This is a genomic window from Nocardia sp. NPDC051833 (assembly GCF_040681225.1).
Lineage (GTDB): Bacteria > Actinomycetota > Actinomycetes > Mycobacteriales > Mycobacteriaceae > Nocardia.
The window spans coordinates 517603-573417 of the sequence record NZ_JBFAYK010000003.1; the positions used below are offsets into that span (position 1 = coordinate 517603).

Below are 55815 nucleotides of genomic sequence, written 5' to 3' on the forward strand. Positions count from 1 at the left end.
GAGGTGACTTCGCCCTGGGTGAGGACCTCACGCAGTTCCCCGCTGGTGGCCTCGAACTGCTTCTTCCAGTCGCCGGTCGAGCCGTCGAGGACCGCGGCGAAGTACGCGTCGAGCTTCTTGCTGTCGTAGTCGGCCAGCACCGGACCGTAGTGGCAGGCGGCCTCGCGCGCCTGCTGCTGGGCCGCCAGCAGGTCCTTGGTGTTCTGGTTCTCGAAGAACAGGAACACCGAGGCCGCCAGCGAGGCGCCGAGCAGGACGGCCGCCGCGCCCCGCAGGCCGAGCCGCCTTCGGTCCATCGCCCGCAGGCGCGATGCCAACCCGACAGTCGGGGCCGTGGATGTTGTTTCGGCAGTAAGCGTTTCGGTGTCGGTGTCGGTGTCGGTGGCGGTCAACTCGGCAACCGGGGACTCGTCGGTGGTGGTCTGTTCGTTGCTCATCGTGGGGACTCCTTATCGAGGTGCCGGGACCGCGGGCTGGGACAGCTCGTTGCCGGTGGCGCCGGGCGGGGGACCGGAGCCGTTGTCGGGACCGGCGGGCCGCGGGGCATTGGCCGAGCCGCGGATCTGCAGCGCCGGATTGTTGGTCACGCAGTAGTTGTAGAGGCGCACCCTGGTGTCGGTGGTCGGCGTGGTGGCCACGACGGGCACGGTGTCGTAGTCGCAGGTCGGGCGCGGCCAGGGATCGACCATCGTGAAATACATGTTGTCGTGGGCGGGGACGCCGACCGCCTCGGCGAAGCGGCTCAGCGACGGGAAGAGCGCTTCGATGGCGGGCTGGCGCAGTTTGGCCGCCCGGGTGATGGCGACCAGGTTCGTCACCAGATCGGTCATCGGGTTCTGCGTGCGGGAGACGAAACCGCCGAGGGTGGCGAGCTGTCCCGGACCCTGTTCGAGCAGATGCCGCAGTTCCGCGTCGGCGGCGGTGAACTGGCGGAACAGCGCGCTGCCCGCGGTGGTCAGCGTGCCGAGATCCGGCTGCGCGTGCGAGGTCGTCGCGGCGATCACCTCGAGATTGCGGATGAGCTGTTCGGTCTGCGGGAGCAGATCGGTGAGGCCCGCCATGGCGCGACTGAGCCCGGAGATCATGTTGCGCAACCCGTCCGGGCCGCCGGCCAGCGCCTTGTCGAGTTCGTCGACGATGACATTGAGCCGTTCGGGATTCATCCCGCCGACCAGCCCGCTCAGATTGCCCAGCACCGACTGCATCTGGACCGGGACCGCGGTGTCGGCCCGGCGCACGACCGCGCCGTCGGCCAGGAACGGCCCGGACTCACCGGCGGGGCGGAAGTCCAGATACTGCTCACCGGCGGCGGACAACCGGGCGACGGCCACGGTGCCGCCCACCGGAATCCGGGTGTTCCCGTCGATCTCGGCGACCGCGGCGATGCCGTCGCCGGCGACGCGCACATCACCGACCCGGCCGACGCGCACGCCGCGGAAGGTCACGTCGCTGCCCGTCGTGAGACCGCCCGACGTCGCCAGTTCCACGGTGACGTCGTACTGGCTGCGGGTCGGGTCGAACCGCAGGACCGCGCCGCCCAGATAGAGGCTGCCCAGGACCAGCACCACGACCAGTCCGACATTGGCGACCGCGACACGATGGCGGACCAGCCACTGCCACAGGGGTGGATTCATCGGGGTCCCTCCTGCTGCGGCTGCGGCGCCTGCGGGGTACTGGTGACGCGGCCGATCACCTTGGCGATGACCTCCGCGAGGCTGCCGAGGAACGCGGGCACGTCCCCGGCCTCGGGCCAGCGGCTGCCGGTGGGATCGGTGAGCGCGCCGACGTCGAGATAGGACAGGGTGGCCGCCACGGCCAGGTTCGGGCCGCGCAGGCTGTCGACCAGCGACGGGTACAGCGCGTGGAAGCCGTCGAGAGTGCCGGTGAGGTCGTCGCCCATCTGGGAGAAGCCGTTCATGAGGTTCTGGATGCTCTGGAACAGGCTGACGAACTGCGGCCCGTTGGTCGCGCTGAAGTCGCCGAGCGCGTCCATGGTGACCGCGACCCGGTTGATCAGGTCGACGATGGCCTGGTTGTTCTCCGCGAACAGGCCGATCAGCTGCGGGAAGCTGTCCGCCGCGGCCCCGAGTTCGGTTTTGCGCCTGGCCAATTCGCCGGTCAGCACCGACAGCCCGCCGAGCGTGGCGTCGAGATCGCCGGTGCGCTGGTTGAGCGCGGAGATGACCGAGGTCATCTCCCCGACCAGATGCCGCAGCTGGGGCGCCTTGCCCGCGAAGATCGAGTCGAGCTCGGCGGTGACCCGCGCGGCCTGATTGAGCCCACCGCCGTTGAGCAGCATCGAGATCGAGATCATCAACTGCTCCACCGAGGCCGCCGACGCGGTGTGCTCGGCGCCGATGGTCGCGCCCGCGACCAGCGGCGGCCCGGCCGTCTCGGCGCTGGGCAGTGTCATGGCGACGAAGATGTCGCCCAGCGGCGTCGCCTGGCGCAGCTCCGCGGTGGTGCCCTGCGGCAACTGGATGTCGGCGCGGATCTGCATTTCCACATCGGCCAGGAACGAGGTCGTCGAAATGCCGGTGACGACACCGATATCGGTGCCGCCGATCTTGACGTGGGCCCGATCGGGCAGGTTCAGCGCGTCGCGGAAGGTGGCGTGCAGGGTGTAGCCGGGCCCGCCGATGCCGGGTTCCGGCATGGGCAGGTCGGCCACGGTCATCGAGCACGCGGTGCTCGTCGAGGCGACGGCGGCGGCGCACACGGTGGCCGCCAGGGCCGAGCGGAGATTCATTTCGTCAGTCCCAACAGCGCGGCGGTGAGCCCGAAATCCGGGCCCATATCGGCGATCTTTCCGGTGCGGCAGCCGTCGAGGCGCATCTGGACGCGCTCGCAGAACAGCGACAGCGCCTCGCTGTCGAGCACGATCTTGTCGAGCAGACCGTGCAGGCGCAGGGCCCGGCGCTCCCGGCTGACCGCGTTGTCGACGTTCTGGAACAGCAGCGGCGCCACGTCGACGACCTCGGTGAGATTGCGGGCATTGGCCCGCATCTGGGCCGCGATCGCCACGAACTTGGTGAGCGCGCCCGCGAGCTGGTCCTGGTTCTGGCCCAGCACCGAGGAGGTGTTGGTGATGAAGTCGTCGAGCTGGGTGAGCACCGCCTGCAGGCCGGGGGACTGCTGGCCGAACAGGGCGATCAGTTCGGTGATCCGGCCGCTGAAATCCCGGACGGTCTGGTCGTTCTCGGCGATGATCTGGGTGATCTCGCTCAGCTTCACGATCGTGTTGGCGATCTGGTCCTTGTTGGCGAAGGTCACCTCGAACGCGGCCGAGAGCTCGTCGAGGGTCTCGCGCAGGCGGTCACCGTTGCCGTCGAGCAGCGGGAACAGGACCCGGCTCGCCATCGGCCCGGTCTCGCTGCCACCTTTGAGCGCCTCGCCGAGCTGATCGAAGTTGGCCAGGATGCGGTCGAGTTCGACCGGTGTCCTGGTGCGCGCCAGCGGCAGATGCGCACCGTCGGCGAGTTCGGGACCCGACCCGGTGTAGGCGGGCGCGAGTTCGACGTGCCGGTTGGTGATCAGCTGCGGCGACACCAGCGCCGCCATCGCCTCGGCCGGGATCCGGACGTCCCGGTCGACCGACATGACCACCTCCACGTAGCTGCCGCGCGGGGTCACCGAATCGACGACGCCGACCGGAACGCCGAGCACCGAGACCTCGTTGCCCGGGTACAGCCCGGCGACGTTCTCGAAGTCGGCGCTGATCCGCTTCTGCTGGCTCACCATCCGGTCACCCAGCCCGGTCACGCTCTCGGGCAGCAGCGCGCAGCCCGAGGCGAGCAGCGCGGTCAGGCACACCGCCGCCACCTTGCTCGTGTGTCGTGTGTTCATCAGTTGCACCCCTGTACGGCTTGCGCGAAGCACAGCCAGTTGTCCGGGAAGATCCACGGCGCCCAGATCTCGCCGTAGGGCCCGTTGCCGACCACGTTGTTGAACTGGCGCAACGCGACCGGGGAGATCTCGTAGAGCCGGTCCAGGTTCTCCTTGTTCTTGGTCAACCCGTCGGCCATGGTGTTGAGGTTCTGGATCAGCGGACCCAGCTCGCCGTTGTTCTCGATGCCCATGTCCTGCAGCAGCTTCGACATGGCGGCGACATTGTCGAGCAGCTGGGTGAGCAGGGTCTGGCGCTGCTGGACGGCGGCGCCGATGGCCTCGCCCCTGGTCAGCAGCAGGAGCACACTGTTGCGGTTGTCCGAGACCAGCTGGGAGACCTGGTCCATGCTCTTCAACAGCGTGTCGACCTCGTCGCGCCTGCTGTTGATCACCTGGGCTAGCGCGCCGATGCTGTCGAGGGCCTGCACCGCCAGCGCGGGCGAGTCGCCGAGCTGGGTGTTGAGCACATCGAGCGCGTCGCGCAGCTTGGCCGCGTCGATGCGTTCGATGCGCTCGAACGAGGAGGTGTACTTCGGGTCCTGCACGACCTTGCTCAGGTTGTACGGCACCGAGGTGCGGTCGAGCGCGATCCGGTTGCCGGGCAAGCCCTTTCCGTTGCCCGGCGTCAGCTCGATGTGCAGACGGCCGAGGATCGTCGACATCTTGATCGCGGCCCGCGCGTCGGGACCGAGCCGGATGTCGCCGCGGATCCGCAGCGCCACCTCCACCCGGTCGTTCACCAGCCGCACCGACTGGACGGCGCCGACCTCGATGCCGGCGATGTCGACCGTCGCACCCGGCCGCAGACCCGCCGCCTGGGCGAACTCCGCGTCGATCGTCTTGTCGCCCAGGCGGACCTGGGCCAGCAGGCTGGACCCACCGAGCAGCACGACCACCGCGAGCGCCGCGGACAGGCCCAGACGCAGGTACCTGTTGCGTCGCCAGAACTCCGGAACCCGTACCCGCATCATCGGCACACTCCCGACTGCGAGTTGCCGCCGACCTGGGAGAACAGGCCTTCGGGGAGCACCACGCCCCACAGCGAGACGTCGAGCCGGCAGATGTAGGCGTTGCCGTAGGTGCCGTAGCTGGTGAAGCGGGCGACGCCGTTGAGGAAGTCGGGCAGTTCGACCGCGCCGCGGTCCAGGGCCGCGCCGTTGTAGAGCAGCATCATCACGCCGGTGGTGGCGTCGCGCTGGGCGGCGCCGAGGCCCGGCTTGACCTGGCCGATCAGCGAGACCAACGAGTCCGTCGCGCCCGCGACACGTTCCACGGAGCTCTTCAACGACTCCCCTTCGGCATACAACCCGTCCATCAGGGCGCGGGTCTGGGTGATCAGGGTTTCCAGCTCGCCGCTGCGATTGGCCAGGCCGGCGAGGACCGAGCTCAGATTGCTGAGCACGTCGCCGAGGATCTGGTCGCGCTCCCCGAAGGTGCTCGCCAGCTCGGCGGCCTGGGTGATCAACGCCGCCAGCGACACCTCGTTGCCCTGCAACGCCTGGATCAGCGTTTCCGACAGCGAGTTGATCTGATCGGGTTGCAGGACACTGAACAGCGGCTCGAAGCCGGACAGCAGCGTCGAGACGTCGAACGAGGGCTCGGTGCGGTGCAGCGGAATCTGCGCGCCGACCGGGACGACCGCGCCCGCGCCGTCGCCCGGGGCCAGCGCGAGGTAGCGCTGGCCGATCAGGTTCTGGTACCGGACCAGGGCTTTCGTCGTCTCGGTCAGGTGCTGTCTCGCCTCGATCCGGAAGTCCACCCTGGCGGTGTACTCGGGGGTGAAGTCGATCTTGTCGACCCGGCCGACCCGGACCCCGGCCATGCGGACGTCGTCACCCACCCGCAGCCCGAGGACATCGGTGAACACCGCGGAATACGAACTCGTCTCACCTGCGACGCCGCGTTGCAGCGTGGACCAGATGGTGTAGGTGAGCACGGTCGTCAGCACCACGAAGAAGCTGAAGCCGACCAGTGGTTTGGTGTATTTCACTGGCGCAGGCCGCCTTCGGTATCGGGGACGAGGGGGACGCTGCCGATGATCGACCCGAGCAGCAGCAGCTGGGTGAAGTTCGGCCGCCCGCCGACCAGCGCCGACACCGCGGAGACGCCGGTCAGCCTGCGCGGCGGTGTCGCCTGCGGCTGATCGGTCGCCGCGGCGGGCGCGGTGATGCCCGGGATGGCGGGCAAGCCGGGGATCGTCGGCAGCCCGGGCAGCGTGGGCACCGAGATGCTCGGCAGTGCGGGCAGTCCCGGGATCGGCACCGAGGGCACCACCGGCGCCGGACCCGCCGCCTCCAGGCGCTGTGGCAGGAGCTGCGCCGGGTATTCCTGCGGCGGTGCGACCGTGGGCACGGTCGGTCCGCCGCAGCGCGGCCCGGTCATCTCGCCGTAGCGCGGGCAGTCCTCGGCGGTGTACTGCTGGAACGGGGTGAACGACACGTCCATCCGCCACGCCATCTGCTTGCGCGGGCCGAAGGTGAAGGTCTGCTGCAGTTTGGCCAGCGAGACATTGAGATTGGCCGCCGCGGACTGCAGCGCCCCCGGGTCCTTGGCGATGCCGCCGAGCAGCCCGTCCAGGCCCGACACCAGCTCCTTGCCGGAATCGGGATTGGCGGCGAAGAGACTGTTGACGGCGTCGACCGCGGAATTGCCCTGGGTGAGCAGCTCGACCAGCTGGGTGCGGTGCTCGTTGAGGGTGCGCGCCGAGGTCACCGAGTCGGCCAGCACGCCGACCAGCTCGGGCGCCGACTGGCTCAGCGCGGTGGCCGCCTGCCCGAAATCGCCGAGCAGGTTACCGATCTCGGGAATCTGGTGGATCGAGGTGAGCCAGGTGTCGAGCCGCTCGATGGTGGAGCCAGGGACCCGGGAACCCGGGTCGAGCGCCGCGGACAGCGTCGCCAGCACCCGGCCGAGCTTCTCGGGCTGGATGGTGGCCAGGACGTCGCGCAGCGTGTTGAGGGTGGACTGCAGCTGGATCGTCTCCGCGCTGGTGTCCTCGTGGATGGTGTGACCGCTGCGCAGCGTGCCGGTGGCGGCGCCGTTGTCGACCAGCTGGATCGAGGAGACGCCGAAGATGTTGTCGGGGACAACCCGGGCGGTCACCGTGTCCGGGATCGTCTCGGCGATACCGGGTTTCAGTTCGAAGGTGGCGTGCTGGCGCTCGCCCTTGGCGACCATCGCCACGTCGCCGACCATGCCGACGACCATGCCGCGATACTTCACGTCGGCGCGCTGCGGCAGCCCGTCACCGGTGCTGGTCAGCTCGGCGCCGACCACCACCGTGCTTTCGAACTCGCCGTTGTAGCGCAGTCCGAGCAGATACAGCGCGGCCGCGACCGCGGACACCATGGCCAGGCCCGCGACGGTCAACTGGCGACCGGTCGGCCCGCGTCCACTGGGATCGAGAATCATCCGATCGACCTATCCCGAGATCCGGAATCCGGGGTCGATGCCCCAGATAGCAAGGGTGAGAAACAGATTGGTGAAGACCATCACGACGATGACCATCTTGATCGCCCGTCCCGCCGCGACCCCGACACCTTCGGGGCCACCGGCGGCGACAAAGCCGTAGTAGCACTGGATGAAGGCGGCGATCAGGACGAACACCACCACCTTGAACAGCGAGAAGAACACGTCGCCGCCGATCAGGAACTGGAAGAAGTAGTGGTCGTAGGTGCCTGCGGTGGTACCGCCGAGGAACAGCACCGACAGCTTGGTAGCCAGGTAGGCCACCGCCAAGCCGAGGGTGTAGAGCGGGACGATGGTGACCGTGGCCGCGATCATCCGGGTGGTGACCAGGTAGGGCAGCGGCCGGATCGCGATGGACTCCAGCGCGTCGATCTCCTCGGAGATCCGCATCGAGCCGAGCTGGGCGGTGAACCGGCAGCCGGACTGGATGGCGAAGGCGAGGGTGGCCAGGATGGGCGCGATCTCGCGGGTGGTGGCGAAACCGGAGATGGCCCCGGTCAGCGGACCCATGGTCAGCAGGTTCAGCGCGGAGTAGGACTCCATGCCGACGGTGATGCCGCCGAATCCGCACAGCACGATGACGACACCGACGGTGCCACCGCCCACGATCAGCGAACCGTTGCCCCAGCCGACATCGGCGACCAGGCGCGCGACCTCCTTGCGGTAGTGCCGCAGCGTGAACGGAATCGCGATCAGGGCCTGGAAGAAGACGATGGCCTGGTGCCCGAGCCGCTGATTGGCCTGGACGGGGATCTTGGCGGCCGCGCCGACGGCGCGGACCGGGCGCAGCGCGGGCGGGATGTACTCGGCGGCCATCTCACACCACCTTCGCGGGGAACAGAGTGTTGTAGAGCTGGGTGACGATGATGTTGGTGGCGAACAGCATCAGCGCCGAGGAGACCACCGCCGAGTTGACCGAGTTGGCCACCCCGCCGGGCCCGCCCTTGGTGTGCAGACCGATATCGCAGGCGATGATCGAGGTGAGCGCCCCGAAGATCGCCGCCTTCACCAGCGCGACGAGCAGGTCGTTGGCGACCGCGAAGGACGCGAAGGAGCTGATGAACGACCCCGGGGTGCCGTGCTGGGCGTAGACGTTGAACAGGTAGGCGGTGGCGAAGCCGACGAACACGATGAATCCGCACAGCAGCATGCTGACCAGTACCGCGGCCGCCAGTCGCGGCGCGACCAGCCGGCGCACCGGATCGACACCCATCACCTTCATGGCGTCGATCTCCTCGCGGATGGTGCGCGAGCCCAGGTCGGCGCAGATGGCCGAACCGACCGCGCCCGCGATCATCAGCGAGGTGACCAGCGGCGCCCCCTGCCGGATGATGCCGAGCCCGGCCACCGCGCCGATGAAGGTCGTCGCGCCGACCTGGTTGACCAGCGCGCCGACCTGGATGGAGACGACCACCGCGACCGGGATCGCGACGAACACCGTCGGCACGGCGGAGACATTGGCCATGAAGGCGCACTGCCGGATGAACTCCTGGAACGGGAATCGCCGCTGCACCAGGGACAGGAACAGCTGGGCGATCGCGGCCCGGCCGAGCAGGACCTGCCTGCCCAGGGTCTCGACCGACTGCTGGGGGTGGCGTTGCCACAGACCGGTGACGCTGTCGGCGATCCGGCCGACCTCGGAGGGTTGCGGCGGCGCGGTGCCCGCCGGGGAATGCTCGGTGGAGGTCACGCCGCACCGAATCCTTTCTTGTCGCGCCGGAGCGCGGCGGTTCAGAGCGTGCTCAGCCAGCGTTCGAGCAGGACGAGGAAGCCGGCGCCCGCGGCGAGACCGGCCGCGACGACGCACAGCAGTGAGATCCACATGCCCACGCGGAGAACGGGATTGACCTGCGTTCGGCCACCCAGGATCTTGACGACGGTCACCACGATGTCGATGACCCAGACCAGCGCCATCATCAGGTCATCGTCACATTCGCGAAGGTGAGCACCGGCCAGCAGACGATCGATCCGAGGAACGAGATGACCAGGTCGACGCCGTAGAGGTTGCGCAGATGCGCGGTGTGGGTGAGCGTCCAGACGACGCCGACGATGCCGTACGGGATGCCGATGATGATCAGGGTGCCGAGGAACTCGGAGACCTTCATCTCGTAGCTCAAGAGCCTGTCGAGCCGTCGCAACATGGTGTACCGGTGTTCCTTTCCGCGGGACCGGTGGCATCGACGGCTGGTGGCCGACGTCGCTGACGGTCCGATGATGTTGCCGAGCATTCTGTCGTCGGCGGGTACTTCTTCGGCTGATCTCCCAGTGAATACACAGCAGATCCGCAGAGTTGGCGGCGATTCGCGTTGATCGCCTGAGCTAAGTTACTACGGATTCTGGGAAATGTGAGCAAAATCGCCGGTAACGTTTCCGGGGTTGGGCGGCTGCTCGTCCGGTGGCCGCATCGGCGCCGCGGCGGCGTTGCCCGACGCCGATGCGGCCCCCGCATCGCGCCCCCGACATCAACCGCACGATGCGGAATTGACGGTAACATGGGCCACTGATTGCCGTCTACGGTGCATGAAGCAGTGGAAATATCGATGAAATCTACCGGAATCATGATTAACTTATGGCGTTGAGGCCGCCGACGGTCGGCGGTTGCGCAGGAGGATCATGATGTCCGCGGTCATCGTCGATGTTGTCCGAACACCGTCCGGGCGGGGAAAACCCGGTGGTGGCCTGTCGTCGGTCCACCCGGCGACCCTGCTGGCCGGGGTGCTGGCCGAACTGGTCGACCGGACCGGGATCGACCCCGCCCTGGTCGACGATGTGATCGGCGGATGCGTCACCCAGAGCGGTGAGCAGTCGAGCAACATCACCCGCACGGCCGTGCTGGCGGCGGACTTCCCGGAATCCGTGCCCGCCACCACGGTCGACCGGCAGTGCGGCTCGAGCCAGCAGGCGGTGCACTTCGCGGCCCAGGGCGTGCTCGCCGGCGCGTACGACGTGGCGATCGCCTGCGGCGTGGAGTCGATGAGCCGGGCGCCGATGTTCTCCAACGCGCAGGGCAAGGACGCGCTGCGCGGCCCGCTCGCGGTGCGCTACCCGGCCGGGCTGATCGGCCAGGGCATCGCCGCCGAAATCCTCGCCGCCCGATGGAAACTGGACCGCACCACGCTCGACGAGTTCGCGGCCCGCTCGCACCGGCTGGCGGCGGCCACCGCGGCCGCGGGCGGTTTCGACGCGGAGCTGACCTCCGCCGGTGTCCTCGACGCGGACGAGACGATCCGGCCTGGCACGACCGTCGAGGGTCTGGCGAACCTGCGTCCGGCGTTCACCGATCCCGCCGCGCTGGAACGGTTTCCGGAGATCTCCTGGTCGGTGACCCCGGGCAACTCCTCGCCGCTGACCGACGGCGCGTCGGCGGCGCTGATCATGAGCGAGCGGATGGCGGCGAAGCTGGGACTGACCCCCCGCGCGCGGTTCCACTCCTTCGCGGTGGCGGGCGACGACCCGACGCTCATGCTGACCGCGGTCGTCCCGGCGACCCGCAAGGCGCTCGAGCGCGTCTCGCTCACCGTCGACGACATCGATACCTTCGAGGTCAACGAGGCGTTCGCGCCGGTTCCGCTGGTGTGGCAGCACGAGCTCGGCGCCGATCCGGAGCGGGTGAACCCGCGCGGCGGCGCGATCGCGCTGGGTCACCCGCTCGGCGGATCGGGTACCCGGCTGCTCGCCACCATGGTCAACCATCTCGAGCAGACCGGCGGTCGCTACGGGTTGCAGACGATGTGCGAGGCAGGCGGCATGGCCAACGCGACGATCATCGAACGGATGTGACGGCGATGACCACCGCGGCGAAGTCCGGCGAGCCCGACTACGACGACCCGACCAGCGCGATGTACGTGGCCGAGGGGCCGGGCCATGTCCCCATGCCGGGGACGAGCGCGGCACCCGCGCCGGACCCGGCCTCGCACGCGCCGTTGACGCTGGCGCAGGTGCGGATCCCGTTGCCCGACAGTCATCGTTCGCCCCGGAAACGGCCGGCGCAACTGGCGGACGCGCTCGACTTCTGGGCGTTCGCGGGCGCGGCGGCGAATGTGGCGATGCAGTTCGCGCATCGCGGGGTCGCGGCGGGCGTGATGGAGAGCCCGGTCGAGTCGGGGGCGCTGATGGTGCACCCGTGGAAGCGGTTGCGGACCACCGCGGCCTATCTGGCGGTGGCGGTGCTCGGCTCCGACGAGGAGAAGCGGGCGATGCGCGAGGCGGTGAACGTCGCCCATCGGCAGGTGCGGTCGGGGCCGAACTCGAAGGTGAAGTACAACGCCTTCGACCGGAACCTGCAGCTGTACGTGGCGGCGGCGATCTACATCGGCTACGAGGACACCCACCAGCTGCTGTGCGGCAAGATGACCGAGGCCGAGCTCGAGCAGTTCTACCAGGGCGCCGACACCTTCGGCACCACCCTGCAGGTGCACCCCGACATGTGGCCCAAGACCCACGCCGAGTTCGACGCGTACTGGGTGCAGGCGTGCCGGGACGTGGTGTGCGACGACGATTTCCGCGCCTACATCGACGATCTGCTGCACCTGCGGATGATCCATTGGTCGCTGCGCCTGCTGCTGGGCGGGCTGCTGCGGTTCCTGACGGCGGGATTCCTGCCGCCCCACTTCCAGGAGCAGATGGGCGTCGAGTGGAGTGCGGCCGATCAGCGGCGGTTCGAGAATCTGTTCCTCTTCGTCGGCTTCGTCAACCGGTTCATTCCGCGGTTCATCCGGTTCTCCGGCACCAACGCGATGATGGCGGACGTGCGGCGCCGGATCCGCAAGCACAAGGCGATCATCTGACCCGTCCAGGGGGAGGGGGCCGCCGGTTCGTCGAGCCGGCGGCCCCGGTCATCGCGTGGCCCGGGCCTGTGACACGTAGCGAAGTCGCCGGGGCGCCATCGTGAATCCGGTGCGCGCGGTGAGCGCGACGGCGCGCAGTGCCGCGGTGTCGGTGGCGGTGGGGGCGACGTCGAAGAGCGCGAGCGCCCGCGGATGCTGCATCGCCTTGGCGGCCCCGGCGGGCAGGTGGCGGACGATCCAGGCGTCGGGGCGCAGCACCTGATCGCGGAATTCGCGCGCGGCGGGTCCGTCGCGCAGCTGGGTCGCGCAGGCGTCGCCGAAGTACTCGGTGAACTCCGGGCGGGTCCGGGGGAGCAGGCGATCGCTGACGCCGTAGGTCCGGTACCAGGCCAGGGTCTCCCGGTAGAGCTGGTCGCGGTCGTCCGGGGAGAGCGCGGGGCCGAACAGGTCGGCGGCGGTCAGCAGCGTTTCCACATAGGTGGCGTGCTGGAAGAGGAAGACCTCGGGATGCAGCGCGTGGTAGCGGTGTCCCCGGTCGTCGACGCCCTTCACGTGCTCGTGGGCGAAGCGGATCACCGAATCCGCGGCCCGGCCCGTGTGGGCCAGATAGATCATCTGCGAAACGGTGCGTTTCTTGTGTTCCCACAGGCGATTCGGCGCGTGCTCGCACAGCGCGGTCGCGATGACGGGGTGCAGGACCTGCAACCCGACCGCGCGTGGCAGCGTCAACAGGAATCGCCGGTCGCCGAGGTGACGCCGCAACAGCGGCCCGGCCTGCTCGGTCATGGATACCCCCTCCATCGTGATCCGAGCAGTAAGTTACTCTTCATTCTGGCTATAGGACAGTCGTATTGCGAGTGAATCGCCTTGCATGTGATGGTGGATTCCCCGTTGTGGCCTTGCGTCGGCGGGCGGGTGGATGAGAGTCTGAAGGAGTAAATCTCTCACTCTCTTGGAGGTTGGTCGTGTCTCAGCCCCGCGCGGCAGCGCAGCCGCAGCATCCCGTCGACGACAACGCCGAACGCAGGCATCGCTACCTCACCGGCGCCGGGGCGATCCTCGGTGGACCCGCCAATGTCGTGATGCAGCTGAGCCTGCTTCCGGTCGGGCGTGGCGTGGTGGAGAGCACGGTCGAATCCGGGAGCTACGCGCGGAATCCGGGCAAGCGCGCCAAGACGACCCTGACCTATCTCGCGGTGGCGATGCTCGGCACCGAGGAGGATCGGGCGGTGTTCCGGGAGGCGGTCGGTACCTCCCATCGGCAGGTGCGCAACCGGCCCGGCGGGCCGGTGAGGTACAACGCCTTCGACCCGCGGCTGCAGCTGTGGGTGGCCGCGTGCATCTACCGCGGTACTCGCGACAGTCTCGAGCTGCTGTTCGGCGCACTGGACGAGACCTTCGCCGACGAGCTGTACCAGGACTCGGCGCGGTTCGGTACGACGCTGCAGATGCCCGCGGAGCTGTGGCCCGCCGACCGGGTGGCGTTCGACCGCTACTGGGACTCGATGCTCGACGAGCTCGCCCTCGATGCCGAGGTGCGCGGGTACCTGCTCGAGCACGTCGTCGACCTCGGTCCGCAGCCCTGGCCCATTCGCATCGCGGGCCGCCGGATCAATCGGTTCTTCGTCACGGGGTATCTCCCGCAGCGGTTCCGGGACAGCCTGGGATTGGCGTGGAGTCCGCGTCGGCAGCGCGCGTTCGAGCTGGTCATGCGTGGTTTCGGGCGCGTGCTCACGGTGCTGCCGCAGGGTGCGCGGCACCAGCCCTTCCCGCGCCTGCTCGTCGATATGCGCAAGCGCGACGCGGCGGGGAAATCGCTCGTCTAGCGGGGTGGCAATGTAGGTGTAACGCGAAGTAGCGCCAACCCTTGTATGGTACTGCCGGTACCACTAAACTGGAGGCAGCACCTACTGAGGAGACATCGATGACGCTGTCCACCGCCGCCGCGCGTCCGGGGGAACCCGGATACCACGAGATCCTGCGCAGTCTGTCCGAGGGATCTGTGACCAAGCACTTCGACCCCTATGTCGATATCGACTGGGAGTCACCGGAGTTCGCCGTGCACTCCGACGATCCGCGCTGGATCATGCCCGACGAGGACCCGCTGGGCCGCCATCCCTGGTACAAGGCCCAGCCCGTCGACAAGCAGATCGCGATGGGGATGTGGCGCCAGGCCGGGATCGCCAAGGTCGGCCTGGATTTCGAGCAGCTGCTGATCCGCGGGCTGATGCAGTATCTGATCTCGGTGCCCAACGGTGACCCGGAGTTCCGCTACGTCACCCACGAGGCGGCCGAAGAATGCAACCACACGATGATGTTCCAGGAGATGATCAACCGCATCGGCTACCGCGATGTGGTCGGCATGGGCACCATCGACCGCAAGCTGACCATGATCATCTGGCCCGCGGTGAAGTACTTCCCCGAGCTGTTCTTCACGATGATCCTGGGTGGCGAAGAACCGATCGACCACCTGCAGAAGTCGCTGCTGCGCGGTGGCGTGGACATGCACCCGATGGTCCATCGGGTCATGCAGATCCATGTGGCGGAAGAAGCGCGGCACATCTCGTTCGCGCACGAGTACCTGCGCAAGAACGTGCCGTCGATGCATCCGATCACGAAAACCGTACTGTCGGTGGCCTTCCCGATCGCCATGCGGGTGATGCTGTCGATGATCGCGACGCCGCCGAAGCAGTTCGTCGACAAGTTCGGCATTCCGGACGAGGTGATGCGCGAGGCGTACTGGGGCAGCCCCGAGTCGCAGGCCACCAAGCGCGACGTCTTCGGTGACGTGCGCGCGCTGGCGGTCGGCACCGGCCTGATGAACCCGGTCGCCAGGCTCACCTGGCGCCTGCTCGGGATCGATGGCGCCGCGTCGCGCTATCGCAGCGAGCCCGCCCGCAGAGCCGCCTGACCACGATGATCCGCCCCGACGGGCCGGTCGCCGCGACCGGCCCGTCGTCCGCACCTTCCCCTGGAGTACACCGTTGACTGCCGACCCCACCCGATCGCGCGCCGAGACCTGGACGGCTCCCGCCTGGGCCGTCCTGCCCGACGCCGACCCGTTCTATCAGCCGCGGGCCGGATTCGAGCAGCTCGCGGAGGGCACGATCCTGCGGTCGCGGCCGATCGAGCTCGCCGCCTTCGGACTGATCCCGCTGAAGGTGTCGGCGTGGCAGTTGCTGTACCGCACCACCGACCTGAACGGGCGGCCCGAGGCCGCGGTGACGACGGTGATCGCCCCGGCGGGCGGTGCCGGACCGGCGACGCCGCTGCTGTCGTTCCAGTGCGCGATCGACGCGGTGTCCTCGCGCGGCTTCCCGTCCTACGCCTTGCAGCGCGGTTCCCGCGCGATCGGCACGTTCGCCCACGTCGAGCTGCTGTGCTTCGCCGACGCGCTGAGCCGGGGCTGGGCCGTGTCCATCCCCGATCACGAAGGCATGCTCGGTGCCTGGGGCGCGCCGCGCGAGCCCGGCTACCGCGCGCTCGACGGCGTTCGGGCCGCGCTGTCCTTCGCACCGCTCGGCCTGGACCCGCGGGCCCAGGTGGGGCTGTGGGGATACTCCGGCGGTGGCCTGGCGACGTCGTGGGCCGCCGAGATGGCGCCCACCTACGCGCCGGAACTCGACATCGTCGGCGCGGTCCTGGGCTCGCCGGTGGGTGATCTGCTCTCGACCTTCCACCGGCTCAACGGCAGCCTGCACGCGGGCCTGCCGACGCTGGTCGTCGCCGCGCTGCGCCGGGTGTATCCGGCGTTCGACGCCGTCCTCGGCGAGCATGTCAGCGAGGCCGGTCACGCCGTGCTCGAGCGCGCGGCCCGCTCGACCACCGGCGCGTCGGTGCTGCGCCTGGCGCGCTACGACGTCGACCGGCACACGACCATGCCGATCGCCGAACTGCTCGCGCTCGAGGACCTGGTGGCGGTGTTCGCCGATGCCGAACTGGGGACCAGGGCGCCCGCGGTACCGCTGCTGGTCGTGCAGGCGGTGCACGACCAGATCATCGCGACCGCCGATATCGACGCGCTGGTGGACCGCTATCGCGCCCACGGCGCGCACGTCACCTACCTGCGCGACCGGCTCAGCGAGCACATCACCCTGCTGGCGTTGTCGACACCGCTGAGCCTGAACTGGCTCGCCGACCGGTTCGCCGGCGCGCCCGCCACACCGTCGCGGACCCGCACGGTGTGGAGCGTGCTCGGACTGCCCGCGGGCCGCCACGGCCTGGCGGGGTTCGTCCGGGCCGCCGCGCAGGTGCTGTTCGGCAGGCCGCTGACCGGCGCGGCGAGCGGGCCAGCCCGCGGCGCGCGGCCGGGCGCGGACCGCCACGCGGCGTGACGATTCGATCGGGGACGACTGCCGTCCGGCAGGAAAAGGTGAAGTGAGGGTTCTGTGGTGCAGGGGATCGTGGCGGACGCGCGGCGCGCGGTGCGCAATGTGTGGTCGGTGTCGTTCGGCGGTGGGCTCGAGCAGGCGCGGCCCGCGCCGTCGACCACGGTGTACGAGGGACAGCACCGGCAGCTGAAGCGCTACGACCGGACCACCCCGGCGACCGGCAACCCCGTGCTGCTGGTGCCGCCGCTGGCGGTGACGCCCGCCTGCTTCGACCTGCGTCCGGGCCAGAGCCTGGTGCGCTTCCTGCTCGACCAGGGCAGGCAGCCGTACGTCGTCGACTACGGCCGATTCGGTTACGCCGACCGCGATCTCGGGCTCGAGGACTGGACCCACGACATCCTGCCCGAGGCGATCCTGCGGGTCGCGCACGAGCACGACGGCCCGGTCGACGTCGTCGGCTGGTCGCTGGGCGGGGCGATGGCCCTGCTCACCGCGGCCGCCCACCCCGACCTGCCGATCGCCTCGATCACCGGTCTGGCCACCCCGATCGACCAGGCCCGCACGCCGATGCTGCAACCCTTGCGCTGGGCGGGCCGGGTCACCGGCGGGCGCGAGATGGCCGTGGCCACCCGCCTGATGGGCGGTATTCCGCAGGAGTTCGTCCAGCTCGGCTTCCGACTCCAGGCCTTCGATCGCGAACTCGCCCGGCCGATGTTCCTGCTGCGCAACGCCCTCGACACCGAGGCGCTGGCGCGGATGGAGGCCACCGACCGGTTCATGTCCAGCATGCCCGGCTACCCGGGGCGGTCGTACTGGCAGATCTATCGCAGTCTCGTGCTGCGCAACGAACTGGCGAGCGGGTCGATCCGGCTGCGCTCGGACCTGGTCGTCGAGCTGGCCAAGGTCACCTGCCGAGTCCTGCTGGTCGGCAGCCGCGCCGACCTCGTTGTACCCGCGCGCGCCGTGCGGCGCGGACTCGAGATCCTCCCGAACGCCGCCGAGACCCGCTTCGTCGACGTCCCCGGCGGCCACCTCGGCCTGCTCGCCGGTCCGGCCGCCGCCGAGACCACCTGGCCCGCGATCGAGGAATTCCTCCGCGGCTGACCGGTCCACCCACCCGACAGGGCCCGGTGACGTGGCGTCACCGGGCCCTGTCGCATCGGCTCGTCAGCCGGCGACCGGCGCCGAACCGTGCAGCTTGCGCAGTTCGTGCTTGACCACCTTGCCGCCGGCATTGCGCGGCAGCGTGTCCACTACGACGAGGTCCTTCGGGTGCTTGTAGCGGGCCAGATGGGCGTTGAGGTGCGCTTCGAGCTCGGCGAGGGTGATCGCGTCGGCGTCCTCGACGGCGACGATCGCCACCGGCACCTCGCCCCACTTGTCGTCGGCCCGGCCGATCACCGCGGCCTCGCGGATGCGGGGATGACTGAAGAGCACGTTCTCGACCTCGGCGCAGTAGATGTTCTCACCGCCGGAGATGATCATGTCCTTCTTGCGGTCGACGACGTAGACGAACCCCTCCTCGTCCCGGCGGACCAGATCCCCGGAGTGGAACCAGCCGCCCGCGAACGCGTCGGCGGTGGCGCGCGGGTTGTTCCAGTACTCGCGCATCAACGTCGGTCCGCGATAGACGATTTCGCCGATCTCGCCGGGTGCGACATCGTTCATCTCGTCGTCCACGATCCGGGTGGCGATGGTCGGGATCGGCTTGCCGACCGATCCGAGCTTGCGGATCGCGTCCTCGCCGTCGAGCACACAGGTGATCGGCGACATCTCGGTCTGGCCGAAGACCGCCACATTGAGCGCGTCCGGGAAGGTCTCGGCCATGGCGCGCAGCACCGTGTCCGAGGCCGGCGCGGCGCCCCAGCTGATCACCCGCAGGCGCAGATCACGCTGCGGCACCGAGGGATCGGCGCAGACGATCTGCCACTGCGCCGGAACCAGGAACACCGAGGTGGCCCGCTCGCGCTCCCACGCGTCGAGGACCTCGGTCGCGTCGAAGGCCTTGAGCGGATGGATCACCGTCAGCGAGCCGAGCACGAAACAGGAAGCGATCGAACCCAATCCGGCGATGTGGAACAGCGGTGAGGCGCAGAAGGCGATGTCGTCGGGGCCGTAGCGCATGGCCCGGATACAGGTCAGCGCCTGCGCGTTCATATTGAGGTGGGTCAGCACCGCGCCCTTGGGGTTGCCGGTGGTGCCGGAGGTGTACATGATCAGCGCGGCGGTGTCCTCGGGCACGTCGATCGGCTCGTGCGGGTCACCTTCCTCGGCGAGCAGGTCGTCGTAGCCGAGCATACCCTCGCAGGTGCCGACGCCGACCACGATGCGGGTGTCCAGGCTGCCGGTCTGGGCGGCGACCGCGGTGACCAGCGGGGCGAACATCGCCTCGGTGATGATCGTCGTGGCGCCGCTGTCGGTGACCAGGTAGGCGATCTCGGGCGGGGTGAGCCGGAAGTTCACCGGGACCGCGATGGCGCCGAGCGTATTGATGGCGAACACCGATTCGATGTACTCGGTGTTGTTGAGCATCAGGATCAGCACCCGGTCGCCGGCGCCGACACCGCGCCGGGACAGCGCGTCGGCCAGCTTCTGCACCCGCTCGTGCAGTTCGCGCCAGGTGGTGGTCTCGCCGAGGTAGCGCAGCGCGGGCGCGTCCGGGATGGCGGTGGCGTGCATCGCGATCTGGTTCATCCAGTGATTGCGTCGCGAGCGCATCGGTTCTGCGGCAGTGGACATCGTCGTCTCCTCGAGAGAGCTAGGCAGGGTCGGCGATCGGGCGGGGAGCGCCGGCGAAATTCGGGGCGCGACGGGTCAGCATCGCGGTCATCCCCTCCAGGAAGTCGGCGGAGGTGAGCAGTTCGGACTGGCCGTCCTTCTCCCGCGCGAGCGCCCCGTCGAGCTCGGACAGGGTGGCGGCGTTGATCGCGGCCTTGGTCAGCTCGAGCGCCCGCCGGGGGCCCGTCGCGAGCTTCGCGGCGACGGTGTCGACGTGCTCGGTGAGGTCGGCAGCGGGCACGGTACCGGTGATCAGACCGGCCGCGGCGGCCTCGCCCGCGGGCAGACGGGCGCCGAGCAGCGCCATCTCCGCGGCCCGCGCCCGTCCCATCGCCGCCGCGACCATGGCGGTCGCGCCACCGTCGGGCATCAGGCCGATGGAGGTGAACGGCAGCAGCAGATAGGTGTCGTCGGCGGCGTAGATGAGATCGGCGGCCAGCGCGATCGAGGCGCCCACCCCGGCGGCGGGCCCGTTGACCTGCGCGATCACCGGCAGGGGCGAGTCGACGATCGCGCGGATCACGCCGTTGGCGGTGTCCATGACCAGCTCCGGCGACACCTCGTTGCCGCCCGCGGCGGCGGCCGCGGCGAGATCGGCGCCGGTGCAGAACGCCTTGCCCGCGCCGGTCAGCACGATCACCCGGGTGGTCGGCTCGGCGGCGGCCGCCGTGATCGCCTCGGCCAGTTCGGCCATGGTCGCGAAGTCGATCGCGTTCATCCTGGCCTGGCGATCGATCGTGATGCGCAGGACGCCGTGTTCGGTGTCGATGTGCAGGCTCTCGCTCATCGGGCGACCGCCTCGACGATGCTCCCCGACAGCCGGCCCGCGATGAGATCCTCGGCCTCACGCACGATGCGCGCGACCAGATCGCCGCAGGTGGGGATGTCGTGGATCAGCCCCTGACACTGGCCGACGCTCCAGATGCCCGCGTCCACATCGCCCTCCTCGTAGACCTTGCGGCCCCGCGCGCCCGCGACGAGATCGCGCACGTCGGCGAAGGTGCCGCCGCCGCGCTCGATCTCGACGACCTGGCGGCTGACGGCGTTGTCGGCGACCCGGGCGGTGTTGTTCATGGTCCGGAAGATCAGCTTGGTGTCGAGCTCGGTATTGGCGACGATCTGCTCCTTGACCGCGTGCGCGATCGGCGACTCGACGGTGCACAGGAACCGGGTGCCCATATTGACGCCGTCGGCGCCCAGCGCCATCGCGGCGACCAGGCCGCGCGCGTCGGCGATGCCGCCGGAGGCGATCATCGGGATCTCGAGTTCGCGCGCGGCGGCGGGGATCAGCACCAGGCCCGGGGTGTCGTTCTCGCCGGGGTGACCGGCGCATTCGAAGCCGTCGATGCTCACGCCGTCGACGCCGACCTGCTGCGCCTTGAGCGCGTGCTTGACGCTGGTGCACTTGTGCAGCACCTTGATCCCGGCGTCCTTGAGGAAGGGCAGGTGGGTGGCCGGGTTGCCGCCCGCGATCTCCACGATGGGCACACCGCCGTCGATGATCGCCTGCCGGTACTCCTCGTACGGCGGCGGCGTGATCGACGGCAGGATCGTCAGATTCACCCCGAACGGCTTGTCGGTGAGGTCCCTGGTGCGGGCGATCTCCTCGCGCAGCGCCTGCGGCGTCGGCTGGGTCAGCCCGGTGACGATGCCGAGGCCGCCCGCGTTGGACACGGCCGCGGCGAGCTCGGCTCGGCCGACCCACATCATGCCGCCCTGCACGATCGGGTGCTCGACACCGAAAGCCTCGGTGAATCGGGTGCGCAACATCGCGCCCTCCCTCCGGATTCGACGTTCCCGCCGGCCGCAGTCCGCTGGGAATGCTTTGCAACCGACGAGAACCATGATTAACTTAACGAGAATTGTGATTAACTTAACGGCGGTCGGCGCGACCTGTCAACAGTCCGCGCCGCCCCGTTGGATCCCAGGAGCGTCCCGCTCGGCCGTCCGGCCGCGGGATGATCACCGAGTTGGCCGAAGGATGGTCGAGGATGACCGAAACCCCCACTACCGCACCTATTTCTGCGACAATGATCGCCACCGCGAACCCGGCGACGGGCGAGTCGGTCGGCAGCTGGCCGGTCGACGACGCCGCCGCGGTCGCCGCGGCGGTCGAGCGTGCCCGCGTGGCGGCGCAGACCTGGCGTGAACTCGGGTTCACGGAGCGGAAGCGGGCCTTACAACGATGGGCCGCCCACCTCGTCGTCAATGTCGACGAGTTCGTGGCGCTGATCAGCGCCGAGAACGGCAAGACCGCCGACGACGCCTACCTCGAGGTGGTCACCGCCGTCGAGCACCTGAACTGGGCCGCGGTGAACGCCCGCAAGATCCTGGGGCCGAAGAAGGTGTGGCCCGGAATGATGATGGCCAACCACGAGGCCGTGATCGAGCAGCGCCCGCACGGCGTGGTCGGCGTGATCGGGCCGTGGAACTACCCGGTGTACACGCCGAACGGTTCGATCGCCTACGCGCTGGCCGCGGGCAACACCGTCGTCTTCAAGCCCAGTGAGCTGACCACCGGCGTCGGCCACTGGTACGCCGACGCCTTCGCTGCGGCGAATCCCGCACTGCCCGAGGGCATTCTGAGCGTGGTGAGCGGTCCGGGGGAGACCGGCCGGGCGCTGGTCGAGTCCGGCGTCGACATGATCGCGTTCACCGGGTCGACCGCGACGGGCAAGCGGATCATGGCCGCGGCCGCCGCGCGGCTGACCCCGGTCGTGCTGGAATGCGGTGGCAAGGATGCCGCGATCGTGGCCGAGGACGCCGACATCGCGGCCGCCGCCGACGCGATCGCCTGGTCGGCGATGGCCAACTCCGGGCAGACCTGCGTGGGCACCGAGCGCTGCTACGTCGTCGCCTCCGTGCTCGACGAGTTCCTGGCCGAGCTGACCAAGCGGGTCACCGACCTGCGGCCGGGTTCCGGCACCGACGCCTCCTACGGTCCGATGACGCTGCCGAGCCAGGTCGACGTGATCACCAAGCATGTCGAGGACGCGCTGGCCAAGGGCGGCACCGCCGTGGTGGGCGGGCCCGCATCGATCGAGGCGCCATTCGTCGGGCCGATCGTGCTGCTCGATGTGCCGGAGGACTCGATCGCGGTCCGCGAGGAGACCTTCGGGCCCACGCTCACCGTGCGCTCGGTGCGCAATGTCGAGGAGGCGATCGAGCTGGCCAACGCCTCCGAGTACGGGCTGGCCTCCTCGGTGTTCTCGCGCAAGCGCGGCATGGCGATCGCCCGGCAGCTGCGGGCCGGCGCGACCTCGGTGAACAGCCCGGCCGCCTACGCGGCGATCCCGGCGCTGCCCTTCGGTGGTGTCGGCGAGTCCGGGATCGGCCGCATCCACGGCGCCGCCGGCCTGCTCGGGTTCACCCGGCCGCACTCGATCGCGCGGCAGCGCTTCGTGATTCCCGGCATGGCGTTGCTCTCGTTCGCCCGCACCGAGTCGACGCTGTCGACGGTGCGCAAGCTCACCGCTCGCCGCTTCGGACGAGCCAAGTAGACCCATCCATCGATCGGTACGGAAAGAAGAGGGACAGTATGGGCGTCGAATTCAGCCCGGAACAGAAGGATTTCGCCGCGGCCGTGGCCGCGTTCGCCAAGCGTGAGGCGGGGACGCGGGAACAGCGCGACGCGCTGACCGAGCACGACAGGGAACAGCACAACCCCGGCGTGTACGCGAAGATGGCCGAGCTCGGCTGGCTGGGGCTGACGGTGCCCGAGGAGTACGGCGGCTCGGACGCCTCGATGGTCGACATGTGCATCCTGCTCGAGGAGTCGCTGCGCGGCATGCTGCCGATCGGCGCGATCGGCCCGACGCTGATCACCGGTGGCGCCTACGCCAAGTTCGGCACCGAGGCGCAGAAGGACAACGTGCTGCGCGGCATCGTGCGCGGTGCGTCGCAGTCGATCTCGATGTCGGAGCCCGAGGCGGGCTCGGATGTGGGCAACCTGTCGACCAAGGCGGTCAAGACCGCCGACGGCTGGCTGATCAACGGCCAGAAGACCTGGTGTTCCAACGCGCACATCTCCGAGAACATCCTGCTCGTCGCGCGGACCTCCAAGGAGGGCGGCAAGCACGAGGGCATGACGATGTTCCACGTGCCCGCCGATACGCCCGGTCTGCAGATCTCGCCGATCGAGCTGATGGGCAATCAGAAGGAGACCAACGACCTGTACTTCACCGACTGCGTGCTCCCCGAGGACGCGGTGGTCGGTGAGGAGGGCAACGGCTGGCGTCAGCTGATGACCGGGCTGAACTTCGAGCGGCTCATCCTGGCCGCCATGAGCCTGGGCGCCGCCGAGCGCGCGTTCGAGGACACGATCGCCTTCGTCACCCAGCGCAAGCAGTTCGGCCGTCCGGTCGGCTCGTTCCAGTCGCTGCGGCACCGCCTCGCCGATCTCGCCACCGAGATCGAGTGCACCAAGCTGCTGATCTACAGCGTGGCCAAGGAGGCCGACGCCAACCCGACCAAGGTGCTGGCCAGGGAGGCGTCGATGGCGAAGCTGAAGGCCACCGAGGTCAGCAAGCGGGTGGCGCTGGAAGGCATGCAGATGATGGGCGGCTACGGCTACGCCCGCGAGTTCGACATGGAGAAGCACGTCCGCGGCGCGCTCGTGTCGACCATTTTCGGTGGTACCAGCGAGATCCAGCGCGACATCATCGGTCGCACCCTGGGTCTGTAGCGGTCCACCGACCCCTCGCCGCCGCACCCTCTCCCGGCGGCGGCGAGGGGTCAGGCGTGGCCGAACAGCGTGGTGCGGTGCAGCGTGGTGACGCGGTCGCGTGGCGCGATGCCGTCGTCGCCGAAGGCCCGGCCGAGGTCGACGACCAGCGCGAACCCGGCATGGACGAGGATGCGGGCCTCGGCGTCGGAGAGCTCGGGGCGGACCTGGACCAGGAGCTTGGTCCACTCGGCGATGACCAGCTGCTGGATGTGGTGCAGCGTCACCCGGTCCTCGGCCGCGACATTGCCGAATTCGGCGTAGTAGACGTAGGTCAGCGCCCGCTCGGCGAACGAGCCGTCGACATACAGGTCGATCAGGCCCGACAGCGCGTCGGCGGGGGTGGCCGACGCGGTCACCATCGGGCCGATCGCGCCCGAGACGATATCGGCCGCGCGGCGGAACGCGGCGGCGAGCAGGTCGCTCTTGCTGCGGTAGTAGCGGTACACCGCCGAGGCGGTGGCCAGCTCGGCGGCGGTGGCGATGTCCTCCACGCTGACGTTCTGGTAGCCGCGCTCGTGGAACAGCTCGACCGACTTCGTCAGCAGCACTTCGTGCATGAACGGCGATCCCGGCTCCGGCTCCGGCGGGGCGGGCGTCGGCTCCGGTGCGGGCAGCTCGACGTCGATCAGGGCCCGGCAGGTCGCGGCGAGCAGGGGTGTGAGCAGCCTTGTCGGCAGCGTCGCGTGGTGATCACCGATGCTGCTGACCACGCTGAACACCGCGACCGAGCGGACCGCGACATCGTCGCGGGCGAATTCGGGGTGCAGCTCGCGGACGATGGCGCCGAGCAGGCGCACGGCCTCGGCGAACTTGTCGTCGAGGGCCTGGCGGTCCTCGTCGTCGAGATAGCGGCGTTCCCAGCGGACCAGCGCCGTGGTGGACCGGTTGCCGATGGTCTTGGCGATGATGGCGTCGATGACGTGATCGAGGCGCTCCCGCGGGGTCCACGTCGCGGCGTCCTCGGGCAGGGTCACCGCCTGCACGGTCACCTCGGCGAGCCGGAACAGCTCCTCGCGGAAGAGGGCGTACTTGCTGCGATAGTGCCGGTACAGCGCCGCCGAGCTGATGCCGAGCCGACCGGCGATGTCCTCCATGCTCACACCGTGATACCCGTGCGCGCCGAACGCGGTGGCCGCTTCCGCCGCGATCTGGGCGCGCCGGTTCTTCGGCCGCCGCCGCACCACCCGCTCCGGCGCAGCCGTCTGCGTACCGGGCTCGGGCGGCTTCGTCTCGGCCCGCTGCTCGGTATGGTCGGTGACGCTCATGAATCGATCGTACGGAGCCGTGCGGGTCGTCCCGACCAGTGGTCGCACCCGGCGTGGCTATCCGGTGGTGGCGCGGGTGGTGTCGCGGGAGAACTGGATGGCCAGGGCGCCGAGGATCACCACCAGGGTGAGGACGACGAGCCACGCGGGGAGCCAGTACGCGGCGGCCGCGGCGACGCACAGCACCGCCGCGCCGACGACCCGGGGAATCCAGCCGCTGCCGGTCTCGCGGCGGAAGTAGAAGGCCTGCGACAGCAGGTAGACGGCCGGGCCGAGCAGAATGAGGACGCCTGCGACGTGCGCGGCCGGCTCGTGGGCGTGGGCCAGCAGGGTTTCGGCACCCGCGGCGAAGAGGACCAGGCCCGCGACCACGCCGTAGATCGCGCTCAGGCCGATGTGGACGGCGGCGATCGGGTCGGCGCTGCCGGTGAGATGGTCGACCACCTGTTGTTCGGCGCGGGCGAAATACATCTGCCACAGGCAGACCAGGGCGAGGAAGCAGCCGAAGGCGAGCGTCAGGATGAGGGCGTCGTCGTGGTGGTCGGCGATGACGCGGCCGAGCGTCAGCACCGTCTCGCCGAGCATGATGATCAGGAACAGCCGCATGCGTTCGACGATGTGTTCGGCATCGAACGACAGTGCGGTGCTGCGCATCCGGTGCCCGGGGAGCGGATGCGCCAGCCATGTGCCGACCAGGTCGATCGCGGCACCCACCGCCCAGAACGCCAGCCGGGCGTCCGGTGCCATCGCGGCGCCGATGAGCCAGAACGGCGTCGACACCGCGAACCAGATCAGCACCCGGCCGAAATGCGCGCGGAGCGGCGCGTTCGGCGCGGTCAGCGTCGCGTAGGCCGAGGGCCCGATGAGCGCGGCCAGCATGGGGATCACGAACAGCCACGGACTGTCGTCGAACGCGTGCGCGATACCCGCGTTCGCGAACAACCCGAGCGCCATCACGACCACCGTGACCGCTTTGGTGCCGCGCCGCTCGATGTCGAGCATCGCGACTTCGAAGGTCGTGAAGGTCCAGATACCGACCACCGCGATGAGCGCCACCAGGGTCTCGGCCGCGCCGCGCCAGGTCAGGTGCGCCACGAGATGGTGGGTGAGCTGGCCCAGCGCGAGCACGAACACCAGGTCGAAGAACAGTTCCAGCGGGGAGACGGCACGGGCGTCTGGCGTGCGCTGCGCAGTCATCGGCGTTCTCCTCCGGTTCGGCATCCGCGACGGTGATGCTAACGCCGACGGCCCGCCCGCGGGGTGACCGGTGCGGGCGGGCCGGACGCGTCGGGTGCCCCGAGGCCTAGCCGGTCACCGCCGGGTCGGCCACCGTGCGTGCCGATACGGTGGCGTCGGCGCGCGGCAGGGTGAAGGTCGCGAGCACGGACAGGATCGCGATGACGAAGCAGGCCAGCGTGTACCAGAGATTGCCGATCGGATCGCCGTTGGCGGTCTCGCCGTTCACCGCGTCGAAGAAATCGGGCAGCGCGGCGAGCCAGAGTCCGGCGAACACCACCAGGTACACGACGGCGTAGCGCTGGACGAACGGATTCGTGTAGCGCGGTTCCGCCGTCTCGCCCCGGCGCAGGTCCCGCCACCGGCGGACCAGCACGACCGCCGCCACCACCGACAGCGTGATCAGCTCCAGCGCGTAGACCACGCCGCGCACCGTCGTACTGCCCGCGCCCAGCACCGTCGCCGGCAGCGGCAGCAGGAAGGTGCCGACCGAGGCCAGCAGGCCGATCACGACGGTGCGCCAGACCAATTCGACGCCGGAGAAGTCGCGGCCCTGGTCGACCTGACGCCCGACGAAGTACTGCACGCAGAACGCCAGCGACATCGGCCACAGCGCCGCGAACACCACGACGCTGCCCACCGGGACCGAGTCGAACATCGGCTGGTTGAGCGGATTGTCGATCGACCACTCCCACCACCGCAGCTGCGGCCCGAGATGGTCGAAGATCTCGTAGAACGCGTGGTGCACGAAACCCACGCAGGTCGCGCCGACGAGGACGCCGTAGCGGCGGAAGACGCCGAGCATCCGGACGATCCCGAAGGCCAGCGTGGCCATCAGCGGATAGATCGCGACGATGTAGATCGGCAGCCTGCCCCACAGGAAGTCGACGGTGAACACGTTGTGCGCGAACATCGTGTCGACGTGGTCCTCGATGCCGAACGCGGCCGGGAAGTACAGCGGCGGCTCGATGACGAACAGGTAGGCGGTCGCGCCGAACCACAGCACCAGATCGGTGGGGTCGCCGTGGCGGCGCAGGCGCACGATCGCGTAGACGAGCGCGAGCACCGCGCCGACCACGATCGTGAGTTCGAGAACGGGCAGCGTCCAGTTCTCCAGGGCGAACGGATTGCGGAACTCGACGAGCCCGCCTGCCTCCGCGCAGGAGAACCCGAGCTGGGTGGCGAGATCGGCGAAGGTGGGGGAGCAGTGCTCGGCCATCGGGGTGCTCCTAGGAACTCACGGAATCGGCGGTGTACCAGCGGGTCACGTCGTAGCCCTCGTCGTAGCGGCGGAACCACTCGTCCGCGAGCGCGGGCAGGTTCTCGTGCGCGGGATTGTGCCGGGGCATCTGGCTGCGGATGATGCCGCCCAGGGCGACGAGCTGTTCGCCCAGGCCCAGATCGTCGAACGCGCGCGGCATGGTGCCGTTGTCGGCGGGCCGCAGCCCGGGCAGCACCCGGCGCAGGGTCTGTCCGCGCCGGTAGTTGGCGAACATCGACAGCGCGTCGACCTGCCGATCCGCCAGCGGCACATGCTCGTTGAAGCCCGCGCAGGCCACCCGGATCACCTGCAGCACGTGCCGGAAGATCGAGGGCGCCACCCGCATCCGGTACAGCTCGCTGTTCACCACCGAGTTGAAGATGATCAGCGCCGAACTGCGGTGCTCGACCTCCTCGACGAAATGCCAGATGAACAGCGAGGCCACCCGGTCGTCGCCGGGGGCGAACAGGCTCGCGTCGTTGTCGAGCATCAGCTTGAACACCGGGGTGAAGGTGGCCTCGAGATCGGCGGTGTAGGCGAGGCGGTACTTGACCGGGGTGCTCGCGGTGAGCTTGTCGAACTCGGCGATCACCGCGTCGAGGGTCTGCTGCAGGCCGGGGTAGCGGCGGATCAGCGCCTTCACGTGCTGGCGGTGCGCGGTCGAATGCTGACCCTCCTGCCGCATGAACGCGTCGGCCTCTTCGGCCACCTCGGGGTCGGTGATCTGCGGCTTCGCCTGCGTGATCAGCTGCACGATCATCTTCTCGAAGCCGATCGCCAGGAACGACACGGCATTGGCCATGGAGGAGAAGGCCGGGTTCTGCGGGTTCCACAGGAACGGCACATCGTAGTCGGCGAAGGCGAAGTCCATTTTGCGGACGTGGAGATCGGTCACGGTGGAGTACCTCGTTGTTCTCGGGCGTGCGCGAGCCGCTCGGCTGGAGTGACGTAATCATACGAATGTATATCCGAGTGTATGATCACTTTCGCGGAATTCGCGCTGACCTGGGGTTGTGCTAGCGTCCACCCGGTGGCGCGCAGACGTGGATGGGGTGGCAGTCCACCGGCGGACGACGCGGAAGCGTCGCGCCGGATCATCGCCGCCGCAGTGGATCTCATCGGCCGGACCGGGGCGGAGATCAGCATCGCCGACGTGGCGGAATCGCTCGGCGTCATCCGTCAGACCGTCTACCGGTATTTCCCCAGCGCCGACGCGCTGATGACGGCGGCGGCCATCGCCTCGGTCGACGGCTTCCTCGACCGGCTGACCGCGCACGTCACCGGCCTCGGCGACCCGGCCGACGCGATGATCGAGGCCGTCGTCTACACCCTCACCGAGGTCCGCCGGACCCCGCACCTGGGCATCCTGCTCTCGGGCTCGTACTCGAGCCAGCACGCCGACCGCATGACCTCCGACGAGGCGCAGGCCTTCGGCATGACGATGATCCGGCGCTTCGATGTCGACTGGGCCGCACACGGATACGACGACGCGGCCCTGCGCGACCTCGTCGAATACGCGCTGCGCACCATGCAGTCGTTCTTCCTCTCGCCGGGCGATCCACCGCGGACCGACGACGAACTCCGGCGCTACCTGCGCCGGTGGATGGGGATCGCGATCAGCGCCCAGACAGCGGCGACGCCGGGTCGATGAGATCGGCCAGGGCGGTGTCGATATCGGGCCCGGTGAGCGGGTGCCGGACGCTGCGCAGGACCAGTCGGCGCGGTCGCGGGCAGTCCGGCGGTCCGGAATCGGCATCGGTGGGCACGATGCGCGCCGAGGCACCGAGGCGGTCGCGCACCCGGGTCAGCAGGTCGTAGCGGCTCACCGCCTCCGGGCCCGCGAGGTGGACCACGCCGGTCTCGTCGAGCAGTTGCTCGAGCAGGGGCGCCAGGCTGGGCAGATACAGCGGGGTGCCCACGATGTCGGTGCGCGCCTCGACCGCGGGCGCGGCGAAGCGGGCGAGGAACTTGTTCGAGCGGGGGCTGCGCCCGTAGACGAGCGGGAGCCGGACGACGAGGTGCCCGGCGCGGGCCAGCACCCGGTGTTCGGCGGCGGCCTTGGTGCAGCCGTAGACGTTGATCGGGGTGCGCAGCGCGGTTTCGTCGTAGGTGTCGCGGGTGCCGTCGAAGACGTTGTCGGTCGACAGGTAGACGAGCTTGGCGCCCGCGTCCTCGACCGCGTCGAGCAGGGCGGCCATCGGCGCCACGTTGATCGCGAAGGCGGCGTCCGGATCACGTTGGGCGGCGGCCAGATCCACGATGCCCGCGGTGTGGATCACCACGTCGACGTAGTCCGCGACGAGCGCGCGGACCGCGTCGGCGTCGGCGAGATCGAGTGGGACCAGCCCGGATCCGCCGCGGCGGCTGGTCCCGACGACCTCGTGGCGCGCGCCGAATTGCGCGAACAGTGCGCCGCCGACGAAGCCCGAGGCGCCGAGAACCAGGATCCGCATCGTGGTCAGCGGGCCTGCCAGTTGGGCTTGCGCTTCTCGGCGAAGGCGAGGGTGCCCTCGCGCACGTCCGCGGTGCGGGCCACGCTCATGATCTCGCGGTTGGTGAGATCCCAGGCGGCGTCGTCGTCGATCTTGCCGTCGACCAGCCCCAGTGCGACCCGCTTGCTCGCCTGCACCGCCAGCGGCGCGTTCTCGGCGATCCGGCCCGCCAGCTCGAGCGCGGCGTCGAGGACCAGGTCGGCCGGGACCACCCGATTGACCAGCCCGAGCTCCAGCGCCCGGGCGGCGGTGATCGGTTCGCCGGTCAGGATCATCTCCATGGCGACCTTGCGCGGCAGCTGCTCGGGCAGCCGGAACGCGCCACCGGCGGCCGCGAACAGGCCGCGGGCGACCTCGGGCAGGCCGAAGGTGGCCGTCTCGGCGGCGACGGCGAGGTCGCTGGCCAGGACGAGTTCGGTGCCGCCACCGAGGGCGAAGCCGTTGACCGCGGCGATGGTCGGCTTGCTGATCGGGTGGCGGACGTAGCCGGCCAGGCCCCACTGCTCGTTGCCCGGCGCCAGGATGTTCTCGCCGCGACCGAGCGCCTTCAGGTCGGCGCCTGCGCAGAAGGCGCGCTCGCCGGCACCGGTGAGCACGACCGCGCGGACCTGCGGATCGGCCTCGGCCTGCTCGAGCGCCGCGCCCACACCGGTGCTGACCTCGGCGTCGACCGAGTTCATGGCCTGCGGCCGGTTGATGACGACGACGAGCACGTGCTCGCGTTGCTCGACGAGGACTGCGCTCACGAGGAACTCCTTGACTCTCCGCCTGTCCGCCGTGTCGCGTGACAGGTCACCTCGAGATGTATCACGCCGGGGCGCGGTGGGTCCCCGGATCGGGCTACTCACCGGTTCTCGCGCGGTCGCCGGACACTGTGGAAAACTCGGGGAAGAAATTTTCGGTCGGTTGTCGATCGGTGTCGTCGCCCGTTCGACCTAGGGATGAACAGGGACCCACCCGGGTCCACACCTACCCGAGGAGACAGACCATGAAGTACATGCTGATCATGCGCGCGACCGACGACGCCTGGGCCAAGGCCGCCGAGCTCGACTTCGACGAGATGCTGGAAACCATGGGCAAGTTCAACGACGAGCTGATCCGGGCCGGCGTGCTGGTCGCCGCCGAGGGCCTCGACGACCCCGCCGAGACGGTGGTCGTCGACTACGCCTCGGAACCGCCGATCGTCACCGACGGCCCCTACGGCGAGACCAAGGAACTGTTCGGCGGGTACTACATCCTCGATGTCACCTCCAAGGAGGAGGCGGTGGAGTGGGCCAAGCGGATGCCGATGACCGGCCCCGGCGTCAAGACCGAGATCCGCCGCGTCCCCAGCATCGAAGAGTTCCCGCAGGACAACAAGTGGATCCTGAAGGAGCGGGCCTGGCGCGAGGACACCGGCCAGCTCTGAACCCGACGATGACCCAGGACACCGGCCGCGAGGCGGTCGCCGCGGTCTGGCGGATCGAATCGGCCAGAATCGTCGGTGCGCTCGCCCGCTACACCGGCGACTTCGCGATGGCCGAGGATCTCGCGCAGGAGGCGCTCGCCGAGGCGCTGGTGACCTGGCCGCGCGACGGAGTCCCGCGGCAACCGGCCGGCTGGCTGCTCACCGTCGGCCGCCGCCGCGCGATCGACGCCTACCGGCGGCGCGCCGCGCTCGACGACCGCTACGCCACCCTCGCCGGACATCTCGGCGAGGGTGGCGTGCTGACCGGCGGTGAGGCGGCCGACCCGATGCGCACGGCCGACGCCGTGCTCTGGGATCCCGACCAGATCGACGACGACGTGCTGGCGCTGATGTTCATCTCGTGTCACCCGGTGCTCTCCCGGGAGGCGCGGCTGGCCCTGACGCTGCGCGTGGTCGGCGGTCTGACCAGCGACGAGATCGCCAAGGCGTGCCTGGTGCCGACCGCGACCGTCCAGGCCAGGATCACCAGGGCGAAGAAGACCCTCGGTGCGGCGGAGGTCGCGTTCGCGGTGCCGCCCGCCGCCGAGCGCGGCGCGCGCGTCGGCTCGGTGCTCGGGGTGATCTACCTGATCTTCACCGAGGGGTCGTCGGCCAGCGCGGGCGACGATCTCATCCGCTTCGACCTGGCGGGCGAGGCGCAGCGGCTGGCCCGGGTACTCGCGCGGCTGATGCCCGGCGAGCCCGAGGTGTACGGGCTGCTCGCGCTGCTGGAGCTGACGGCGGCGCGGTTTCCCGCCCGGACCGGACCCGACGGCGAGCCGGTGCTGCTCGAGCAGCAGGACCGCCGCCGCTGGGACCCGTCCGCGATCCGGCGCGGCCGGGCGGCGCTGGCCAAGGCCGCGCAGGCCGGGCGCGGCCTCGGGGCCTACGGACTGCAGGCCGCGATCGCCGAATGTCACGCCGTCGCGCCGTCGGTCCAGACGACCGACTGGGAGCGGGTGGTCCTGCTCTACGAGGCGCTGGGCAGGCTCGCTCCCTCACCGGTGGTGGACCTCAACCGGGCGGTGGCGGTGTCGATGGCCGACGGGCCCGCGGCCGCGCTGCCGATCGTCGACGAGCTGGCCGCCGGGGGAGCGCTGGCGCGGTCGCACCTGCTGCCGAGTGTGCGCGGTGAACTCCTCACCCGGCTCGGGCGGGTCGCCGAAGCGCGCGAAGCGTTCACCGAGGCGATCCGCCTGTGCGGCAACGAACGCGAAAAGACCGTTCTCACAGGCAAACTCACCGCTCTCGAGTGAGGTACGACGTTTCCGGCCGCCGGGGTCGCGCGGGAATCGTCGCACAGTCGTAAAGTTTGCTCGGCTAATTGTCGGGTAGCCCGTAGAGGCGACGACGAGAGGTTTGTGTAGATGTCACAGGAATCGAAATCGGTGCTGCATCGCGCGATCGGTGCTTCGGCGATCGGCAATGCGGTCGAATGGTTCGACTACGGCGTCTACGCCTATCTGGCGACGTATATCGCGGCATCGCTCTTTCCCGGTGACGGCGAGGGGTCGAGCGTCGTCTACACACTGCTCGGATTCGCCGTTTCCTTTTTGATCCGCCCGATCGGCGGAATGATCTGGGGCCCGCTCGGTGACCGGATCGGGCGTAAGCGAGTGCTCGCGACGACGATCGTGCTGATGGCCGCGTCGACGCTGGCCGTCGGCCTGATCCCGAGCTACGAGGTCATCGGGATCGGCGCGCCGATCCTGCTCTACCTGCTGCGGATGGTGCAGGGCCTGTCGGCGGGCGGCGAATACGGCGGTGCCGCGACCTTCATGGCCGAATACGCGCCCGACCGCAAGCGCGGGTTCTACGGCAGTTTCCTGGAGGTCGGCACGCTGGCCGGATTCACGCTCGGCAATCTGGTGGCCCTGCTGCTGGTGAATATTCTCGACGATCCGGCCATGGAATCGTGGGGCTGGCGAATTCCGTTCCTCATCGCCGCGCCGCTGGGTTTGGTCGGAATGTATCTGCGGAGCCGGGTGGAGGATACGCCGGTCTTCCGCGAGGTCGAACGCAATGACGAGACCGAGGAAACCATCGGCGTCTATCGCGACCTGGTGACCAAATATCTGCGCCCGGTCCTGACCCTGTTCGGTTTGGTGATCGCGCTCAATGTGGTGAATTACTCGCTGCTCAGCTACACGCCGACCTATCTCGGCAACACCCTCGGCATGGCGGAATCCGACGCGCTGCTGGTCCCGCTGATCGGCCAGATCGCCATGCTGGTGACCCTGCCGTTCCTCGGCGCGCTCTCGGACCGGGTGGGCCGCAGGCCCCTGTGGCTGTTCTCGTGCGCGGCGCTGATGATCATGGTCATCCCGGTCTACAAGCTGATCGGCAGCTCACTGACCGGCGCCATCGTCGGCTTCGCGATCCTGGGCCTGCTCTACGCGCCGCAGCTGGCGACCATCTCGGCGACCTTCCCCGCCATGTTCCCGACGATCGTGCGCTTCGCGGGCGTGGCGATCGGCTACAACGTGGCCACCTCGCTGTTCGGCGGTACCGCTCCGGTGATCAACCAGGCGTTCATCGACGCCACCGGCGATCACCTGTTCCCCGCATACTACATGTTCGGCGCCTGCCTGGTCGGGCTGGTGGCCGCCTGGTTCCTCATCGAGACCAAGGGTGTCTCGCTGCGTGGCACCCAGGTGCCGGGCACCCCGGAAGCGATCGAGGAACAGCGCGACCTGGGCGACGATCCCGTCCCGGTGCGCTGAGGCGGATGCCGGTCGCCGTGGTGGCGACCGGCATCCCGGTCAGCCCGTGACCGCGGCGCGGAAGACCGCGAGCGCTTCCTCGCCCAGATGCGGCCCGCTGACCTGCACCGGCACATTCGAGGTGGCGACCAGGTCGGCGCAGGTCAGCGCGAAACTCGGGCCGCCGGTCAGGATCTTGCCGAACTCGGCGGACGCGGCGGCGAACACGATCCGCCCGACCTGCGCCCACACCATCGCGGCCGCGCACATCGGGCACGGTTCGCCGCTGGCGTACACGGTGGCGCCGCGCAGCGCCTCGGCCTTCCCCGCGGCGGTGGCCGTGGTGATGGCGACCAGCTCGGCGTGCGTGGTGACGTCGCCGCTGCTGCTCACCGCGTTCTCGCCCTCGGCGACGACCCGGCCGTCGCGGTCGACGGCGACCGCGCCGAACGGGCGGTCACCGCGCGCGGAGGCCTGGCCGGCGAGCTCGATGGCGCGACGCAGATGCGTGATGTCGTTCTCGGTGAGTGTGGTCATGCGCTGAGGTCCACTTCCGTTCCGATGCCGTTGGCGCGAGCCTTGTCGATGAGCAGCCGGGCGGCGGCCAGGTCCTGCAGGCCGATGCCGACCGAGTTGAACAGGGTGATGTCGCGATCGCCGGTGCGGCCTGGTGTCCGCCCCGCGACGACCTCACCCAGCTCGGTGCCCACCGCCGCCTCGGTGATCGCGCCCTCGGCGATGGCCAGCAGCGTGTCACCGGACTTGGTGAGCGTGGTACCGACCGAGTCTACGACGACCCGCGCGCGGCGCATGGCCGCGCCGTCGACCTCCCGGTGATCGGCCCGTGGTGGCGCGCCGACCGCGTTGACGTGCAGCCCGTCGCCGAACCAGGCGCCGTGCACGATCGGCTCCCGCGAGGGCGTGAGCGTGCACAGGATGTCGGCGGCCCGGGTGACCGCCTCCGGCGACGGCTGCGCCCGCACCTCGAGGCCGAGGTCGGCGACGGCCGCGCGAAACCGTTCCACGGTCGCGCTCGACCGCGACCAGACCAGCACCGTGTCCAGGGCGCGCACCCGGGCGATCGCGCGGGTGTGCTCGACGGCCAGCCCGCCGGCACCGATCAGGCCGAGAACCGAGCTGTCTTGGCGCGCCAGATATTTCGTCGCGACCGCGCTGGCGGCGGCCGTGCGGACCGCGGTCACGAGCCGTCCGTCGATGAGTGCCTCGCAGCCGCCGTCGGTGGCCGAGGTCACCAGGATGGCCGAGCGCTGCACCGGCAGCCCGCGCTCGCGGTTGGCGGGCAGGTCGGCGAGCAGTTTCACCACGGCGGCGCCGGCGGCCTCGGCGGCGGCGACCATCGGCACGAAGGCCGCGCCGCCGAGGGCCACGGCGGGCGGCGCGGGGACCAGCGCCGTGCCGAGCGCGAGGTCGGCGTGCGCGCGTTCGACCGCAGCCAGCACCTCGGCACGGTCGAGGACGGCGGCCACATCGGAATGCGACAGGATCAGAGTCAACGCGGGTACTCCTCGAAAAGCGGGGACGGGTCAGGAAGATCGGGCGAAGGCGACGGTCAGGTCGCGCGGCGAGCGGCTGTTGCCGACCAGGCCGCTGACGGCGACGATCGCGATCAGATAGGGCAGCATCACCAGCAGCGCGAACGGCACGTCGACGCCCAGCGCGGGCAGCGCGAACTGCAGCGCCTGCGCGATGCCGAAGAACACCGACGCCCAGATCACGCCGAGCGCGCGCCAGCGGCCCGCGATCACCGCGACCACGGCGAGATAGCCGATGCCGCCGGTCATGTTGTCGCTGAACGAATGCACCTCCGACAGCGCCAGTTGCGCACCACCGAGACCGGCGGCGACCGCGGCCAGCAGCACGCAGCCGTAGCGGACGGCCCGCACGGACAGGCCGGTGCGATCGGCGGCGATCGCGTCCTCGCCGATGGCGTCGATCACCAGGCCGAGCTTGGTGCGGCGGGAGAACACGACCGCGAGCGCGGCCACGAGGGCGAGGCACAGGTAGCCGAGCGCGGTCTGGCCGAACAGGGCCGGACCGATCACCGGGATCCGGTGCAGCAGCGGAATCCGCAGCGGGTCGAAGCCCGGCACGGAGTGACCCTTGCCGTCGGCCAGCAGCAGCCGCGCGCCGTAGGTGGTCGCGCCGAGGGCCAGGGCGTTGCTCGCGATGCCGACGACGATCTGGTCGGCGCGCAGACCGATGCTCCAGATCGCCTGCGCCACACCGAAGATCAGCGCGGCGACGACGGCGGTGAGCGCGCCGAGCACCGGTGATCCGGCGGTGACGGCGCCGAGCACACCGGCGAACGCGCCGGTGAGCATCATCGCCTCCAGGCTCAGGTTGAGCACGCCGGCGCGTTCGCTGACCAGCTCGCCACTGGCGGCGACCAGGATGGGCAGGGTGAAACCGATACCGCTGGTGGCGATGTCGGTGACCGTGTCGAGGCTCATCGCGGCGCTCCTGCCAGGTCGGGGGAATCGGTCGTATCGATCGCGGAAACCGGTGGGGGCGTGGCGGGTTCGGCGGCGCGGGCCGATCGGGTCCACAGGGCCGCCCCCGCGATGAACACGATCATCAGCGACTCCACGACCGAGATGGTCGAGGCGGGCACGTTCGCCGCGAGCTGCAGATTGATCCCGCCGGAGACGAGGAAACCGAGCAGCAGCGACACGGCGACGACGGCGGACAGCGAGCCACGGGCCAGCAGGCCGACCACCAGGCCGGAGAAGCCGTACCCGGAGGAGAAGCCCTCGGCCAGCACGAACGGTGCGGTGGCGACGAGCAATCCGCCCGCGACACCGGCGAACGCGCCCGCCGCCGACAGGCTCAGGAAGCGCAGCCGGGGCACCGGCAACCCGAGCCTGGCCGCCGCGTCGGGATTGAGCCCGACCGCCCGCAGCCGGGTGCCGAGCGCGGTGTGGCGCACCAGGATCGCTGTGCCGACCGCCGCGACCACCGCGATCCACAGGGCGATCGTCGCGGGGGAACGCTCGATGCCGAGCAGCGGCAGATGCGCGGCGGGCGTGAGCGGTTCGGACTGCGGCAACGTCTCCGAGGACGTCACCGGCTGCCGCAGCAGCGCGGGCTCGTGCACCACCAGCAGCACCATCGCCAGGCCGACGAAGTTGAGCAGCAGCGTGGTGATGATCTCGCTGGTCCCGCGCCGCACCCGAAGGTACGCCGCGATGGCGGCCCACAGCCAGCCCGCCGCGCCTGCGCCGACGATGACCGCGGGCAGGGTGACGGCGGCGGGCGCGCCGGTGAGGGTGGTGCCGATGGCGGTGGCGGCGATGCCGCCCGCGCAGATCTGGCCCTCGCCACCCACATTCACCAGTCCGGCCCGGTGCGCGATGGTGAAGCCGACCGCCACCAGCATCAGGGTCGCCGCGACATTGAGCGAGGCGCCGATCGCGTAGTCGCTGCCGAACATGCCCTCCCACAGGGCGGTCATGGTCGCTGCGGGCGCGGCACCGGCCGCGGCGGCCAGGATCAGCCCGATCACCCCGGCGGCGAGCATCGCCGCCACGGCCACGACGACCGGCTGATGCGCCCACCGGCGCAGGGGGATTCGGTGCGCGAGCGAGGTGATCATGCCGCGACTCCCATCATGAGTTCACTGATCCGCTGGGCCGCGGTGGGATCGGACGTCTCGACCGGGCCGGTGAGGGCGCCGCGATAGGCGACGAACACCCGGTCGCACAGGGCGAGCAGTTCGGGGACCTCGCTGGACACCACGAGCACTCCGCAGCCGTCGGCGGCGGCCGCGCGCAACTGGGTCAGCACGAAATCGACCGCGCCGATGTCCAATCCGCGGGTGGGCTGAGCGGCCACCAGGCAGCGCAGGTTCGCGGTGGACAGCTCGCGGGCCAGCACCACCTTCTGCTGATTGCCGCCCGAGAGCGCGCCCATCCGCACCCACGGTCCCGCCGCGCGCACGTCGAACCGCTCGAGTTCGGCCTGCGCGGCCCGGCCCATCGCGCGCTTGTCGAGCAGACCGAACCGGCGGAACCGGCCCAGCTGTCCGAGGAAGAGGTTCTCGGCGATCGTCATGTCGGCCACCATCGCGTCGCGGTGCCGGTCCTCGGGGACGATCCCGAGTCCGAGCCCGGTGCGGGTGGCCGGACGCGCGGTGGTGATGTCGGTGCCGTCGAGGGTGACCGTGCCGCCGGTGGCCGCGACTCCGCCCGCCAGCACGGCGACGAGTTCGCTCTGGCCGTTGCCCTCGACGCCGGCGATCCCGACTATCTCGCCCGGCCGCACCGCGAGCCGGACCTCGTCCAGCGCCACACTGCCGTCCGGGCGATGCGCGCTGACCCCGTCGACGGCGAGCACCGGCGCGACCTCGCCGAGGTCGGGTGCCGCCGCGCGCACCACGGGTTCGGCCGCCGGGTCGAGGCCGAGCGTGGCGGCCACGGTCGGGTCGAGATCGGCGGCGGTGCGTCCGACCATGGCCGTGAGCAGGTGCGCGATGCTGGTGTTCGACATCCGCCCACCTCCGGCGACCGTGCCGCGGCGCAGCACGGTCGCGGCGTCGGCGACCCGGGCGACCTCGCCGAGCTTGTGTGTCACCAGCACCACCGCCTTGCCGTCGGCGGCGACGGCGCGGCAGGTGTCGATGAGCGCGTCGATCTCGGCCGGATCGAGCACGCCGGTCGGTTCGTCGAGCAGGATCAGCGACGGATCGCGCAGCAGCGCCTTGACGATCTCGACCTTCTGGCGCGCGCCGACCGGCATGGTCGCCACCCGCTGGTCGAGATCGATCCGCAGCCGGTAGCGCCGCGCGATCTCGTCGAGCCGGTCGGTCAGCTCCGCCCGGCGCATCCGCACGCCCCGCTGGGTGAGCAGCAGGTTCTCCGCGACGGTCATCGTGGTGACCAGGCTGAAGTGCTGGTGCACCATCGCCACGCCCGCGGCCATCGCGGCGGCGGGGGAGTCGGGCCGGAACTCGGTGCCGCCCAGCGTCATCCGGCCGGTGTCGGGCCGGTAGCCGCCGAAGACCAGGTTGCACAGCGTCGACTTGCCCGCGCCGTTCTCGCCGAGCACGCAATGGACGGTGCCGGATTCGACGGTGACGTCCACATCGTGCAGGGCCTGCACGTCACCGAAGCTCTTACCCAATCCCTGCAGGGTCAGTGCGGAAGCGCTCATGACGGTCAGTACGGCTTGACCGCGCCGGTGGACAGGGCCGTCTTCGCCTTGGCCAGCGCGTCGGCGACCGCGGGGTCCTTGCTGCACAACACGAAATCGGTGCCGTGGTTGGGTGAGGTGAGCCCGAAGCGCACGTTCTCGGCCTTCCAGGAGTTGTCGAGCGCGGCGTTCACGGCATACTCGACCTCGGCGCCGATATCGGTGTGCACGTAGCCCAGGTAGACCGGGTTGGTGCAGTCACCGGGGATCGGGCCGCCGACCATGGCCGCGCCGGACTGGGTCGCGGCCTGTTCCATGCCCGCCTTGCCGAGGTTGACGATCTGGCCGAGCGCGCCCGCGCCGGCGCCGTAGTCGGCCAGGGCGGCCTGCTTGGCCTTGGCCGGGTCGTTGAAGTCGCCGACGTACTGCGGGGTGAGCACCTTCACGTCCGGCTTCGCGAACCGGGCGCCGTTGCCGAAGGCGTTGGCGGCGTTGACGATCGCGGGCAGCTCGACCCCACCGACGAAGGCCACCGCGCCGGTCTTCGCGCCCGCCGCCGACACCGCGCCGCTGAGGAACTCGGCCTCGGCCTGCTGCGGGTCGTAGTAGGCGAGATTGGCCATCGGCTTCGCGTCGGCGGGCCCACCGATCTCGACGAACTTCACGTTCGGGAACTGCGGGGCGACCTTGCGCACGTCGGCGTCGGTCTGGCCGCCGAGGGAGATCACCAGGTCGTTGGTCGAGGCGAAACGGACCAGGGCCTGCTGGTAGTCGCTGGCGGCGACCTGTTCGACCTTGCTCAGTTCCACCTTGTCGCCGAGGGTGTCGGCGATGCGCTGGTAGCCGAGGTACCCCGACTGCATGAAGCCGGTGTCCGACAGCGAGCCGGGGAAGAACACGCCGACCTTCAGCTTGCCGCCCGACGCGGCGGAATCGGAGGACCCGCAGGCCGACAGCAGGGCGGCGGCGGCGAGAGCGGCCGAGCCGACGGCGATCGCGCGCCGAGTGGACTTGTGCACGGGGTACTCCTTGGTCGAACGAACCGCTCACTTAGCGGTATACCGTTAAGTGTCAGCCTGGTGCCCGCAGATGACGGGCGGATTACCGAAACGTAAGAAACGGTCGCTCCCGGCTCGCGGTATTACCGTGGGGGCTGTGCAGGCGCGGAAGGATGATGCGGTGACGGAGGAACCGGCGAAGAAGTCGCTGCGGGATCGGGCCTATGAGGAGCTCCGCGACCGGATCATCGACCTGCGGCTGAGCCCCGGCCAGCGGCTGGTCGAACGCGATCTCGCGACCGAGCTGGCGATCTCCCGGATTCCGCTGCGCGAGGCGTTGCAGATGCTCGAGCGCGAGGGCCTGGTCGTCATCGTGCCGCGGCAGGGGGCGATCGTCGCGCCGTTCACGGTCACCGATGTGCGCGACCTGTTCGACGTCCGCGAGAGTCTGGAGGTGCTCGCGGCGCGCCTGGCCGCCGAGCGCGCCGAACCCGCCGACCTGACGGCGCTGCGCGACCAGCTCGATTCCGCGCGCCGCGCCACCGCCGCCGGTGACCAGGCCGCGATCGCCGCCGCCAACGCCGGTTTCCACACCCTTATCGTCGAGGTCTCCGGCAACCCGCTGCTGCATTCGCTGCTGCGCCCCTTGGAATCCCGGGTCCGCTGGCTGTTCCACCTCACCAAGGAACGCGACCCCGGCACCCAGTGCGAGGAACACGAAGCCCTCTACGCCGCCATCGCCGCGGGCGACCCGGACGCCGCCGCCGAGATCGCCTATCGCCACGTGGCCTCGGGCCGCGAACCCAGCCTCGCGCTCTCGGCCCAGTGGTCCATGCCCGCCATCGACCCGGTCTCGGCCACCCGCACCCGCCAGCGGACCTCGCAGCGCGAGAAGAGCGCGTGATGATTCCGGAGTCGGCGGAGGATTCGTCGGGGGAGACGATCGCGCGCGCGGTGCGCGCGGAGATCCTGTCGGGCCGATTGCCCGCGGGGGAGCGGCTGGTCGCCGAAGCACTGGCCCAGCGGTTCGGGGTGTCGCGGATTCCCGTGCGGGAGGCGCTGGCGCGGTTGCAGTCCGAGGGCTTCGTGACGATCGTCCGGCATCGTGGTGCCACGGTCGCGGAGCCGCCGGTACCGGTCGCGCGGCAATTGCTCCAGGTACGGCGGGGAATGGAAGTGCTGGCGGCGCAGCTGGCCGCGGAGAATCGCGGGGGCGCGGTGGCCGGCGAGCTGTCCGGCTACGTGGACGGCGAGAGCGCCGAATCCGGCGGCGCCGGATCGCCGTTCCACGATCTGATCGCGCGCGCCTCCGGCAACGACGAGCTGCGCAGGCTGCTCGGTGATGTGAACGCGCGGGTGCGCTGGGCGCTCGGCCACAATCCGGAAGTGTCGGCGAGTGACCACCGCGCGGTGGCGATCGCTGTCCTCAACGGCGCTGTCGTGCAGGCCGGTTACCTCATGGACGAACACCTGCGCCGCGACGACGTGTACTTCGCGGGCACGTTCTCCTCCTGAGTCCCGATCAAGATTGCATTCAATCTGGGGGGATATATCGATCAGTTAACGTGATTAGATGTGGTCGAAACGTGTAGGTCAACGGGATTGCATACAAAGTAGGCAGCTTGCTTCCAGTGCCGCTGAGGCAGCTCGCCGATGCGAACGTTGTCGGTGTCGCTCCCGTCCCCGGAGTCCGCGATGTCCCTCACCTCCTCTGACACTCCGTCCGCCACCTCCTCGCCCGCCGCGTCCCCCGGCCTGGCCGCCGCGCTCGATCGCATCGGCTTCGGCCGGGTGCAGGTCGTCGTCATCGCCCTGCTGATGGCCGGACTGTTCTTCGACTCGCTCGAACAGAATTCGACCGGCGCCATGGGCCCGCTGCTGAAAGACGCCTTCGGCATCGGCAATGCCGAGCTCACCCTGATCAACACGGTGACCGTGATCGGCGGCCTGGTCGGCCGGCTCGTCGGCGGCTATCTCGCCGACCGCTGGGGCCGCCGCACCGCGCTGAGCCTCAACCTGCTCGTCTACACCCTCGGCGGTCTGATCAGTGCCGCCGCCGTCGACTACGAGATGCTGCTGGCCAGCCGGTTCGTCGTCGGCGTCGGCCTGGGCGGTGAGTTCACCGTCGGCTTGGCGATCCTGGCCGAACTGGTGGCCACCCGGCACCGCGGGTCGCTGCTGGCGACACTCAACATCTCCTCCGGCGGCATCGGCAATATCGCGTCCTTCGGCTTCTTCGCCCTGGTGCTCGGTCCGCTCGGCGGTGTCCTCGGCGGTGACGACACCTCGTGGCGCTGGACGTATGTGATCCTGGCCGTTCCCGCGGTCCTGGTCGTCTACTTCCGCAGGTATCTGCCCGAATCGCCGCGCTTCCTGCTGTCGAAGGGGCGGATCGACGAGGCCAATCTGAGTCTCACCCGGCTCGGGAGCGGCAGCATCGCGGGGCTGCGGCACCCGGGCGCCACGGTTCGCTATGTCACCGAGGCCGATATCCCGCGGCAGACCAAGTCCTCGTACGCCGAAGTCTTCAAGGGCCGCAATCTGCGCCGGGTCGCCGCGGTGGGCGCCGCCTCGTGGATGTCGTTCGGTGCGCAGGTCACCCTGCTGTTCCTGATGCCGATCCTGCTGGTGTCGCGGGGCTACTCGCTCACCGATTCGCTCGCCTTCACCATGATCATGAACATCGGCAGCCTGTTCGGTGCCTGCGCCGCGTGCTATCTCGCGGGACGCGCGCCCCGCCGGGTGACCGTCATGGCGGCGGCCGTGCTCGGCTGCGTCTCGGCGATCGCCTTCGCCCTGTTCGCGAACTCCACGCTGCTCCTGCTGACCCTGGGCATGATCTTCCAGTTCTTCACGATGCTGCTCAACACCATGCTCTCGGTGTGGTCGCCGGAGCTGTTCCCGACCTCGGTCCGCGCGATGGGCGCCTCGGTGGTCAACGGGATCGGCAATGTCGCGGGCGCCGTGATGCCGTTTCCCGCCCTGTTCTTCTTCGACATCGCCGGTGTCCCAGGCGTTTTCGCGATGATCGCCGCGATGTACGCGCTGCTGGTGATCGCCGCCCGCTTCGGCCCCGAAACCTTCGGAAAGCCCCTGGAAATCGTCAGCGGGGAAACCGCTGCGGCCCCCGCCTAGTCCCCGACCATACGAGCAGAGGAGCCCGATCATGGACGAACTGAAGATCTCCGCCACCGCGCACGGACTGAACTATCTGCCGGAGTATGTCGCCGCCGATACCGGTCTGTTCGCCGCACACGACCTGGCGGTGACCGCCACCGCCAAGGATCCCTGGACCGGCGTCCTCGACGACCTGGACAGCGGTGCCGCCGACATCGCCCTCGGCGGCCTGTGGGTCCCCGGAATGTACTGGGGCACACCACGGGAACTGACCGTCTTCGCTCAGCTGAACCACCAGTTCCCCAAGGCGCTGGTGGTCCGCGACACCCACGCCGGATTCGGCTGGGCGGACCTGGTCGGCCGGACCGTGCTGGCGCCGGGCATCGGTGGCAGCGCACCGTACGCCTTCACCGCGGGGCTCATCCGCGAGGCCGGCGTCGATCCGGCCGACATCGAATTCCTGCGCGATCTGTCGACACCGATGTTCGTCGAACTGTTCGAGGCGGGTCTGGGTGACGCGATCATCCTCGACCTGACGACCGCGCAGATCCTGCAGGACAGGGGAACCGGCGTCATCGCGATCGACTACACCGAAGCCGGGGGACTGGGTCCGAACAGCGTGTACTACCTGCGCACCGATCGGTTCGAGGAACTGTCGGATCGTCTCGTGCGGTTCACCTCGGCCCTCGACCTGGCCATGCGGCGCCTGCGGACGACGGCGGTCGCCGAGCTCGAACCGCTGCTCGCCGCCCACTGGCCGGAGGTGGCGACGTCGACGCTGCTGCGGTCCTGCGAGCGCATCCGGGCATCGCGCACCTGGGAGACGGTCCGCATCGACGCCGCCGCCAGCGATCGGTGGATGCGGATGCTGGCGGAAGCGGGGATGGTGCGCACGGCGCCGCCCTTCGCCGACCTGATCGAGACCGGCATCGTGGACAGCATCGCGCTGACCGGCTCGCCCCGCTGACCCCACCCGGCGGGGGCCGCGCCTGGTCCGGCGACGGCCCCCGCCGTTCGGCAACCCCGTGCTCAGCCGCCCGGGTGGGTGCGATCCGCGGCGGCGCGCAATGCCGTTCGCGCGGCCTGGACCGCCGGGTGTGCATCGGTGCCGTTGCGGTGGGCCAGATAGGTGTGGCGCCGGATCGGCAAGGGGGTCAGCGTGATCGCGGCGGGCGGGGAGTGCAGGGCCATCGCGGGAACGATCGCGGCACCCGCGCCCGCCGCGACCAGTGCCAGCACGGTGGTGAAATCGTCGGCGTGATGGCGGATGCGCGGGGTGAAGCCCGCGGCCTGACAGACGCGCAGCGTGACGGTATGACACAGCGTGCCGGGAGTGCCCGCGATCCACGGAGATTCGACCTGAGCGCGGAGCGGATCCGGTGTGCGAGCCGGGGCGCGCGTGGCGAGGTGGACCGTCTCGGAGTGCAAGGGCTCGGTGCGCAGGGCCGCGTCGGGGGTGGCGGGCACCAGGTCGTAGTCGTGGGTGAGGGCGATGTCGAGGGTGCCGGCGCGCAGGGCGTCGGGGACCTCGGCGGGGTCGATCTCGGTCACCGTGAGTTCCAGGCGCGGATGGTCGGTGCTCAGGGTGACCAGGGCGGGGGAGAGCAGGGTGCGGGCGGCCGTGGGGAAGGCGCCGATACGCAGGGTGCCGACGAGTTCGTCTCGGGCACAGGCCAATTCGGCATCGGCGCGTTCGAGGGCGGCCAGCACCGTCTCGGTGTGGCCGACGAGCAGATGTGCCGCGGGGGTGAGCAGGACGCGTCGCCCCGTGCGTTCGAGCAGGGGGACGCCCGCCTCGCGTTCGAGCGCGGTGAGCTGCTGGGACACCGCCGACGGCGTGTAGCTGAGCGCGTCGGCGACCGCGGCGATGGTGCCGCGATGAGCGAGTTCGCGCAGGAGGCGGAGTTTGCGGACATCCAGCATCAGCTCAGCTTACGTTTGTCGTCAGGAACGTGAACTGGACCTGATGTATTCGTGGCCCGACGATGGACCCATGACATCGCTGCAGGGACTGTTCGTCCCCATGATCACCCCGTTCACCGCCGACGGCGAGCTCGCGCTCACCGCCCTGGAACAGCACGCCCACCGGGTGCTCGACGCCGGCGCGACCGGGCTCGTCGCCCTGGGCACCACCGCCGAGCCGTCGGCCCTCACGGCCGAGGAACGGGAGCTGGTCCTCGATCGCTGCGCCGGCGTCTGCGCCGAGCGGGACGCACCGCTGATCGTCTGCGCGGGCGGCAACGCCACCGCCGACTCGGTCCGGGCGGTCGGCGCGCTGCGGCAGCCGATCGCGGGCGTGCTCGCGGTGGTGCCGTACTACGTGCGGCCCAGCGAGGAGGGCGTGATCGCGCACTTCACGGCGCTGGCGGCCGCCAGCCCGGCGCCGCTCTACGTCTACGACGTGCCCTATCGCACCGCGCGCCCGCTCGGCGGTGACACGCTCGTGCGGCTCGCCGGCATTCCGAATGTCGCCGGGTTCAAGCACTCCGTCGGCGGTGTCGACGCGGCCAGCGTCGAATTGCTGGCGCGGGCGGGGGAGACGACGACGGTGCTGTGCGGCGACGACCGCTTCGCCTCGGCCCTGCTCGCGCTCGGCGCGCGCGGCGGCATCCTCGCGGCGGCCAATATCGCGCCCGCCGCCTACGCGGAGCTGATCGCCGCCTGGCTCGCCGGTGACGTCGCCCGGGGCCGCGCGCTCGGGCATCGCCTCGACGCGCTCGGCGCCGCGCTGTTCGCCGAACCCAATCCGACGGTGATCAAAGCGGTGCTCGCCGACCGGGGCCTGATCCCCAGCGCGGCTGTCCGGCTGCCGCTGCTGTCCGCTTCGCCCGAGTCCACGATCGCGGCGCTGCGGGCGGCGGAGGCGGCGGCGGTGACGCCGGTGTGACCCGAGATCACGAACAGTAAATTTCACTGGTCTTCGGGAGCGAAAGGTGCCAGGCTCAAGCGGTGACGAAACCTCCGGATATCGGCGCCGCCGATCCCACCTCCGACAAGCTGGACGCCGCCGTACTCAAAGTGGCGGGCGTAGTCGTGCTCGGCGCGGTGATGTCGATTCTCGACATCACCGTGGTCACCGTGGCGATTCCGACGTTCATGGCGGATTTCAACGCCTCCGTCGAGGTCGTCGCCTGGACCATGACCGGCTACACCCTGGCCCTGGCCTCGGTCATCCCGATGACGGGCTGGGCCGCCGACCGCTTCGGCACCAAACGCCTCTATATGGCGGCACTGTCCTTCTTCATCATCGGGTCGGTGCTGTGCTCGATGGCGTGGAGTATCGAATCGCTGGTGGCCTTCCGCGTCATCCAGGGCATCGGCGGCGGCATGCTCATGCCGCTGGGCATGACGATCATGACCCACGCCGCGGGCCCGCAGCGGATCGGCCGGGTGATGGCGGTCCTGGGTGTGCCCATGCTGCTCGGCCCGATCTGCGGCCCCATCCTCGGCGGCTGGCTGATCGACTCCTTCAGCTGGCACTGGATCTTCCTGATCAACCTGCCGCTGGGCCTGGTCGCGCTGGTCCTGGCCTACATCGTGTTCGCGCCCGACAAGCCCAAGCCCTCGGAATCGTTCGACTTCCTCGGCATGCTGCTGGCCTCGCCCGGCCTGGCCCTGTTCCTGTTCGGCGTCTCCTCCATCCCGGAGAAGGGCACGGTGCTCGCCGCGCGCGTACTCGTCCCCGCGATCATCGGCGCGGTCCTGCTGGTGGCGTTCGTGTTCCACGCGCTGCGCACCGAGCATCCGCTGATCGACCTGCGCCTGTTCCGCAACCCGTCGCTGCGCTTCTCGGTGCTGACCATGTCGCTGTTCGCGACGGCGTTCTTCGGCGCGGGCTTCCTGCTGCCCAACTACCTGCAGCAGGTGCGCGGTGAGACGGCGTTCGACTCCGGTCTGCTCATGGCCCCGCAGGGCATCGGCGCCATGCTGACGATGCCGATCGCCGGCTTCCTCGTCGACAAGATCGGTCCCGGCAAGATCGTGCTGTTCGGCATCACCTTCATCACCGTCGGCCTGGCCGGCTTCACCCAGCTCGAGGCCGACACGTCCTACCTGATGATCGGCGGCGCGCTGTTCGTGATGGGTCTGGGCATGGGCTGCACCATGATGCCGGTGATGACGGCCGCCATCCAGACGCTCTCGCACGCCCAGGTGGCGCGCGGCTCGACGTTGATGAACATCATCAACCAGACCGCGGCCTCGATCGGCACCGCGACGATGTCGGTGGTGCTGGCCGCCCAGCTCAACGACCACCCGGCGACGAAGATCGGCATCGCCTCCAACGCCAAGCCCGAACTCGCGGCGCAGTTCCCGCCCGAGCTGATCCAGCAGGGCCTGGACCTGGCCGCCGAGGCGTTCAGCCACACCTATTGGGTCGCGGTGATCCTCGCCGGCCTGACCCTGATCCCGGCGTTCTTCCTGCCGCGCACCAAACCGGACGCCCCGGTCGACGCCGAAGCGTCGATCATGGTCTGACCCGACCCGCGAAAGCCCGGGGGGAACACGGTGTTCCCCCCGGGCTTTCGCGGTATTTCAGCGCCGACCGGCGATCTCGTGCAGGACCCGCACCATCCGATCGATCTCGTCGACGGTGTTGTAGAAGGCGAACGACGGCCGCACCGTCGCCTCCACACCGAGCCTGCGCAGGATCGGCTGCGCGCAGTGATGCCCGGCCCGCACCGCGATGCCGCGTTCGTTGAGCGCCCTGCCGATGTCGGCGGGATCGCATCCCTCGATGACGAACGAGAGCACGCTCGCCTTCTCCGCCGCGGTCCCGATGAGCCGGGCGCCCGGCACCGCCGCGACCAGCGGGGTCGCGTAGGCGAGCAGTTCGTGTTCGTAGCGGCCGATGACGTCCATGCCGATGCGCGAGACGTAATCGATCGCCGTGGCGAGGCCGACCGCGTCGGCGATATTGCCGGTACCCGCCTCGAACCGGCCCGGTGGTGGCTGGAACGTGGAGCGTTCCAGCGTGACGTCGGCGATCATATTGCCGCCGCCCTGCCACGGCGGCATGTCCTCGAGCACCGCGGACTTGCCGTAGACGGCGCCGATTCCGGTGGGCCCGAACAGTTTGTGCCCGGAGAACACGAAGAAATCGGCGTCGATGTCGCGCACATCGATCGGGGTGTGCGGCACCGACTGCGCGCCGTCGATCAGCACCGTGGCCCCGACCCGGCGGGCCTGGGCGGTCAGCTCGCGCACCGGGGTGATGGTGCCCAGCGCGTTGGACACCTGCGTCACCGACACCAGTTTCGTGCGGTCGGTGAGCAACCGGGTGTACTCGTCGAGCAGCAGCTGACCGCGATCGTCGACCGGGATCACCTGGATCCGCGCGCCCGTCTCCGCGGCCAGCAACTGCCACGGCACGATGTTCGCGTGGTGCTCGAGGTGCGAGATCAGGATCTCGTCGCCCGCGCGCAGGTTCTTGCGACCCCAGGTCTGGGCGATCAGGTTGATGCCCTCGGTCGCGCCGCGCACGAACACGATCTCCGCCGGCGACCCCGCGCCGAGGAAGCGGGCGACGGTCTCGCGCGCCTGCTCGTAGGCATCGGTCGACCGGGCCGCCAATTCGTGTGCCGCCCGGTGGATGTTGGAGTTCTCGTGCGCGTAGAACGACGCCAGCCGATCGATGACCGCGCGTGGCTTCTGCGTGGTGGCGGCATTGTCGAACCACACCAGCTGATGCCCGTTGACCCGCTCGGCCAGGATCGGGAAGTCGGCGCGCACGGCGTGCACGTCGAACGCCGGATGCGGATCGGCCGCGACCGGCGGGACCGGCCCGCCGTCGAGGAAATAGAACGACGGCGCGCCGGGCGGGGCCGGTGCCACCGGAGCACGCGGCGGCGACAGGATGTCGCGCAACGACGGCAGCACCGCGAGGAACGGATCGACGTGCACGGTGTCGGCCCGCGCCGGCGGGCTCGACGGGGCGTGCTCGGCGCCCCAGCCCGGCACCGCGGGCGCGGTGGTCGGACCGCCGGGCACCGAACTTCCCGAGGCCCCCACCGGTGGTGCGGGCTGGAAGACCGGCGGTGCCTTCGTGGCGGGCGCGGGTGGCGTGACCGGCGCGTCCGGTTGCAGCAGCGACACTCCCGGTGTGCCCGCCGCTCCGGTCGGCAGCGCGGCGAAGAGCTCGCCGGCGAGGCGCGCGAGCGTCGCCTCGTCCGGGAGTCCGTCGCCGCCGCCAGCCTCAGGCCCGGTAGGACGGGGCGTAGTCATGGAACTTGTCCACCTCGGCACCCTCGAGCAGGGCCACCGCGTCGTCGGTCAGGATGGTCAGCGAGCAATACAGCGACACCAGGTACGAGGCGATGGCGCTGCGATCGATGCCCATGAACTTCACCGACAGGCCCGGCCCCTGCTCTCCGGCCAGCCCCGGCTGATACAGCCCCACCACACCCTGGCGGGATTCGCCGGTGCGGATCAGCAGGAACGATGTCTTGCCGTCCACCACGGGCACCTTGTCCGACGGAATGATCGGAATCCCGCGCCACGTGATGAATTGGGAGCCGAACAGACTGACCGTCGGCGGCGGCACCCCGCGCCGGGTGCATTCCCGGCCGAAGGCGGCGATACCCTGCGGATGCGTGAGGAAGAAGCCGGGTTCCTTCCAGACCTTGGTGATCAGATTGTCCAGGTCGTCGGGGGTGGGTGGCCCGGCCAGCGTCGTGATGCGCTGGCGCTGCACGGTATTGGCGATCAGCCCGTAGTCGGGGCTGTTGATCAGCTCGCCCTCCTGGTGCTCTTTGATCGCCTCGATGGTCAGCCGCAACTGCTGAGCGATCTGATCGTGCGGGCTCGAATACAGGTCCGAGACCCGGGTGTGCACGTCGAGAATCGTGTTGACGGCCTTGAGGCGGTACTCGCGCGGTTCCTTCTCGTAGTCGATGAAGGTCTCCGGCAGGGGCGACTCGTCGAAGTTGTCGCACTGGATATCGACGGTCTGTTCGTGCGTGACGCGGTTGCGTCGGTAGATACCGGCCTCGACCGGTACCCAGTTGAGGAGATGGACCAGCCACCGTGGAGTGATCGACTCCATCTGGGGGACGGTCTTGGTCGCGTTGGCCAGTGTCCGGGCGGCGACATCGCCGAGGGCTACCGGGCGCGGTACAGCGTTGGTCATCGAACCACCTTGCGTATAGGCAAATCGACGGTTAACCGGCGGAGTCAGCCTAACTCCGCCGGGATCGCCTGTCGCGCCGGAACGCCCGTGTCCGACCGCTGTTCACACGCGGAAACGCGATCTCAACCGTAAAGCTTCACAAATGCCTCGAGCGAGCGTTCGATGTCGCCGCGCAGCGCCTTGGCCACGGCCGAGCCGATCGGGCCGAACAGGGGCGCGCCGCCGAGGTCGATGTCGACACTCACCTTCGAGCCGCTGCCCTTCGGCTCGACCAGCATGGCCAGCCCGAACTTGGTGCCGCCGATGCCCGCACCGGTGAGCGCGAGCCGGCGCGGGGGCTCGGCGGTGCGTACGGTCCAGGTGACCTTGTTGCGGAATCCCTTCACCCGCGCGATGCCGATGAGCACCGTGCCCGGGGTGAGATCGTCGGGCAGGGTGCCGCGCCACGCCTCGTGGATGGTCAGCCAGTCGCCGAGCGCGGGGAGGTCGGAAGCGTGCGCCCACGCCTGGTCCGGCGGGACGGGGACATCGACGGAGAGCTTCAGTTTCGCCACGCCCGGATGGTATCCGGTACCCGAGGTTCCGCCTCGACCGGATCGCGGCATAGCAAACCAGAATAGATCAACTGCCCAGCTGGACGTGCGGGAATTCTGATGCCGGACAGGACGATCCGCGCCGGAGTCGATCATGGTGCTGCTACTGTGTGCGGGTCGCTGGAAGCGGGGCGTGTCGATCGGATATCCGAAGCCACCGCGCTCCCGGGCGAATGCCTCCCGGGCGGGCCGGTGAGGGCCCACCGGCCAGGGCGTGGTGTGGTCGACGACGACGAAAGATCTGATGAACTCAGGAATCGCGGTGCTGTTACTCGTCATCGGAGCGCCGCTGTTACTGCTCGCGCTGGCCGTGACGGTCTTCGCCATGCGCAACGAGCGCCAGCAGCGACTACGGGCCGACGCCGCCATCCGCGAGCGGGTCGCGTGTGAGAACGCGCTGATCCAGCTCGCGCAGACGACGCTCCCGGGGATCACCGCGGCCGTGCGCAGGCACGAGATCCCCGTGGTCGCCATCGAGCTGCCCGCCGAACTGCAGGAGACGCAGGTCGGCCAGGTGCTGCAGATGATCGCCACCGGTCACGCGGAGGACCTGCGGGTGGTCACCGAGGAGACCAGGGCGATGGTCGAGCGCTACGGCGAGCAGCGGCGCACCAGCGAGGTGCAGGCCGCGCAGGAATCCGCGCGCGCGGATCTGTCGGCCACCTCGCGGGCCGCAACCAGCGCCGCGGTGCGCTCGTTCGGTACCTCCGTGGTGAGCCTGGGCACCGATCTCGGCCAGGTGGTGAGCGCGGCGCTGCGCGAGCACCGCGACGACGCGATCTACGAGACGCTGACCAGGATCGACCACACCGTGCAGCAGATGATCCGGCAGGCGCAGTCCTACGTGATCGTCTCCGGTGGTCTGCCCGGCAGGCGCTGGCCGCAGCAGTCGCTGACCGACGTGGCCGGTGGCGCCACCGGACGCGTGCGGGAATACCTGCGGGTGCGTTCGGGGCAGTCCGACCGGGTGGTGATCAGCCGTGCGGTCGAACCGCTGGTGCACACCCTGGCCACGCTGCTGGACAACGCGCTGCGGTATTCGCCGCCGTCGTCGTTCGTCGAGGTCGGGTTCCAGGAGGGGCATCACGGCGTCACCGTCATCATCGACGACGCGGGCATGCGGATGAGCCCGGAGCAGCTCGAGGACGCGCGACAGGTGCTCAGCGGCGAACGCGCCGTCGACATCCACGATCTCGGTCCCGCGCCGAAGGTCGGTTTCCCCGGTATCGCGGCCCTCGCGCGGCGCTACGGGTTCTCCGTCCACGTCGACGGGCCGAACATCTTCGGTGGCATGCGGGCGATGGTCTACGTGCCGTCGGCGCTGCTGGTCAGCGGTGCCGCGCCGCGGCTGCCGGAGCCGGAACTCGCCGCGCCCGCGCACCTTCCGGTGCCGGTGCCGACGCTGGTCGAGGTCGACGCGCCGCACGCGGAGGTACACGAGATCACCAGTGGGGGACTACCCAAGCGCCGCCGCAGGCCGGTCGCGCCGGATTCGGCGGGAGTGCCCGCCGACGACGCGGGGCAGGCTCGCCCCGACCTCGCCGCTGCCTGGCACAGCGGCTCCCGCAGCGGTCGCCTCGCTGCGGCCGAGCGAACCACGGAAGGAACCGCCGATGAGCACACCGGTAGCCGATAGCACGAACCGATTGGCATGGCTGCTCGAGGACCTGGAGATCCCCGGCGTCCGCTTCGCGGTGCTGCTCTCCGACGACGGCCTGCGAATCGCGCACTCCCGGGGCGTGGCCAAGGACGACGCCGAGCGCTTCGCCGCGGCAGCCTCGGGCCTGCGCTCGCTCGGCAAGGCGCTCGGCGAGTTCTGCGGTGGTCCCGCGAACACCGTGCGCCAGAACATGACCGAGTACGACGAGGGCATGATCATGATCACCGCCGCCGGTGCGGGCGCCCTGCTAGGCGTCGCCACCACCGCCGACGTGGACGTCGCGCTGGTGGCGCACCGGATGAACGAGCTCGCCTCGCGCGTCGGCCACGAGATCGGCAGCGCGCCGCGGCACGGTGGCAGGTAATGAGCCGGGGCAGGCGCGATCCCGACCTGGTCAGATCGTATGTGCGCACCGGCGGCCGGGTTCGGGCCGCCCATGAACTGGACCTGGTGACCCTGGTCCGCTCGGTCGCCGACGCGCGACCCGATCACCGTCCCGACGAGCGCCGGGTTCTCGCGCTCACCAGCCGCCGCGGTGCGCTCTCGATCGCGGAGCTGTCGGCGTATCTGGATCTGCCCGCGTCGGTCGTGAAGATCATCGTGTCCGATCTGCTCGACAGCGGTCATCTACAGTGCCCGACTCCGGCCGAGGTGAAGCCGGAACTCGCGTTGATCAAGGAGGTGCTGCATGGTCTCCGTGCCATCGCGGGGTGAGGTCGACTACGTCGCGGAGACCGTGACCCGATCGGTGAAGATCCTGGTCGCGGGCAACTTCGGGGTCGGCAAGACGACTTTCGTGTGCGGGGTGTCGGAGATCCGGCCGCTGCGCACCGAGGAGACCATCACCGAGGCCAGCATCGGCGTCGACGACATGGCCGGGCTCGGCAGCAAGGTGCAGACCACCGTCGCCCTGGATTTCGGCAGGCTCACCCTGAATCCGCAACTGGCGCTGTACCTGTTCGGCACGCCGGGCCAGGAGCGCTTCGCCCCGCTGTGGGAGGAACTGGCCCGCGGTGCGCTCGGCGCGCTGGTGCTCGTCGACACCCGCCGCATCGAGAAGGCCGACGACGTGCTCTCCGCGCTGGAACAGCGTGGGGTGCCGTACGCGGTGGCGGTCAACGAGTTCGAGGGCTTCCGCCGCTACCCGCTCGAGGAAGTGCGTGAAGCGCTCGACCTGTCGCCGGAGACGCCGGTCGTCGCGGTCGACGCCCGGCGCCGCGACCACGGTCTGCGCGCGCTGATCACGCTGGCGGAGTATCTGTTCCAGCGGCAGGAAGCAACAGCGTCATGACGGTCGACCTCGCGGCGGCCGAGCGGGTCCCGATGTACGCCCCCGAGTTCGCCGCCGATCCCCAGGCGGCCTACCGGGAGATGCGGCGCCGATTCGGGTCGGTGGTGCCGGTGGAGCTGTCGCCGGGGATCCACGCCACCCTGGTCATCGGCTATCACGCGGCGGTGCGGATCCTCAACGATCCCGAGCACTTCCCGGCCGACCCGCGGATGTGGCAGCGCAACATCCCGCAGGACTGCCCGGTACTGCCGATGCTGCAGTTCCGCCCGGCCGCGCTGCGCACCACCGGTGCCGAACACGTCCGATACCGGCAGGCCAATGTCGCCGGGATCGCGGGCGTCGACCTGTACGCGATGCACGCCACGATCGAGCAGTTCGCGATCCCGCTGATCAACAGCTTCTGCTCGACCGGCTCGGCGGACCTGCTGAGCCAGTACGCGTTTCCGCTGGTGTTCCAGGCGCTGAACTCGATGCTGGGCTGTACGCCCGAGATCGGTCAGCAGGTGGCCACCGGCATGGCGCAGATCTTCGAGGGCGACGACGCCGAGGCGGGCAACAACCTGCTCGCCTCCGCGCTGACCGACCTGGTCGCGCTGCGCCAGCGCGAGCCGGGTGACGATGTCGCCACCCGGCTGCTGCACCACCCGGCCGCGCTCACCGACGAGGAGATGGTGCATCAGCTGCTGGTGCTCTACGGCGCCGGCATCGAGCCGATGCTGAACCTGGTGGTCAACACGCTGCGGCTGATGCTCACCGACGACCGCTTCGCGGGCAACGTCCTGGGCGGGAGCCTGTCCACCCGCGACGCGCTCGACGAGGTGCTGTTCACCGACCCGCCGCTGGCGAACTTCTGCATGACCTATCCGCGCCAGCCGATCCTGGTCGACGAGATGTGGCTGCCCGCCAATGAACCGGTCGTGATCAGCATGTCGGCCTGCAACAACGATCCGGCCATCGCCGGGCGCGATGTGGTCGACAACCGGGCGCATCTGGCGTGGAGCGCGGGCCCGCACGGGTGCCCGGCCAAGTCGGTGGCGTACCTGATCGTGCAGGACGCGATCGACCAATTGCTCGACGCCCTGCCGGAATTGCGCCTGGCCGTGCCCGCCGAGGACCTGGTGTGGCGACCCGGCCCGTTCCATCGTTCGCTGGCGGCCCTGCCGGTCGAGTTCCCGCAGACGCCGCCGCTGCCGCTGCCCTGATCCGCTAGCGCGGGCGCAGGGCCGGGCCGACGAACCGTTCGACCAGCTGCCGTTCGGCCGCGGCGTCGGGCAGCGGCCAGGTGAGCAGCGAGAGCACCACCCGCACGATCCAGCCCGCGGCCGCGTCGTCGGGGGCGATGTGGGTGAGCGCGGTCGCGATCCGGCCCAGTTCCGGCGCGTCGGCGAGGACTTCGTCGGTGTCGGGGGAGCGGTGCCGGACCAGCCATTGCCGCAGCACGGGATCGGCGCGGATCGCCGCGACCGCGGCCAGGATCGCCTCGACCGGGCGTCGGCCTGCT

Annotated in this window: 55 protein-coding genes (2 of these 55 cut by a window edge); 23 read left to right on the forward strand and 32 right to left on the reverse strand. The window is 69.8% G+C overall.

Translation table 11 applies throughout. The features are described 5' to 3' along the window. The 11 genes from AB0L91_RS26995 to AB0L91_RS27045 form a co-directional block, all read right to left on the reverse strand. A protein-coding gene (locus tag AB0L91_RS26995) for a hypothetical protein (RefSeq protein WP_365014776.1) crosses the window boundary here: on the reverse strand, nt 1-437 show its 5' portion. Its footprint begins 211 nt before the window's first position; only the first 437 of its 648 coding nucleotides appear in the window; its start codon is at nt 435-437; its stop codon lies beyond the left edge, outside the window. Nucleotides 438-449: 12 nt separating this feature from the next. Further along, nucleotides 450-1634 carry an MCE family protein gene (locus tag AB0L91_RS27000; RefSeq protein ID WP_365014778.1) on the reverse strand — a complete coding sequence of 395 codons (1185 nt, stop codon included), beginning with the start codon at nt 1632-1634 and terminating at the stop codon, nt 450-452. Further along, a complete protein-coding gene (locus tag AB0L91_RS27005) occupies nt 1631-2749 on the reverse strand; it encodes an MCE family protein (protein ID WP_357349957.1) in 1119 nt (372 codons plus the stop codon). The genes AB0L91_RS27000 and AB0L91_RS27005 overlap by 4 nt, the downstream gene beginning before the upstream one ends. Next, nucleotides 2746-3846 carry an MCE family protein gene (locus tag AB0L91_RS27010; RefSeq protein ID WP_365014782.1) on the reverse strand — a complete coding sequence of 367 codons (1101 nt, stop codon included), beginning with the start codon at nt 3844-3846 and terminating at the stop codon, nt 2746-2748. The genes AB0L91_RS27005 and AB0L91_RS27010 overlap by 4 nt, the downstream gene beginning before the upstream one ends. After that, nucleotides 3846-4859 carry an MCE family protein gene (locus tag AB0L91_RS27015; protein ID WP_355283859.1) on the reverse strand — a complete coding sequence of 338 codons (1014 nt, stop codon included), beginning with the start codon at nt 4857-4859 and terminating at the stop codon, nt 3846-3848. Before AB0L91_RS27015 ends, AB0L91_RS27010 begins: the two co-directional genes overlap by 1 nt. Further along, nucleotides 4856-5878, reverse strand: coding sequence for an MlaD family protein (locus AB0L91_RS27020; protein WP_355283857.1), 1023 nt, complete (start codon nt 5876-5878; stop codon nt 4856-4858). The genes AB0L91_RS27015 and AB0L91_RS27020 overlap by 4 nt, the downstream gene beginning before the upstream one ends. Continuing rightward, the gene (locus AB0L91_RS27025) at nt 5875-7299 is read right to left on the reverse strand and encodes an MCE family protein (protein WP_365014786.1); all 1425 of its coding nucleotides are present in this window, start codon (nt 7297-7299) and stop codon (nt 5875-5877) included. Before AB0L91_RS27025 ends, AB0L91_RS27020 begins: the two co-directional genes overlap by 4 nt. A 9-nt stretch (nt 7300-7308) precedes the next feature. Continuing rightward, nucleotides 7309-8172, reverse strand: coding sequence for an ABC transporter permease (locus AB0L91_RS27030; protein ID WP_365014789.1), 864 nt, complete (start codon nt 8170-8172; stop codon nt 7309-7311). A 1-nt stretch (nt 8173) separates the two neighbouring features. Next, a complete protein-coding gene (locus tag AB0L91_RS27035) occupies nt 8174-8983 on the reverse strand; it encodes an ABC transporter permease (RefSeq protein ID WP_357350045.1) in 810 nt (269 codons plus the stop codon). Between the two features lie 104 nt (nt 8984-9087). Further along, nucleotides 9088-9273, reverse strand: coding sequence for a hypothetical protein (locus tag AB0L91_RS27040; RefSeq protein WP_357349947.1), 186 nt, complete (start codon nt 9271-9273; stop codon nt 9088-9090). Beyond that, nucleotides 9273-9497 (reverse strand): hypothetical protein, encoded by a 225-nt coding sequence (locus AB0L91_RS27045; protein ID WP_357349945.1) that lies wholly within the window; start codon nt 9495-9497, stop codon nt 9273-9275. The genes AB0L91_RS27040 and AB0L91_RS27045 overlap by 1 nt, the downstream gene beginning before the upstream one ends. A 472-nt stretch (nt 9498-9969) precedes the next feature. On the opposite strand from AB0L91_RS27045, the gene AB0L91_RS27050 reads away from it, so the two are divergent. Together AB0L91_RS27050 and AB0L91_RS27055 are read left to right on the forward strand one after the other, a co-directional pair. Further along, nucleotides 9970-11136: a thiolase family protein gene (locus AB0L91_RS27050; RefSeq protein ID WP_365014793.1), complete on the forward strand. Its 1167-nt coding sequence runs from the start codon at nt 9970-9972 to the stop codon at nt 11134-11136. 92 nt (nt 11137-11228) lie between these two features. Beyond that, complete coding sequence (locus AB0L91_RS27055; protein ID WP_355283954.1) at nt 11229-12143, forward strand: oxygenase MpaB family protein; 915 nt, start codon at nt 11229-11231, stop codon at nt 12141-12143. A 48-nt stretch (nt 12144-12191) separates the two neighbouring features. Here the strand turns inward: AB0L91_RS27055 and AB0L91_RS27060 are convergent, their stop codons facing one another. After that, a complete protein-coding gene (locus AB0L91_RS27060; RefSeq protein ID WP_365014796.1) occupies nt 12192-12929 on the reverse strand; it encodes an oxygenase MpaB family protein in 738 nt (245 codons plus the stop codon). A gap of 179 nt (nt 12930-13108) precedes the next feature. Between AB0L91_RS27060 and AB0L91_RS27065 the strand changes: the two genes are divergently transcribed. The 4 genes from AB0L91_RS27065 (at nt 13109) to AB0L91_RS27080 (ending at nt 17578) form a co-directional block, all read left to right on the forward strand. Beyond that, nucleotides 13109-13969, forward strand: a complete 861-nt coding sequence (locus AB0L91_RS27065; RefSeq protein WP_365014798.1) for an oxygenase MpaB family protein — start codon at nt 13109-13111, stop codon at nt 13967-13969. 98 nt (nt 13970-14067) lie between these two features. Next, a complete protein-coding gene (locus AB0L91_RS27070; RefSeq protein ID WP_357349937.1) occupies nt 14068-15054 on the forward strand; it encodes a diiron oxygenase in 987 nt (328 codons plus the stop codon). Nucleotides 15055-15127: 73 nt separating this feature from the next. Further along, the gene (locus tag AB0L91_RS27075; RefSeq protein WP_365014801.1) at nt 15128-16477 is read left to right on the forward strand and encodes a lipase family protein; all 1350 of its coding nucleotides are present in this window, start codon (nt 15128-15130) and stop codon (nt 16475-16477) included. Between the two features lie 54 nt (nt 16478-16531). Further along, nucleotides 16532-17578: an alpha/beta fold hydrolase gene (locus AB0L91_RS27080; protein WP_365014804.1), complete on the forward strand. Its 1047-nt coding sequence runs from the start codon at nt 16532-16534 to the stop codon at nt 17576-17578. 63 nt (nt 17579-17641) lie between these two features. Here the strand turns inward: AB0L91_RS27080 and fadD5 are convergent, their stop codons facing one another. From fadD5 to AB0L91_RS27095, 3 genes are read right to left on the reverse strand one after another with little or no spacing between them, the layout of a single operon-like run. After that, a complete protein-coding gene (gene fadD5 / locus AB0L91_RS27085) occupies nt 17642-19213 on the reverse strand; it encodes a fatty-acid--CoA ligase FadD5 (RefSeq protein WP_365014806.1) in 1572 nt (523 codons plus the stop codon). Between the two features lie 19 nt (nt 19214-19232). Next, entirely contained in the window at nt 19233-20039 is an 807-nt protein-coding gene (locus AB0L91_RS27090) for an enoyl-CoA hydratase-related protein (protein WP_365014809.1), read from the reverse strand. Then, a complete protein-coding gene (locus AB0L91_RS27095; protein ID WP_355281868.1) occupies nt 20036-21022 on the reverse strand; it encodes a nitronate monooxygenase family protein in 987 nt (328 codons plus the stop codon). Before AB0L91_RS27095 ends, AB0L91_RS27090 begins: the two co-directional genes overlap by 4 nt. 221 nt (nt 21023-21243) lie before the next feature. Here AB0L91_RS27095 and AB0L91_RS27100 point away from each other — a divergent pair, with 221 nt between their 5' ends. Beyond that, nucleotides 21244-22752: an aldehyde dehydrogenase family protein gene (locus AB0L91_RS27100; protein WP_365014812.1), complete on the forward strand. Its 1509-nt coding sequence runs from the start codon at nt 21244-21246 to the stop codon at nt 22750-22752. Nucleotides 22753-22790: 38 nt separating this feature from the next. Continuing rightward, a complete protein-coding gene (locus tag AB0L91_RS27105) occupies nt 22791-23936 on the forward strand; it encodes an acyl-CoA dehydrogenase family protein (protein ID WP_355281872.1) in 1146 nt (381 codons plus the stop codon). A 50-nt stretch (nt 23937-23986) separates the two neighbouring features. Here the strand turns inward: AB0L91_RS27105 and AB0L91_RS27110 are convergent, their stop codons facing one another. From AB0L91_RS27110 to AB0L91_RS27125, 4 genes are all read right to left on the reverse strand, one after another. Continuing rightward, nucleotides 23987-25243, reverse strand: a complete 1257-nt coding sequence (locus AB0L91_RS27110; RefSeq protein ID WP_365014815.1) for a TetR/AcrR family transcriptional regulator — start codon at nt 25241-25243, stop codon at nt 23987-23989. Between the two features lie 57 nt (nt 25244-25300). Next, nucleotides 25301-26440, reverse strand: a complete 1140-nt coding sequence (locus AB0L91_RS27115) for a low temperature requirement protein A (protein WP_365014817.1) — start codon at nt 26438-26440, stop codon at nt 25301-25303. Between the two features lie 106 nt (nt 26441-26546). Continuing rightward, nucleotides 26547-27698: a hypothetical protein gene (locus AB0L91_RS27120; protein ID WP_365014820.1), complete on the reverse strand. Its 1152-nt coding sequence runs from the start codon at nt 27696-27698 to the stop codon at nt 26547-26549. 10 nt (nt 27699-27708) lie between these two features. Then, nucleotides 27709-28635 (reverse strand): metal-dependent hydrolase, encoded by a 927-nt coding sequence (locus tag AB0L91_RS27125; RefSeq protein WP_365014822.1) that lies wholly within the window; start codon nt 28633-28635, stop codon nt 27709-27711. 135 nt (nt 28636-28770) lie between these two features. Between AB0L91_RS27125 and AB0L91_RS27130 the strand changes: the two genes are divergently transcribed. After that, nucleotides 28771-29391, forward strand: a complete 621-nt coding sequence (locus AB0L91_RS27130; protein WP_355281886.1) for a TetR/AcrR family transcriptional regulator — start codon at nt 28771-28773, stop codon at nt 29389-29391. Here AB0L91_RS27130 and AB0L91_RS27135 read toward each other — a convergent pair. Both AB0L91_RS27135 and AB0L91_RS27140 read right to left on the reverse strand, forming a co-directional pair. Further along, nucleotides 29357-30193: an SDR family oxidoreductase gene (locus AB0L91_RS27135; protein ID WP_365014826.1), complete on the reverse strand. Its 837-nt coding sequence runs from the start codon at nt 30191-30193 to the stop codon at nt 29357-29359. The genes AB0L91_RS27130 and AB0L91_RS27135 overlap by 35 nt on opposite strands. Before the next feature lie 5 nt (nt 30194-30198). Then, a complete protein-coding gene (locus tag AB0L91_RS27140; RefSeq protein ID WP_357349913.1) occupies nt 30199-30978 on the reverse strand; it encodes a crotonase/enoyl-CoA hydratase family protein in 780 nt (259 codons plus the stop codon). Between the two features lie 242 nt (nt 30979-31220). Between AB0L91_RS27140 and AB0L91_RS27145 the strand changes: the two genes are divergently transcribed. The 3 genes from AB0L91_RS27145 (at nt 31221) to AB0L91_RS27155 (ending at nt 34402) form a co-directional block, all read left to right on the forward strand. Then, the gene (locus AB0L91_RS27145; protein WP_357349911.1) at nt 31221-31640 is read left to right on the forward strand and encodes a YciI family protein; all 420 of its coding nucleotides are present in this window, start codon (nt 31221-31223) and stop codon (nt 31638-31640) included. Between the two features lie 8 nt (nt 31641-31648). Beyond that, the gene (locus AB0L91_RS27150; RefSeq protein ID WP_365014829.1) at nt 31649-32935 is read left to right on the forward strand and encodes a DUF6596 domain-containing protein; all 1287 of its coding nucleotides are present in this window, start codon (nt 31649-31651) and stop codon (nt 32933-32935) included. Between the two features lie 111 nt (nt 32936-33046). Beyond that, the gene (locus tag AB0L91_RS27155) at nt 33047-34402 is read left to right on the forward strand and encodes an MFS transporter (RefSeq protein ID WP_365014830.1); all 1356 of its coding nucleotides are present in this window, start codon (nt 33047-33049) and stop codon (nt 34400-34402) included. A 39-nt stretch (nt 34403-34441) separates the two neighbouring features. On the opposite strand, the gene AB0L91_RS27160 is transcribed toward AB0L91_RS27155, so the two are convergent. From AB0L91_RS27160 to AB0L91_RS27185, 6 genes are read right to left on the reverse strand one after another with little or no spacing between them, the layout of a single operon-like run. Then, nucleotides 34442-34918 (reverse strand): nucleoside deaminase, encoded by a 477-nt coding sequence (locus tag AB0L91_RS27160; protein WP_365014833.1) that lies wholly within the window; start codon nt 34916-34918, stop codon nt 34442-34444. Next, nucleotides 34915-35895 carry an ornithine cyclodeaminase family protein gene (locus AB0L91_RS27165; protein ID WP_365014835.1) on the reverse strand — a complete coding sequence of 327 codons (981 nt, stop codon included), beginning with the start codon at nt 35893-35895 and terminating at the stop codon, nt 34915-34917. Before AB0L91_RS27165 ends, AB0L91_RS27160 begins: the two co-directional genes overlap by 4 nt. A gap of 30 nt (nt 35896-35925) precedes the next feature. Continuing rightward, nucleotides 35926-36852: an ABC transporter permease gene (locus AB0L91_RS27170; RefSeq protein WP_365014837.1), complete on the reverse strand. Its 927-nt coding sequence runs from the start codon at nt 36850-36852 to the stop codon at nt 35926-35928. Then, nucleotides 36849-37994, reverse strand: a complete 1146-nt coding sequence (locus AB0L91_RS27175; RefSeq protein WP_365014840.1) for an ABC transporter permease — start codon at nt 37992-37994, stop codon at nt 36849-36851. The genes AB0L91_RS27170 and AB0L91_RS27175 overlap by 4 nt, the downstream gene beginning before the upstream one ends. Further along, entirely contained in the window at nt 37991-39550 is a 1560-nt protein-coding gene (locus tag AB0L91_RS27180; RefSeq protein WP_365014843.1) for an ABC transporter ATP-binding protein, read from the reverse strand. The genes AB0L91_RS27175 and AB0L91_RS27180 overlap by 4 nt, the downstream gene beginning before the upstream one ends. A gap of 5 nt (nt 39551-39555) precedes the next feature. Beyond that, nucleotides 39556-40548, reverse strand: a complete 993-nt coding sequence (locus tag AB0L91_RS27185; protein ID WP_365014846.1) for a BMP family protein — start codon at nt 40546-40548, stop codon at nt 39556-39558. A gap of 160 nt (nt 40549-40708) precedes the next feature. On the opposite strand from AB0L91_RS27185, the gene AB0L91_RS27190 reads away from it, so the two are divergent. The 4 genes from AB0L91_RS27190 (at nt 40709) to AB0L91_RS27205 (ending at nt 44611) form a co-directional block, all read left to right on the forward strand. Next, nucleotides 40709-41431, forward strand: coding sequence for a GntR family transcriptional regulator (locus AB0L91_RS27190; RefSeq protein WP_355281914.1), 723 nt, complete (start codon nt 40709-40711; stop codon nt 41429-41431). Beyond that, the gene (locus tag AB0L91_RS27195; RefSeq protein ID WP_365015294.1) at nt 41431-42042 is read left to right on the forward strand and encodes a GntR family transcriptional regulator; all 612 of its coding nucleotides are present in this window, start codon (nt 41431-41433) and stop codon (nt 42040-42042) included. The genes AB0L91_RS27190 and AB0L91_RS27195 overlap by 1 nt, the downstream gene beginning before the upstream one ends. Nucleotides 42043-42222: 180 nt before the next feature. Then, on the forward strand, nt 42223-43662 hold the full coding sequence (locus tag AB0L91_RS27200; RefSeq protein WP_365014849.1) for an MFS transporter: 1440 nt from the start codon (nt 42223-42225) through the stop codon (nt 43660-43662). A 31-nt stretch (nt 43663-43693) separates the two neighbouring features. After that, the gene (locus tag AB0L91_RS27205; RefSeq protein WP_365014851.1) at nt 43694-44611 is read left to right on the forward strand and encodes an ABC transporter substrate-binding protein; all 918 of its coding nucleotides are present in this window, start codon (nt 43694-43696) and stop codon (nt 44609-44611) included. A gap of 62 nt (nt 44612-44673) precedes the next feature. Here AB0L91_RS27205 and AB0L91_RS27210 read toward each other — a convergent pair whose 3' ends face one another. Continuing rightward, a complete protein-coding gene (locus tag AB0L91_RS27210; protein ID WP_365014852.1) occupies nt 44674-45567 on the reverse strand; it encodes a LysR family transcriptional regulator in 894 nt (297 codons plus the stop codon). 70 nt (nt 45568-45637) lie between these two features. Between AB0L91_RS27210 and dapA the strand changes: the two genes are divergently transcribed. Both dapA and AB0L91_RS27220 read left to right on the forward strand, forming a co-directional pair. Next, nucleotides 45638-46531, forward strand: a complete 894-nt coding sequence (gene dapA, locus AB0L91_RS27215) for a 4-hydroxy-tetrahydrodipicolinate synthase (RefSeq protein ID WP_365014855.1) — start codon at nt 45638-45640, stop codon at nt 46529-46531. 62 nt (nt 46532-46593) lie between these two features. Next, complete coding sequence (locus AB0L91_RS27220; RefSeq protein ID WP_357349886.1) at nt 46594-48120, forward strand: DHA2 family efflux MFS transporter permease subunit; 1527 nt, start codon at nt 46594-46596, stop codon at nt 48118-48120. A 57-nt stretch (nt 48121-48177) separates the two neighbouring features. Here the strand turns inward: AB0L91_RS27220 and AB0L91_RS27225 are convergent, their stop codons facing one another. From AB0L91_RS27225 to AB0L91_RS27235, 3 genes are all read right to left on the reverse strand, one after another. Then, complete coding sequence (locus tag AB0L91_RS27225; RefSeq protein WP_365014858.1) at nt 48178-49866, reverse strand: family 2A encapsulin nanocompartment cargo protein cysteine desulfurase; 1689 nt, start codon at nt 49864-49866, stop codon at nt 48178-48180. Further along, on the reverse strand, nt 49838-50770 hold the full coding sequence (locus AB0L91_RS27230) for a family 2A encapsulin nanocompartment shell protein (protein ID WP_365014861.1): 933 nt from the start codon (nt 50768-50770) through the stop codon (nt 49838-49840). The genes AB0L91_RS27225 and AB0L91_RS27230 overlap by 29 nt, the downstream gene beginning before the upstream one ends. 122 nt (nt 50771-50892) lie before the next feature. Next, a complete protein-coding gene (locus AB0L91_RS27235) occupies nt 50893-51324 on the reverse strand; it encodes an SRPBCC family protein (RefSeq protein WP_355281939.1) in 432 nt (143 codons plus the stop codon). A gap of 283 nt (nt 51325-51607) precedes the next feature. On the opposite strand from AB0L91_RS27235, the gene AB0L91_RS27240 reads away from it, so the two are divergent. Genes AB0L91_RS27240 through AB0L91_RS27260 form a run of 5 tightly spaced genes read left to right on the forward strand, consistent with a single transcriptional unit; the run spans nt 51608 to nt 55516 of the window. Then, nucleotides 51608-52999 carry a sensor histidine kinase gene (locus AB0L91_RS27240; RefSeq protein ID WP_365014865.1) on the forward strand — a complete coding sequence of 464 codons (1392 nt, stop codon included), beginning with the start codon at nt 51608-51610 and terminating at the stop codon, nt 52997-52999. After that, the gene (locus AB0L91_RS27245) at nt 52977-53387 is read left to right on the forward strand and encodes a roadblock/LC7 domain-containing protein (protein ID WP_355281944.1); all 411 of its coding nucleotides are present in this window, start codon (nt 52977-52979) and stop codon (nt 53385-53387) included. The genes AB0L91_RS27240 and AB0L91_RS27245 overlap by 23 nt, the downstream gene beginning before the upstream one ends. Further along, entirely contained in the window at nt 53387-53737 is a 351-nt protein-coding gene (locus AB0L91_RS27250) for a DUF742 domain-containing protein (RefSeq protein ID WP_218717406.1), read from the forward strand. The genes AB0L91_RS27245 and AB0L91_RS27250 overlap by 1 nt, the downstream gene beginning before the upstream one ends. Next, the gene (locus AB0L91_RS27255) at nt 53712-54314 is read left to right on the forward strand and encodes an ATP/GTP-binding protein (RefSeq protein ID WP_355281946.1); all 603 of its coding nucleotides are present in this window, start codon (nt 53712-53714) and stop codon (nt 54312-54314) included. Before AB0L91_RS27250 ends, AB0L91_RS27255 begins: the two co-directional genes overlap by 26 nt. Further along, on the forward strand, nt 54311-55516 hold the full coding sequence (locus tag AB0L91_RS27260; protein WP_365014869.1) for a cytochrome P450: 1206 nt from the start codon (nt 54311-54313) through the stop codon (nt 55514-55516). Before AB0L91_RS27255 ends, AB0L91_RS27260 begins: the two co-directional genes overlap by 4 nt. Before the next feature lie 4 nt (nt 55517-55520). Here AB0L91_RS27260 and AB0L91_RS27265 read toward each other — a convergent pair whose 3' ends face one another. Next, nucleotides 55521-55815 carry the 3' portion of a helix-turn-helix domain-containing protein gene (locus AB0L91_RS27265; RefSeq protein ID WP_357349873.1) on the reverse strand. The gene runs 254 nt beyond the window's last position, so only the last 295 of its 549 coding nucleotides appear in the window; its start codon lies beyond the right edge, outside the window; it ends in the stop codon at nt 55521-55523.

Excerpts from the sequence above, each read along its gene's own strand:
- AB0L91_RS27000 (WP_365014778.1), bottom strand. The coding sequence starts at position 1,634 with ATGAATCCACCCCTGTGGCAGTGGCTGGTCCGCCATCGTGTCGCGGTC.
- AB0L91_RS27005 (WP_357349957.1), bottom strand. The coding sequence starts at position 2,749 with ATGAATCTCCGCTCGGCCCTGGCGGCCACCGTGTGCGCCGCCGCCGTC.
- AB0L91_RS27010 (WP_365014782.1), bottom strand. The coding sequence starts at position 3,846 with ATGAACACACGACACACGAGCAAGGTGGCGGCGGTGTGCCTGACCGCG.
- AB0L91_RS27015 (WP_355283859.1), bottom strand. The coding sequence starts at position 4,859 with ATGATGCGGGTACGGGTTCCGGAGTTCTGGCGACGCAACAGGTACCTG.
- AB0L91_RS27025 (WP_365014786.1), bottom strand. The coding sequence starts at position 7,299 with ATGATTCTCGATCCCAGTGGACGCGGGCCGACCGGTCGCCAGTTGACC.
- AB0L91_RS27030 (WP_365014789.1), bottom strand. The coding sequence starts at position 8,172 with ATGGCCGCCGAGTACATCCCGCCCGCGCTGCGCCCGGTCCGCGCCGTC.
- AB0L91_RS27040 (WP_357349947.1), bottom strand. The coding sequence starts at position 9,273 with ATGATGGCGCTGGTCTGGGTCATCGACATCGTGGTGACCGTCGTCAAG.
- AB0L91_RS27045 (WP_357349945.1), bottom strand. The coding sequence starts at position 9,497 with ATGTTGCGACGGCTCGACAGGCTCTTGAGCTACGAGATGAAGGTCTCC.
- AB0L91_RS27050 (WP_365014793.1), top strand. The coding sequence starts at position 9,970 with ATGATGTCCGCGGTCATCGTCGATGTTGTCCGAACACCGTCCGGGCGG.
- AB0L91_RS27055 (WP_355283954.1), top strand. The coding sequence starts at position 11,229 with ATGCCGGGGACGAGCGCGGCACCCGCGCCGGACCCGGCCTCGCACGCG.
- AB0L91_RS27060 (WP_365014796.1), bottom strand. The coding sequence starts at position 12,929 with ATGACCGAGCAGGCCGGGCCGCTGTTGCGGCGTCACCTCGGCGACCGG.
- AB0L91_RS27070 (WP_357349937.1), top strand. The coding sequence starts at position 14,068 with ATGACGCTGTCCACCGCCGCCGCGCGTCCGGGGGAACCCGGATACCAC.
- fadD5 (WP_365014806.1), bottom strand. The coding sequence starts at position 19,213 with ATGTCCACTGCCGCAGAACCGATGCGCTCGCGACGCAATCACTGGATG.
- AB0L91_RS27090 (WP_365014809.1), bottom strand. The coding sequence starts at position 20,039 with ATGAGCGAGAGCCTGCACATCGACACCGAACACGGCGTCCTGCGCATC.
- AB0L91_RS27095 (WP_355281868.1), bottom strand. The coding sequence starts at position 21,022 with ATGTTGCGCACCCGATTCACCGAGGCTTTCGGTGTCGAGCACCCGATC.
- AB0L91_RS27100 (WP_365014812.1), top strand. The coding sequence starts at position 21,244 with ATGACCGAAACCCCCACTACCGCACCTATTTCTGCGACAATGATCGCC.
- AB0L91_RS27105 (WP_355281872.1), top strand. The coding sequence starts at position 22,791 with ATGGGCGTCGAATTCAGCCCGGAACAGAAGGATTTCGCCGCGGCCGTG.
- AB0L91_RS27110 (WP_365014815.1), bottom strand. The coding sequence starts at position 25,243 with ATGAGCGTCACCGACCATACCGAGCAGCGGGCCGAGACGAAGCCGCCC.
- AB0L91_RS27115 (WP_365014817.1), bottom strand. The coding sequence starts at position 26,440 with ATGACTGCGCAGCGCACGCCAGACGCCCGTGCCGTCTCCCCGCTGGAA.
- AB0L91_RS27120 (WP_365014820.1), bottom strand. The coding sequence starts at position 27,698 with ATGGCCGAGCACTGCTCCCCCACCTTCGCCGATCTCGCCACCCAGCTC.
- AB0L91_RS27135 (WP_365014826.1), bottom strand. The coding sequence starts at position 30,193 with ATGCGGATCCTGGTTCTCGGCGCCTCGGGCTTCGTCGGCGGCGCACTG.
- AB0L91_RS27145 (WP_357349911.1), top strand. The coding sequence starts at position 31,221 with ATGAAGTACATGCTGATCATGCGCGCGACCGACGACGCCTGGGCCAAG.
- AB0L91_RS27150 (WP_365014829.1), top strand. The coding sequence starts at position 31,649 with ATGACCCAGGACACCGGCCGCGAGGCGGTCGCCGCGGTCTGGCGGATC.
- AB0L91_RS27155 (WP_365014830.1), top strand. The coding sequence starts at position 33,047 with ATGTCACAGGAATCGAAATCGGTGCTGCATCGCGCGATCGGTGCTTCG.
- AB0L91_RS27160 (WP_365014833.1), bottom strand. The coding sequence starts at position 34,918 with ATGACCACACTCACCGAGAACGACATCACGCATCTGCGTCGCGCCATC.
- AB0L91_RS27170 (WP_365014837.1), bottom strand. The coding sequence starts at position 36,852 with ATGAGCCTCGACACGGTCACCGACATCGCCACCAGCGGTATCGGTTTC.
- AB0L91_RS27175 (WP_365014840.1), bottom strand. The coding sequence starts at position 37,994 with ATGATCACCTCGCTCGCGCACCGAATCCCCCTGCGCCGGTGGGCGCAT.
- AB0L91_RS27180 (WP_365014843.1), bottom strand. The coding sequence starts at position 39,550 with ATGAGCGCTTCCGCACTGACCCTGCAGGGATTGGGTAAGAGCTTCGGT.
- AB0L91_RS27195 (WP_365015294.1), top strand. The coding sequence starts at position 41,431 with ATGATTCCGGAGTCGGCGGAGGATTCGTCGGGGGAGACGATCGCGCGC.
- AB0L91_RS27200 (WP_365014849.1), top strand. The coding sequence starts at position 42,223 with ATGTCCCTCACCTCCTCTGACACTCCGTCCGCCACCTCCTCGCCCGCC.
- AB0L91_RS27205 (WP_365014851.1), top strand. The coding sequence starts at position 43,694 with ATGGACGAACTGAAGATCTCCGCCACCGCGCACGGACTGAACTATCTG.
- AB0L91_RS27210 (WP_365014852.1), bottom strand. The coding sequence starts at position 45,567 with ATGCTGGATGTCCGCAAACTCCGCCTCCTGCGCGAACTCGCTCATCGC.
- dapA (WP_365014855.1), top strand. The coding sequence starts at position 45,638 with ATGACATCGCTGCAGGGACTGTTCGTCCCCATGATCACCCCGTTCACC.
- AB0L91_RS27225 (WP_365014858.1), bottom strand. The coding sequence starts at position 49,866 with ATGACTACGCCCCGTCCTACCGGGCCTGAGGCTGGCGGCGGCGACGGA.
- AB0L91_RS27230 (WP_365014861.1), bottom strand. The coding sequence starts at position 50,770 with ATGACCAACGCTGTACCGCGCCCGGTAGCCCTCGGCGATGTCGCCGCC.
- AB0L91_RS27240 (WP_365014865.1), top strand. The coding sequence starts at position 51,608 with ATGAACTCAGGAATCGCGGTGCTGTTACTCGTCATCGGAGCGCCGCTG.
- AB0L91_RS27245 (WP_355281944.1), top strand. The coding sequence starts at position 52,977 with ATGAGCACACCGGTAGCCGATAGCACGAACCGATTGGCATGGCTGCTC.
- AB0L91_RS27250 (WP_218717406.1), top strand. The coding sequence starts at position 53,387 with ATGAGCCGGGGCAGGCGCGATCCCGACCTGGTCAGATCGTATGTGCGC.
- AB0L91_RS27255 (WP_355281946.1), top strand. The coding sequence starts at position 53,712 with ATGGTCTCCGTGCCATCGCGGGGTGAGGTCGACTACGTCGCGGAGACC.
- AB0L91_RS27260 (WP_365014869.1), top strand. The coding sequence starts at position 54,311 with ATGACGGTCGACCTCGCGGCGGCCGAGCGGGTCCCGATGTACGCCCCC.